52 protein-coding genes (2 of these 52 cut by a window edge) are annotated in these 56,076 nt (G+C 65.5%); 26 read left to right on the top strand and 26 right to left on the bottom strand.

Features of this window, described 5'->3' with window-relative positions:
- Both BHD08_RS20800 and BHD08_RS20805 read left to right on the top strand, forming a co-directional pair.
- Positions 1-902, top strand: the 3' portion of a protein-coding gene (locus tag BHD08_RS20800; RefSeq protein WP_125024694.1) for a DEAD/DEAH box helicase. Its footprint begins 424 nt before the window's first position; 902 of the gene's 1,326 nt are visible here — the last part of the coding sequence; the start codon falls outside the window, past its left edge; its stop codon occupies positions 900-902.
- Between the two features lie 184 nt (positions 903-1,086).
- Positions 1,087-2,154, top strand: coding sequence for an acyltransferase (locus tag BHD08_RS20805; RefSeq protein ID WP_125024696.1), 1,068 nt, complete (start codon positions 1,087-1,089; stop codon positions 2,152-2,154).
- A 97-nt stretch (positions 2,155-2,251) separates the two neighbouring features.
- Here BHD08_RS20805 and BHD08_RS20810 read toward each other — a convergent pair whose 3' ends face one another.
- The 3 genes from BHD08_RS20810 to BHD08_RS20820 all read right to left on the bottom strand — a co-directional run bounded on the left by BHD08_RS20810 (position 2,252) and on the right by BHD08_RS20820 (position 6,462).
- Entirely contained in the window at positions 2,252-4,150 is a 1,899-nt protein-coding gene (locus BHD08_RS20810; RefSeq protein ID WP_125024698.1) for an ATP-binding protein, read from the bottom strand.
- 105 nt (positions 4,151-4,255) lie between these two features.
- Positions 4,256-5,488, bottom strand: a complete 1,233-nt coding sequence (locus tag BHD08_RS20815) for a TIGR03862 family flavoprotein (protein ID WP_125024700.1) — start codon at positions 5,486-5,488, stop codon at positions 4,256-4,258.
- Positions 5,489-5,541: 53 nt separating this feature from the next.
- A complete protein-coding gene (locus tag BHD08_RS20820) occupies positions 5,542-6,462 on the bottom strand; it encodes a histone deacetylase (RefSeq protein WP_125024702.1) in 921 nt (306 codons plus the stop codon).
- Between the two features lie 71 nt (positions 6,463-6,533).
- Here BHD08_RS20820 and BHD08_RS20825 point away from each other — a divergent pair, with 71 nt between their 5' ends.
- From BHD08_RS20825 to BHD08_RS20835, 3 genes are all read left to right on the top strand, one after another.
- Positions 6,534-7,088, top strand: coding sequence for a GNAT family N-acetyltransferase (locus BHD08_RS20825; RefSeq protein WP_125024704.1), 555 nt, complete (start codon positions 6,534-6,536; stop codon positions 7,086-7,088).
- Positions 7,089-7,162: 74 nt separating this feature from the next.
- Positions 7,163-8,032, top strand: a complete 870-nt coding sequence (gene tesB / locus BHD08_RS20830) for an acyl-CoA thioesterase II (RefSeq protein ID WP_125024706.1) — start codon at positions 7,163-7,165, stop codon at positions 8,030-8,032.
- Positions 8,029-8,631: an HAD family hydrolase gene (locus BHD08_RS20835; RefSeq protein WP_125024708.1), complete on the top strand. Its 603-nt coding sequence runs from the start codon at positions 8,029-8,031 to the stop codon at positions 8,629-8,631. The genes tesB and BHD08_RS20835 overlap by 4 nt, the downstream gene beginning before the upstream one ends.
- Before the next feature lie 114 nt (positions 8,632-8,745).
- Here BHD08_RS20835 and BHD08_RS20840 read toward each other — a convergent pair whose 3' ends face one another.
- The 3 genes from BHD08_RS20840 to BHD08_RS20850 all read right to left on the bottom strand — a co-directional run bounded on the left by BHD08_RS20840 (position 8,746) and on the right by BHD08_RS20850 (position 11,028).
- The gene (locus tag BHD08_RS20840; protein ID WP_015278207.1) at positions 8,746-9,603 is read right to left on the bottom strand and encodes a neutral zinc metallopeptidase; all 858 of its coding nucleotides are present in this window, start codon (positions 9,601-9,603) and stop codon (positions 8,746-8,748) included.
- Positions 9,604-9,732: 129 nt separating this feature from the next.
- Positions 9,733-10,167: a DUF411 domain-containing protein gene (locus BHD08_RS20845; protein ID WP_125024710.1), complete on the bottom strand. Its 435-nt coding sequence runs from the start codon at positions 10,165-10,167 to the stop codon at positions 9,733-9,735.
- A 117-nt stretch (positions 10,168-10,284) separates the two neighbouring features.
- Positions 10,285-11,028 (bottom strand): Crp/Fnr family transcriptional regulator, encoded by a 744-nt coding sequence (locus tag BHD08_RS20850; RefSeq protein ID WP_015278205.1) that lies wholly within the window; start codon positions 11,026-11,028, stop codon positions 10,285-10,287.
- A gap of 212 nt (positions 11,029-11,240) precedes the next feature.
- Between BHD08_RS20850 and BHD08_RS20855 the strand changes: the two genes are divergently transcribed.
- Positions 11,241-11,780, top strand: a complete 540-nt coding sequence (locus tag BHD08_RS20855; RefSeq protein ID WP_015278204.1) for a DUF4345 domain-containing protein — start codon at positions 11,241-11,243, stop codon at positions 11,778-11,780.
- A gap of 4 nt (positions 11,781-11,784) precedes the next feature.
- Here the strand turns inward: BHD08_RS20855 and BHD08_RS20860 are convergent, their stop codons facing one another.
- From BHD08_RS20860 to BHD08_RS20875, 4 genes are all read right to left on the bottom strand, one after another.
- On the bottom strand, positions 11,785-12,474 hold the full coding sequence (locus BHD08_RS20860) for a Crp/Fnr family transcriptional regulator (protein WP_015278203.1): 690 nt from the start codon (positions 12,472-12,474) through the stop codon (positions 11,785-11,787).
- Positions 12,475-12,576: 102 nt separating this feature from the next.
- Positions 12,577-13,362, bottom strand: coding sequence for a type IV pili methyl-accepting chemotaxis transducer N-terminal domain-containing protein (locus tag BHD08_RS20865; protein WP_015278202.1), 786 nt, complete (start codon positions 13,360-13,362; stop codon positions 12,577-12,579).
- A gap of 169 nt (positions 13,363-13,531) precedes the next feature.
- Positions 13,532-14,140, bottom strand: coding sequence for a two-component system response regulator NarL (gene narL / locus BHD08_RS20870; RefSeq protein WP_256678745.1), 609 nt, complete (start codon positions 14,138-14,140; stop codon positions 13,532-13,534).
- Positions 14,118-16,097, bottom strand: coding sequence for an ATP-binding protein (locus tag BHD08_RS20875; protein ID WP_125024713.1), 1,980 nt, complete (start codon positions 16,095-16,097; stop codon positions 14,118-14,120). The genes narL and BHD08_RS20875 overlap by 23 nt, the downstream gene beginning before the upstream one ends.
- A 265-nt stretch (positions 16,098-16,362) precedes the next feature.
- Here BHD08_RS20875 and BHD08_RS20880 point away from each other — a divergent pair, with 265 nt between their 5' ends.
- The 11 genes from BHD08_RS20880 (at position 16,363) to glp (ending at position 31,107) form a co-directional block, all read left to right on the top strand.
- Positions 16,363-17,964: an MFS transporter gene (locus tag BHD08_RS20880; protein ID WP_125024714.1), complete on the top strand. Its 1,602-nt coding sequence runs from the start codon at positions 16,363-16,365 to the stop codon at positions 17,962-17,964.
- Between the two features lie 14 nt (positions 17,965-17,978).
- A complete protein-coding gene (locus BHD08_RS20885; protein ID WP_125024715.1) occupies positions 17,979-18,437 on the top strand; it encodes a universal stress protein in 459 nt (152 codons plus the stop codon).
- Between the two features lie 14 nt (positions 18,438-18,451).
- Positions 18,452-19,939 carry an MFS transporter gene (locus BHD08_RS20890; RefSeq protein WP_125024716.1) on the top strand — a complete coding sequence of 496 codons (1,488 nt, stop codon included), beginning with the start codon at positions 18,452-18,454 and terminating at the stop codon, positions 19,937-19,939.
- A gap of 103 nt (positions 19,940-20,042) precedes the next feature.
- Positions 20,043-23,798 carry a nitrate reductase subunit alpha gene (locus BHD08_RS20895; protein WP_125024718.1) on the top strand — a complete coding sequence of 1,252 codons (3,756 nt, stop codon included), beginning with the start codon at positions 20,043-20,045 and terminating at the stop codon, positions 23,796-23,798.
- 10 nt (positions 23,799-23,808) lie between these two features.
- On the top strand, positions 23,809-25,347 hold the full coding sequence (gene narH, locus BHD08_RS20900; protein ID WP_015278195.1) for a nitrate reductase subunit beta: 1,539 nt from the start codon (positions 23,809-23,811) through the stop codon (positions 25,345-25,347).
- A gap of 3 nt (positions 25,348-25,350) precedes the next feature.
- Entirely contained in the window at positions 25,351-26,106 is a 756-nt protein-coding gene (gene narJ / locus BHD08_RS20905; protein ID WP_015278194.1) for a nitrate reductase molybdenum cofactor assembly chaperone, read from the top strand.
- Complete coding sequence (gene narI, locus BHD08_RS20910; RefSeq protein WP_015278193.1) at positions 26,099-26,890, top strand: respiratory nitrate reductase subunit gamma; 792 nt, start codon at positions 26,099-26,101, stop codon at positions 26,888-26,890. Before narJ ends, narI begins: the two co-directional genes overlap by 8 nt.
- Positions 26,891-26,971: 81 nt before the next feature.
- Positions 26,972-27,931, top strand: a complete 960-nt coding sequence (locus tag BHD08_RS20915) for a peptidylprolyl isomerase (RefSeq protein ID WP_015278192.1) — start codon at positions 26,972-26,974, stop codon at positions 27,929-27,931.
- A gap of 168 nt (positions 27,932-28,099) precedes the next feature.
- A complete protein-coding gene (moaA, locus tag BHD08_RS20920) occupies positions 28,100-29,089 on the top strand; it encodes a GTP 3',8-cyclase MoaA (RefSeq protein WP_015278191.1) in 990 nt (329 codons plus the stop codon).
- Between the two features lie 243 nt (positions 29,090-29,332).
- Complete coding sequence (gene moaB / locus BHD08_RS20925; protein ID WP_014821507.1) at positions 29,333-29,878, top strand: molybdenum cofactor biosynthesis protein B; 546 nt, start codon at positions 29,333-29,335, stop codon at positions 29,876-29,878.
- Positions 29,875-31,107 (top strand): gephyrin-like molybdotransferase Glp, encoded by a 1,233-nt coding sequence (gene glp / locus BHD08_RS20930; RefSeq protein ID WP_125024720.1) that lies wholly within the window; start codon positions 29,875-29,877, stop codon positions 31,105-31,107. The genes moaB and glp overlap by 4 nt, the downstream gene beginning before the upstream one ends.
- 55 nt (positions 31,108-31,162) lie before the next feature.
- On the opposite strand, the gene BHD08_RS20935 is transcribed toward glp, so the two are convergent.
- From BHD08_RS20935 to BHD08_RS20975, 9 genes are all read right to left on the bottom strand, one after another.
- Positions 31,163-31,714: a cytochrome b gene (locus BHD08_RS20935; RefSeq protein ID WP_125024722.1), complete on the bottom strand. Its 552-nt coding sequence runs from the start codon at positions 31,712-31,714 to the stop codon at positions 31,163-31,165.
- Between the two features lie 88 nt (positions 31,715-31,802).
- Positions 31,803-33,242 carry an ATP-binding protein gene (locus BHD08_RS20940; protein ID WP_125024724.1) on the bottom strand — a complete coding sequence of 480 codons (1,440 nt, stop codon included), beginning with the start codon at positions 33,240-33,242 and terminating at the stop codon, positions 31,803-31,805.
- Positions 33,236-33,895 (bottom strand): response regulator transcription factor, encoded by a 660-nt coding sequence (locus BHD08_RS20945; RefSeq protein ID WP_125024726.1) that lies wholly within the window; start codon positions 33,893-33,895, stop codon positions 33,236-33,238. The genes BHD08_RS20940 and BHD08_RS20945 overlap by 7 nt, the downstream gene beginning before the upstream one ends.
- A 50-nt stretch (positions 33,896-33,945) precedes the next feature.
- Positions 33,946-34,596 carry a tetratricopeptide repeat protein gene (locus BHD08_RS20950; RefSeq protein WP_125024728.1) on the bottom strand — a complete coding sequence of 217 codons (651 nt, stop codon included), beginning with the start codon at positions 34,594-34,596 and terminating at the stop codon, positions 33,946-33,948.
- Complete coding sequence (locus BHD08_RS20955) at positions 34,593-35,426, bottom strand: SDR family oxidoreductase (protein WP_015278185.1); 834 nt, start codon at positions 35,424-35,426, stop codon at positions 34,593-34,595. The genes BHD08_RS20950 and BHD08_RS20955 overlap by 4 nt, the downstream gene beginning before the upstream one ends.
- Entirely contained in the window at positions 35,413-36,084 is a 672-nt protein-coding gene (locus tag BHD08_RS20960) for a TenA family transcriptional regulator (protein ID WP_125024730.1), read from the bottom strand. The genes BHD08_RS20955 and BHD08_RS20960 overlap by 14 nt, the downstream gene beginning before the upstream one ends.
- A gap of 15 nt (positions 36,085-36,099) precedes the next feature.
- A complete protein-coding gene (locus BHD08_RS20965) occupies positions 36,100-37,545 on the bottom strand; it encodes an AMP-binding protein (RefSeq protein WP_125024732.1) in 1,446 nt (481 codons plus the stop codon).
- Positions 37,529-38,218, bottom strand: coding sequence for a thermostable hemolysin (locus tag BHD08_RS20970; protein ID WP_015278182.1), 690 nt, complete (start codon positions 38,216-38,218; stop codon positions 37,529-37,531). The genes BHD08_RS20965 and BHD08_RS20970 overlap by 17 nt, the downstream gene beginning before the upstream one ends.
- Before the next feature lie 150 nt (positions 38,219-38,368).
- Entirely contained in the window at positions 38,369-38,764 is a 396-nt protein-coding gene (locus BHD08_RS20975; protein ID WP_015278181.1) for a YkvA family protein, read from the bottom strand.
- A 55-nt stretch (positions 38,765-38,819) separates the two neighbouring features.
- Between BHD08_RS20975 and BHD08_RS20980 the strand changes: the two genes are divergently transcribed.
- A complete protein-coding gene (locus BHD08_RS20980) occupies positions 38,820-39,773 on the top strand; it encodes an SdiA-regulated domain-containing protein (RefSeq protein ID WP_015278180.1) in 954 nt (317 codons plus the stop codon).
- Positions 39,774-39,994: 221 nt separating this feature from the next.
- Positions 39,995-40,330: a hypothetical protein gene (locus BHD08_RS20985; protein WP_015278179.1), complete on the top strand. Its 336-nt coding sequence runs from the start codon at positions 39,995-39,997 to the stop codon at positions 40,328-40,330.
- Between the two features lie 55 nt (positions 40,331-40,385).
- On the opposite strand, the gene BHD08_RS20990 is transcribed toward BHD08_RS20985, so the two are convergent.
- Both BHD08_RS20990 and BHD08_RS20995 read right to left on the bottom strand, forming a co-directional pair.
- On the bottom strand, positions 40,386-41,123 hold the full coding sequence (locus BHD08_RS20990) for a phosphatase PAP2 family protein (RefSeq protein ID WP_256678744.1): 738 nt from the start codon (positions 41,121-41,123) through the stop codon (positions 40,386-40,388).
- 41 nt (positions 41,124-41,164) lie between these two features.
- Entirely contained in the window at positions 41,165-43,123 is a 1,959-nt protein-coding gene (locus BHD08_RS20995) for an LTA synthase family protein (RefSeq protein WP_125024734.1), read from the bottom strand.
- 107 nt (positions 43,124-43,230) lie between these two features.
- Between BHD08_RS20995 and BHD08_RS21000 the strand changes: the two genes are divergently transcribed.
- The 6 genes from BHD08_RS21000 to BHD08_RS21025 all read left to right on the top strand — a co-directional run bounded on the left by BHD08_RS21000 (position 43,231) and on the right by BHD08_RS21025 (position 49,214).
- On the top strand, positions 43,231-43,914 hold the full coding sequence (locus tag BHD08_RS21000; RefSeq protein ID WP_015278176.1) for a response regulator transcription factor: 684 nt from the start codon (positions 43,231-43,233) through the stop codon (positions 43,912-43,914).
- Positions 43,904-45,181 carry a HAMP domain-containing sensor histidine kinase gene (locus tag BHD08_RS21005; RefSeq protein WP_125024736.1) on the top strand — a complete coding sequence of 426 codons (1,278 nt, stop codon included), beginning with the start codon at positions 43,904-43,906 and terminating at the stop codon, positions 45,179-45,181. The genes BHD08_RS21000 and BHD08_RS21005 overlap by 11 nt, the downstream gene beginning before the upstream one ends.
- An 81-nt stretch (positions 45,182-45,262) precedes the next feature.
- The gene (locus BHD08_RS21010) at positions 45,263-45,940 is read left to right on the top strand and encodes a class I SAM-dependent methyltransferase (protein WP_125024738.1); all 678 of its coding nucleotides are present in this window, start codon (positions 45,263-45,265) and stop codon (positions 45,938-45,940) included.
- A gap of 2 nt (positions 45,941-45,942) precedes the next feature.
- Complete coding sequence (locus BHD08_RS21015; RefSeq protein ID WP_125024740.1) at positions 45,943-46,662, top strand: lipopolysaccharide kinase InaA family protein; 720 nt, start codon at positions 45,943-45,945, stop codon at positions 46,660-46,662.
- Positions 46,652-47,047 carry a diacylglycerol kinase gene (locus BHD08_RS21020; RefSeq protein ID WP_125024742.1) on the top strand — a complete coding sequence of 132 codons (396 nt, stop codon included), beginning with the start codon at positions 46,652-46,654 and terminating at the stop codon, positions 47,045-47,047. The genes BHD08_RS21015 and BHD08_RS21020 overlap by 11 nt, the downstream gene beginning before the upstream one ends.
- A gap of 31 nt (positions 47,048-47,078) precedes the next feature.
- Positions 47,079-49,214: an LTA synthase family protein gene (locus BHD08_RS21025; protein ID WP_125024744.1), complete on the top strand. Its 2,136-nt coding sequence runs from the start codon at positions 47,079-47,081 to the stop codon at positions 49,212-49,214.
- 51 nt (positions 49,215-49,265) lie between these two features.
- On the opposite strand, the gene BHD08_RS21030 is transcribed toward BHD08_RS21025, so the two are convergent.
- Complete coding sequence (locus BHD08_RS21030; protein ID WP_125024746.1) at positions 49,266-49,793, bottom strand: cytochrome C; 528 nt, start codon at positions 49,791-49,793, stop codon at positions 49,266-49,268.
- Between the two features lie 10 nt (positions 49,794-49,803).
- Positions 49,804-50,208 (bottom strand): DUF1924 domain-containing protein, encoded by a 405-nt coding sequence (locus BHD08_RS21035; protein WP_125024748.1) that lies wholly within the window; start codon positions 50,206-50,208, stop codon positions 49,804-49,806.
- Positions 50,209-50,348: 140 nt separating this feature from the next.
- Between BHD08_RS21035 and BHD08_RS21040 the strand changes: the two genes are divergently transcribed.
- Positions 50,349-51,905 (top strand): 2Fe-2S iron-sulfur cluster-binding protein, encoded by a 1,557-nt coding sequence (locus tag BHD08_RS21040; protein WP_125024750.1) that lies wholly within the window; start codon positions 50,349-50,351, stop codon positions 51,903-51,905.
- Between the two features lie 126 nt (positions 51,906-52,031).
- On the opposite strand, the gene BHD08_RS21045 is transcribed toward BHD08_RS21040, so the two are convergent.
- The 3 genes from BHD08_RS21045 to BHD08_RS21055 form a co-directional block, all read right to left on the bottom strand.
- Positions 52,032-53,438, bottom strand: a complete 1,407-nt coding sequence (locus BHD08_RS21045) for a rhodanese-like domain-containing protein (RefSeq protein ID WP_125024752.1) — start codon at positions 53,436-53,438, stop codon at positions 52,032-52,034.
- A 74-nt stretch (positions 53,439-53,512) separates the two neighbouring features.
- Positions 53,513-54,601 (bottom strand): tRNA (uridine(54)-C5)-methyltransferase TrmA, encoded by a 1,089-nt coding sequence (gene trmA, locus BHD08_RS21050; RefSeq protein ID WP_125024754.1) that lies wholly within the window; start codon positions 54,599-54,601, stop codon positions 53,513-53,515.
- A gap of 209 nt (positions 54,602-54,810) precedes the next feature.
- On the bottom strand, positions 54,811-56,076 hold the 3' portion of the coding sequence (locus BHD08_RS21055) for an NCS2 family permease (RefSeq protein ID WP_125024756.1). 30 nt of this gene lie beyond the right edge of the window; 1,266 of the gene's 1,296 nt are visible here — the last part of the coding sequence; its start codon lies off the right edge, out of view; it ends in the stop codon at positions 54,811-54,813.

Raw genomic sequence — 56,076 nt, forward strand, 5'->3', positions numbered from 1 at the left:
ACGCGGTGGGCTTCAACCAGTTGCAGGCGCTGGTGCTGGACGAGGCTGACCGCATGCTCGACCTCGGTTTCGCCGACGAGCTGGACCAGCTGTTCTCCGCTCTGCCGAAGAAGCGCCAGACGCTACTGTTTTCCGCGACCTTCTCCGAGGCGATCCGGCAGATGGCCCGCGAGCTGCTGCGCGATCCGCTGTCGGTCGAGGTCAGCCCGCGCAACGCCGCGGCGAAGACGGTCAAGCAATGGCTGGTGCCGGTGGACAAGAAGCGCAAGAGCGAACTGTTCCTGCACCTGCTGGCAGAAAAGCGCTGGGGCCAGGTGCTGGTGTTCGTCAAGACGCGCAAGGGCGTCGATCAGCTGGTCGACGAGCTGCAGGCTGCGGGCATTTCCAGCGATGCGATCCACGGCGACAAGCCACAGGCCTCGCGGCTGCGCGCGCTGGAGCGCTTCAAGGCGGGCGAAGTGCAGGTGCTGGTGGCGACCGATGTCGCCGCGCGTGGGCTGGACATCCATGATCTGCCGCAGGTGGTCAACTTCGACCTGCCGATCGTCGCCGAGGATTACGTACACCGCATCGGCCGTACCGGCCGAGCCGGCGCCACGGGCGAAGCGGTTTCCCTGGTCAGTGCCGATGAAGTCGATCAGCTTGCGGCCATCGAAACCCTGATCAACCAGGTGCTGCCGCGCCACGACGAGCTGGGCTTCGTACCGGACCATCGTGTGCCGACCACCACACTGGGCGGGCAGATCATCAAGAAGCCGAAGAAACCGAAAAAGCCCAAGGACGGCGGCGGCAAGGGCAAGATCCATCTCGGCAACTGGTTCGACGAGAGCGAAAAGCCCAACGCCAAGCCGATTCGCAAGGTACCGAGCCTGGGCGGCGGCAAACCGGCGAAAAAGCGCTGAGTGTCCGCGCGGACCGGCTGCGTCAGGATTCTGCGCTGCGTCCGTGGGCGACGAACGGACAATAAACCTGTCTTTTGCGAGGGAACTACCTGGGCCGATGCGGGACGAAGTTAGCCGTCTGTCACTGGGCCGAACATTGTCCAGGGTGGCGCTTTGAATTGGAGAAAGGGACAGGGAGCAACAGATGGAGCATCCGGCACGCAGCGAAAACAATTTCGACTTTCTGCGCTTTCTCGCCGCGATGATGGTGGTGGTCAGTCACAGCTTCTGGCTGTATGAACGCAGCAATCCGCTGGCGGTAGCTGGGGGGCAGTTCGGTATCGGTCCGATTGCCGTCTACATGTTCTTCGTGATCAGCGGATTCCTGATCACCGCGTCTTGGCAGAACAGCCAGCAGGTCTTCGCGTTCTTTGCCAAACGGCTGCTGCGGATCTTGCCGGCCCTGACGGTGGTGACTCTGCTGACCGTTCTGGTAGTCGGGCCGCTGGCGACCGATCTGCCGCTTGGCCGCTATTACAGCGACAGCCAGACCTGGGGCTACCTGTCCAACCTGTTCTTCTGGGTCCAGTATCGACTGCCCGGCGTGTTTGCGGCCAACCCCTTTCCGCATACGGTCAACGGCTCCATCTGGACGCTGCCGTTCGTAATCTTGATGGACCTTTCGCTCGTCGGCCTGGCCCTGAGCGGCCTTCTGCGGCGCTCGACGGTGCTGGTTGGCGCTCTTGCCCTGATGTTGCTCAACATCGGCCTGCTGACACTGCTCGACGTGGATAGCCGTGGCTTGGTCAACCTGATCCGGCTCGGTGCCTACTTTTACGCGGGCGTGGCACTGTACCTGTTGTTTGACAGGGTTCCGCGCAGCGGCGTGCTGGCTCTTGCGCTGGCCGTGGTGTTGGCGGTCGGCATCGGTGCTGGCGCTGGGGGCGTCGCGGCGATGCTGACCCTGCCCTATCTGGTCGTCTATTTAGCTTTTGCGAAAATTCCGCGGCTGGCGCGCTTCGGTCGCCATGGCGATTTCTCGTTCGGTATCTACCTCTTCGGTTTTCCCTTGCAACAGCTGCTGATCCACTGGCTCGGCACCGAACAGCTCTCGCTGTACGGCTTCATCGCGCTGAGCATGACCGCCAGCCTGGCCATGGGCGTGCTGTCGTTCCACCTGGTGGAGCGCCCGGCGCTGCGCCTGAGGCGTTACCTGCCGTCGCGCCCGTTTGCCGGCGCGATGCAGGCGACGGTCACCCGGCTGACTCGCTGACAGACGGCGATAGGCTGCCGGCTGCCAAGCGGCACCGCCTCCCACGGGCGTCACGTGCCGCGCAACACGCTGAGTTTTGCGCTACCGACTGGCGCCGTCAGCCGCGCATGAAAGACAGGTGGATGTCGCTGCCGTAGCGGCGAATGATCTCGCGCTTGGCCGCATGGAACGCGGCGACATCGTCGGCCAGCGCCGATTTGCCCAGCTTCCGGCGCGCCAGTTCCTCGGCGATCACGTCCATGAACAGCTCGGCCAGCAGCAGGCGTGCCGAATCGCGGAAGTTGCCGTGGCCGTCGACGTACAGCTGCACGGTGGGTGCCGCGGTATTGATCAGGATCTTGCGTTCTTCCGGACTGTAGACGGCGCGATCCCGGTCTTCGCCGAGATAGCGGAACTCGTAGCCGGTGAACATGGCCTCACCGTGATCGCGCGCAGGGCGGTGCGCGGTGGCATGGTGTTGCCCCGCGGGGTGGTGGTGAGCATGTGTCGACGCGTGCTCGGCGATAACGATCTCGCACCAGGCCAGGTAGTTGCCTGCGCGCACGACGATCTCGCCATGATCAGCCGCCGACTGGCCGGCGACCGTCCACTCCATGCATGGCTTGTCGCGTAGCGCCTGTAGCGGAACAGGCGCGGGCGGCGGATCGATGCTCAGCCCTTCGCTGAGGCTGGCGTCCACCTGCAGGATCGTGTCCGGTGGCAGTTGCTGCGGATCGAGCAGCAAGCGGATGTGAAACGGGCGCTCCGGCTGGCGATAGTAGAACGGCGTGCTGAAGCGCAGTGCGGCCGGTTGCACATCGGTGTCCGAGGGGACTGTCGATGCGCAGGCCGGCGCAACGATGCCGAAATCGTGGATCGCCGCCTGGCTCATGCGCTGCAACAGGTGCTCGATCATGTGCGCGGTGCGCCCGGAGGTGGTGGCGCGCTCCAGGTGTCTGAGTTTTTCCTGCTCGGCCATCACGAACGGGGCGATCAACTGGCTGACCGCCCTGGCGAATGCCGCCACCAGTGGTGTCTTCAGGTTCAGCCCGGCGCGTTCGTCGCTGATCACCGCGACACCCTGGCCGAGCTGCTCGCTGAGCGCCGGGCAGCGGACGGTGCCGAACAGGTATTCGGTGCCGACCTGGTTCTCGTAGTCGAACAGCTGGCAATCCAGCGCCGCCATGCCGGAAAGCACCAGCAGGCCGCTGGTGCGCTCGTCGCCGCGCGGCACCAGTTGCGCGTCCAGCGCGCGTTTGAGTGTCAGGTTGAAGGCAAAGGTCTGGCCGTCGCAGTGGAATTCGCCCGCCAGGTCCGGGCCGAGCAACAACAGTGACGGCGGTTCCTCGAAGCTGATCCGCCCGCTGCGCTCGATCTCGACGCCGTCACGCAGATGCGCCATCTCCATGTGCCGACGGCCGAGCACGTCGCGCAGATAGATGTTGTTGGCCAGCGACTCGCTCAGGGCGCTGAACTGGGAAATACGCACCTGGCTGCTTTCGATGATGATGGCGACGCGCGTGCCGTTGCCGGCAATGCCGAGGCGCTCCCGGTCGCGCTCGGTCACCGCGCGATCCTGGCCACCGTCATCGTAGAGATAGCCGCCGTTCTCGGCGCGGAACAGTTCGATCCGCGACAGCCGTCCTTCATGGATGGTTTCCAGCCAGCCGTAGCCAAGGCCGAAGATCGCCTGCTTGAGGCCACGGCCGAAATAGCCGCGCCCGCCACCGGTGCCCTGCGCCAGCGGGCTGTGTGCGCCGCCATAGCTGAGAATCGAGCAGGCGGCGGCGAACGGCATGCCCTGGGCCTGGTCGGTGACGGCCAGCAGCGCACCGCGCCTGTGACGCTCGTACTGCACGAGGATCTGCCCGGAAACTGCCACACCCGCGGCCTCCAGTCGGGCGTAGCTGTCGTCGCTGTTGGTGATCAGTTCGACCAGCGCCTTCTCGATCGAGGCGAAGCGCCTGGAGTCGATGTCGATGACACGTTGATCCACCGGGATTGCGTTGACGGCCATCAATGTTCCCTCGCGCGTGTTCGTCCTCGCGCGCCAAACGGGGTACTGCTTGCGGCGCGCGCTCTGCAACTGAAGCTAGCAGCGCACGGGGCAACCGGCGAGTGACTAGTGGTCGCGCAGCCAGCGCAGCATGCCCTCGGCCGCGGCCCTTCCGCTGGCGAAACAGGCGGTCAGCAGATAGCCACCGGTGGGTGCTTCCCAGTCGAGCATCTCGCCGGCGCAGAACACGCCGGGCAGTTGACGCAGCATGAGGTTGGCATCCAGTGCCTCGAACGGTACCCCGCCAGCGCTGCTGATGGCTTCGTCCAGCGGGCGCGGGCGCAGCAGGCGGATGGGCAGCGCCTTGATCGCCGCGGCCAGCGCCTGCGGGTCATGGAACGTGGTGGCATCGGTCAGTTCGCGCAACAGTGCCGCCTTGACCCCATCGAGCTTCAGCTGGCGATGCAGATGCTTGGCCATCGACTGCGAACCGCGCGGTCTGGCCAGAGCGTCGGCAATCTGTACCTGGCTGCGATCCGGCAGCAGGTCGAGCAGCACGGTAGCGGCGCCGTCGCGATTGATCGCCTCGCGGATGCGCGCGGACAGCGCATAGACCAGGCTGCCCTCGATACCCGTGGCGGTGAGTACGAACTCGCCCTTGCGCGGTGCTTCGCCGGGCAACGCCAGGCTCACCGTCTTCAGCGGCGCGCCGGCGAATTTCTCGCGCAGGTGCTCGCTCCAGCCGGCCACTTCGAAGCCACAATTGGCCGGCTGCAGCGGTGCGATGGCAATGCCGCGGTTTTGCAGCAACGGTACCCAGGCGCCATCCGAGCCCAGTCGCGCCCAGCTGCCGCCGCCGAGGGCGAGCAGGCTGGCGTGCGTCGCGACTCGGGTTTCGCCTTCCGGGCCGGCGATACGCAGCGCGCCGTGCTCGTCCCAGCCCAGCCAGCGCTGGCGGGTGTGCAGCTGCACGCCGCTCTCGCGCAGGCGCTTGAGCCAGGCGCGCAGCAACGGCGCGGCCTTCATGTCGCTAGGGAACACCCGGCCGGAACTGCCGACAAAGGTGTCGATGCCCAGGCCGTGAATCCATTCGCGCAGCGCGGCGGGTGTGAAAGCGTCCAGCAGCGGGCGCAGCTCGCCGGCGCGTTCGCCGTAGCGGTTGACGAAGGCGGCGTAGTCCTCGGCATGGGTGATGTTCATGCCGCCGACCCCGGCAAGGAGGAACTTGCGCCCCACCGACGGCATGGCGTCGTACAGATCGACGGTGACCCCGGCCTGGCCGAGCACTTCGGCGGCCATCAGCCCGGCGGGGCCGCCGCCGATGATGGCGACACGGTAGGAAGGGGCGGGCGGGGTCATGGCGATAGCCTGGCGAACATCACGGGGCGCGCATTGTAGCCGCTGACGGTTGCTCAGCCGAGTCCGTGGCGCTGCCAGGCGGAGTGGGCGCTGACATGCAAGGTCGCGTGGCGGCGGGCGAGCAGGGCGCGGTCCTTGCCGTAGCCGCCGCCGATCAGGCCAACCACCGAAATATCACGGCCGAGGCAGTGATCCAGCACGGCACTGTCGCGCGCCGCCAGGCCTGCATCGCTGAGCGAGAGCAGGCCGAGGGCGTCGTCGCGATGCACATCCACACCGGCATCGTAGAGCACCAGGTCTGGCTGGTAGATTGGCAGCAGGTAGTTCAGCGTGTCGTGCACCACCTTGAGATAGGCCTCGTCGCCCATGCCCGGCGGCAGCGGGATATCCCAGTCGCTGTGGGCCTTGCGCGTGGGGAAGTTCTTTTCGCAGTGCAGCGAGACGGTCACCGCATCGGGTATGTTTTCCAGGATGCGCGCGGTGCCGTCGCCCTGATGCACGTCGCAGTCGAAGATCAGCACGCGCCCGACCCGCCCGCTTTCCAACAGATACAGCGCGATCACCGCCAGATCGTTGAAGATGCAGAAGCCCGAGGCGTGGTCGCGGTGGGCGTGGTGCGTGCCACCCGCCAGATGGCAGGCCAGGCCGTGCTGCAGTGCCTGCTCGGCCGCCAGCAGCGAGCCGCCCACGGCGCGCACCGTACGCTGCGCCAGCTCCGGACTCCAGGGCAGGCCGAGGCGGCGCAGCTCGTCGCGGCCCATCTCGCCGCTGCAGTAGCGCGCGACGTAGTCAGGGTCGTGTGCCAGCGCAAGAATGTCGTGGCTGCACAGCTCGGGGCGCAATAGCGTTGCGTCTGTGGTCAAACCCAAGGCGACCAGATGGTCGCGCAGCAGACGAAACTTCTCCATGGGGAAGCGATGGCCCGGTGGCAGCGGCGGGCTGTAATCATCGTGGAAGACCAGGGGAAGCGACATGAACCACGCGTGTTCGATGGATGTGCGCCGCAGTATGCAGGCTGGCCGTCGGAGCGCTCAAGGGAGCAGGGATGGTCGCACGAATCGCACTTGAGACACCGCGGCTCAGGCTGCGCCACTGGCATGACGACGATCTCGAGTTGTTGGCTCGGCTGTGCGCCGACCCGGAAGTGATGCGCTACTACCCGGCGCAGATGTCCCGTGACGGTTGTGCGGCGCTGATGGTGCGCAGCCGATTGCACGTTGTCCGGCACGGTGTCGGCCTGTGGGCGCTGGAGCGCAAGGACAGTGGAGCGTTCGTCGGTTATTGCGGACTTGCCCCGTGCTCTTTGCCTGTGCCGACAGCCGCGCTCGAGCTGCTCTGGGCCGTGGCTTGCGATCAGTGGGGCCAGGGCCTGGTCCATGAGGCCGCGCAAGCTGTGCTGCAGTGCGCCTTTGGCGAGCTGGGCCTGACCGAAGTGGTGGCCTGTGCGGCGCAGATCAACGAGCCGGCCAGGCAGTTGCTGGAAGGGCTCGGCATGCGCGCGGAGTGCGCAACCTCGTTCGGCCATCCGGATCTGGCGTCCGAACACCCCCTGCATCCTCAAGTGCTCTACCGCCTGCAGCGAGACGATTGGCGACAATAAGCACTGTTGCTGGAGCGATTTCGGCGAAATCCGTAACATGCGCGCCTGCATGCCCCCCTATCAAGGAAGCCGAAATGACTCAGATACTCGACGGCCTGGTCAACCTGCTGACCCTGGAACGCATCGAGGAAAACCTCTTCCGCGGCGCCAGCCAGGATCTCGGCTTTCCCCAGCTGTTCGGCGGCCAGGTCCTCGGCCAGGTGATTTCCGCCGCGAGCCAGACGGTGACGCCGGAGCGCCACGTGCACTCGCTGCACGGCTATTTCTTGCGCCCGGGCGACTCGCACCAGCCGGTGGTATATGACGTCGATCGCGTGCGCGATGGCGGCAGCTTCACCACGCGCCGGGTCAGCGCGATCCAGAAGGGGCAGACCATCTTTACCGGCATCGCCTCGTTCCAGGCCGAGGAGAGCGGCTACGAGCACCAGTTACCAATGCCGGACGTGGTCGGGCCGGACGACCTACCCAACGAATGGGAGCTGCTGCACAAGCTGTCGCCGATGGTGCCGGAGCGGGTGATGGAAAAACTGCGGCGGCCCAAGCCCATCGAGATTCGTCCGGTCACCCTGGTCGATCCAGCCAATCCGCAGCCGATCGAACCGGTGCGCCACCTGTGGTTCCGCGCCGACGGCTCGCTGCCGGACAGCCCTGCGCTGCACAAGTACCTGCTGGCCTACGCCTCGGACTTCAGCTTTATCGGTACTGCGTTGCAGCCCCATGGCGTCAGTTCGTGGAGCAAGTTCATCCAGCTCGCCAGCCTCGATCACGCCATCTGGTTCCATCGCGAGGTGAAGATGGACGACTGGCTGCTGTACTCCATCGACAGCCCCTGGGCCGGCAACGCGCGCGGTTTCGCCCGCGGCAGCATCTTCAATCGCCAGGGGCAGCTGGTCGCCTCGGTGGCGCAGGAAGGGCTGATCCGCGTGCGCGAGGACTGGATGTGAAGATCGCCGACGTCCGTCACTGGGTGTTCGACATGGACGGCACCCTGACCATCGCCGTGCATGACTTCGCCGCGATCCGTCGTGCGCTGGAGATCCCTGAGGAAGACGACATCCTCCATCACCTGGCGGCGTTGCCGGCTGACGAGGCCGCCGTCAAGCGCGCCTGGTTGCTCGAGCACGAGCGCGAGCTGGCCTATGCCGCACGCCCGGCCGAAGGTGCCCGCGAGTTGTTGCACACGCTGCGCGAGCGCGGCTGCCGGCTCGGCGTGCTGACCCGCAATGCCCATGAGCTGGCCACGGTGACTCTGGATGCGGTCGGCATGGGCGACTGCTTTCTGCCCGAAGACATTCTCGGCCGCGACGAAGCGCCGCCCAAACCGCACCCGGGCGGCCTGTTGCACCTGGCCGCGCGCTGGAGCGTTGCACCGTCGGCGATGCTGATGGTCGGCGATTATCGCTTTGATCTGGAGTGCGCCAAAGCCGCCGGCGCGCGTGGCGTGCTGGTCAACGTTCCGCACAACGAATGGCCGGAGCTGACCGATCTGTACGCACGGGATTGCCGGGTTCTGCACGGGCTGCTGTCTTCGGGCGAGGCTTGAACGCGGCACCGCGCGATGGAGATGCAAGACGCACGGCACGCGCCGGCGTCATTCACGGCCAAGCCGGCCGCAAACCATACCGAGCCCGCAGGAGTAGCCGGCCCGAGGCTACCGTTAAAGGCGCGCCGCCTTGAACGTGTCGCAGCGTGTCGGGTCGCCATGCTCGAAGCCATCGCGGAACCAGCGTACCCGCTGCGCCGAGGTGCCGTGGGTGAAGGCATCCGGCACCACGCGGCCCTGGCTGCGCTTCTGCAGGTTGTCATCACCGATGGCGTTGGCGGCGTTCAGTGCCTCTTCCAGGTCGCCTTCCTCCAGCCAGTCATGACGCTGCTGCGCGTGATAGGCCCAGACCCCGGCGAAGCAGTCGGCCTGCAGTTCCTGGCGCACCAGCAGGCCGTTATCGCCTTCCATCTTCGCACCGCGCTGGCGTGCGGCCTGCATCTGCTGCGAAACGCCGAGCAGGGTCTGCACGTGGTGGCCGACTTCATGGGCGATGACGTACGCCTGGGCGAAGTCACCGGAGGCTGAGAAGCGCTGGGCCATTTCGTCGAAGAACTGCAGATCGAGGTAGACCTGCTGGTCGCCCGGGCAATAGAACGGGCCCACCGCCGAACTGGCGAAGCCGCAGGCTGAATTCACGCCGCCGCGAAACAGCACCAGGGTCGGGTCGCGGTACTGCGTGCCGTGCTGCTGGAACAGGGCGCGCCAGGTGTCTTCAGTGTCGCCGAGGATGGCCCGGACGAACTCGGTCTGCGGGTCATCTCCGGCCGGCCGCTGGCTTTGCTGGGTAACCGGAGGCCCGCTCTGGCTGGCCAGCTGACCGAGAATCTGCAACGGGTCCTGGCCGGAGAGCAGGCCGATGATCACGACAATAGCAATGCCACCCAGGCCCAGGCCGCCGCCGAGGCGCATGCCGCTGCGGCCCCGGGCGTCCACTACGTTGTCGCTGCGTCGGGCACGATTCCAGCGCATGAGTTGATCCTCTAACGGTTTTGCGGGAGATCGCGGCCGCATCGAAGCGGCCGCTGCTTTCCACTCAGACCCGTTCGGCGCGAAAAAGCTGCAGGTGCGACGGCTGGCCCTGGCGATGGGACTGATTGATCAGTTGCCGGGGTACTCGGAAAGCACGCTTTCCTTGCCCTGCTTGCTGACGCCGATGACCTTGAAGGCGTCCTTACGCTCGCCCATTTCCATACCCGGCGAGCCGACTGGCATACCCGGCACCGCGGCGCCGATCAGGTCAGGTTGTGCGCGTAGCTTGAGAATGTCGGCGGCCGGCACATGGCCCTCGACGAACTTGCCGTCGATCACGCCGGTGTGACAGGAGCCGAGGCGATGCGGAACACGGTGCTCCATCTTTACCGAGGTCATGTCGTTGGCCACGTGATCGGTCACCGTGAAGCCGTTGGCTTCCAGGTGGTCGATCCAGGCTTCGCAGCAGCCGCAGTTGGGGTCGCGGTAGACGTCGATCGCGATGGGCTCGGCCGCCTGGGCAAAGCCGGCGAACAGGACGGGCAGAAGCAGAAGGCGGCGCATAGGATTACTCCGACAGGCGAGGTGTGCAGCATAGCGCTCGTCCGGCGGCCGGGCCGCAATTCCTGCGTGCCACATGTTTCAGCGTTTGCAGGTTCCGACGGTCGGCGCCGGACGGCATCAGCCGGCTTTGCGCAGCGTGGTCAGGCTGCCGGTGCCCATTGGATGGCAGCGCTGATCGACCGAATCGTGGAGAAAGGCCGCAAGCTTGCGCTGGTCGAGAATGTCGATGCGCCGGCTCTGCATGCTGATCAGTCCGGCATCGGACAGGCGATGCAGGATGCGCGACAGCGTCTCCGGCTGGATGCCCAGCTTGGACGCGATCAGCCGCTTGGGTATGTCCAGCTCGACCACGCCGCTGTTGCTCTTCTGCCGAAGCATGAGGAAGCGCGCAACGCGATGGTTGGCGCTGGACGTGGCCAGGTTGTCGATGTCTTCCAGGCGCTGGTTGAGCCGCTCGCTCAGCCGGGCGAGCAGCGCCGGCGCCAGTCGCGGGTAGCGCTCGAGCAGGTTGCGGTAGCTGGCGTTGTGTATCTGGATCACCAGCGAGTCGCGCAGTGCCGTGGCGGTGAGCAGATGGCTCGGCCGCCTGTCGTACAGCAGCGTCTCGCCCAGTGCGCCACCGGGACGCACGATGCCGAGGACATGCTCGTTGCCGTCGCTGCTATGGCGGTGCAGCTTGAGCTGGCCGTGGACAAGGATGAAGAAGTTCTGGGCGCTGTCGCCCTGGTAATAAAGGGTCTGGCCGGCTTGCAGTCGTCTGCTGCAGGTTGCCTGTTCAAGCTCGTCGAGCGCCGATTCAGGCAGCCCGTTGAACAGCGGATGGTTGCGAAGCACGGCCAGGTGTGTGGACTGTTTGGACATGATCAGTTACCTCCGAGGTCGGATGGTAGTAAGTGGCAGGTAGCCGGTCGATCCTGCCGATGGGGTATCACCTTCGTAGGAGGTAGAAGCGATTGCCGGTGAGCCGGTCGAGCGTCACAGCGCATCGCTGGCGGCTGGCCGGGCGAACCAAGTGCGTTTGAAACAGTCTCTGACCTACCGGGATACCGAGTCGCACATCAGGAGAGTTTTCGATGCGTTTTGCCCGTTTCGTTCTGCTTGCGCAGGCGCTGGTCATGGCCTGCCTGAGCCTCGCCTACTGGCTTTGGCCCTACGAGATGGCCAATCTGAACGGCATGCTGCTGATGGAGAGCGCCTCGGTCAGTCATATGCGGGTCTACTACGGCGGGCTGCAGCTGGGCCTTGCGCTGTTCCTGCTCTGGGCCGCGCGTGAACCGGAGCGCGCGCGACCGGCGTTGATGATGTTGATGATCACCATGGCGGCACTGGTGCTGGGCAGGCTGGTGTCGCTTTGGCTGGACGGCGGTGCGCTGGTCGGCTTCGATCTGGCCTCGCTGATCTACCGGGTGCTGGCGGCGTTGCTCGCCGGGTTTGCCTGGCACGTCATTCGCGAGCGCCCGGAGCCCGAGCCGCAGCGCATGGCGCCCGCCACCCGCAGGCTGGTCAGCGAGCCGCCGCAACCGTTCAAGCTCGGCGATGGCCCGCCGCCAGTCGAGCCGTCTCCGGCGGAAGCGGCGCCACAGCCGTTCCGGCGTGGCGATCCTGCCGCCTAGGCATTCACGCCGCGGCTTCGAGGTAGGCCGAGAGGCTGTGCTGGTCGAGGATTTCGATGCGCCGGCGCTGCACCGCGATCAGCCCGGCATCGGTCAGGCGATGCAGGATGCGTGACAGCGTCTCCGGCTGGATACCCAGTTGCGAAGCGATCAGGCGCTTGGGCAGGTCCAGGTCGATCACGCCGCTGCGTGCGGCCTGCAGTTCCTGGAACAGATAACGCACGACGCGCTGACAGACGTTCGATGAAGTCAGGTTATCGATCTGGTGCAGGCGCTGATTGAGGCGTGCGCTGAGGCTGCTGAGCAGCTGCATGCACAGCTGCGGCTGGGTCTCCAGCAGGCGCAGGTAATGACTGTTCTGCACGTTGAGCACCAGACTTTCCTTGAGCGTGGTGGCGCTCAGCGGATGCTCGGGGAGCTTGTTGAACAGCATCGCCTCGGCGAAGGCCTCGCCGGGACGGACCACCTCGATGACCTTCTCCTGGCCATCGCAGGTGACCCGGTGCAGCTTGACCTGCCCATTGATCAGCACGTGAAAGTGCTCGGCGGCATCGCCCTGATGGAACAGCGTGCAACCCGCTGGCAGGCGCTTCACCGTGGTATGCGCCGCAATATCCTGCAGCGCCGCTTCTGCCAGCCCGCTGAACAGATGATGACGACGCAAGGTATTCAGCACTGCAGAGCCCGTCAGCATGGCTACCCCTCCCTTAGATGGAGGGCATGCTAGGTTGCACAGTGCCGCTATCCCATTTCCCCTAAGCCATACCTCTTTCTGAGCAGGAGAGGTAGTCGACCCTCAGCGCGCGCTGCCAGCCAGGCGCTCGTAGTCCAGGGTCAGCTGCTCGATCTTGCGCAGCAGCGAATCACTGGTGGTGACGATCACGGTCGGCACGAAGCGGGAGTCATCCGCCAGGCTGAATCCCGCGCGGGCGAAACGCCACTGGGTGTCGATCTGGTCGAGCTGGCGGCTGATCTGCTCGGTGTTCTGCGGCGCTTTCTGCAGTTCTTCCAGGCCGCGTTCGAACTCGGCCACCGCAGCGTCGAAGTCGCCGCGCAGGCGTTGCTCCGGCAGCTTCCAGCTCATGGCCAGGTAGAGCATGGCAATGCGTTGGCTGAGCATGCGCTGGCGGCCGCTGCGATTGACCAGGCGTGCGGCCTGATTGCCGCTATGACGCTCGATTTCCTGGACCAAGGCTTCGCTCTGGCCGAGAAAGCGCTCGGCCAGGCGCAGCAGCTCGGCGGACTGTCCGCGATCCGGTCGGGTCAGCGCGATCTGCCGGTACTGAACCCAGGTCTGGTTTGCCTCGTTGAGTGCCTTGCGGATGCTTTCGCTGGGGGCGTAATCGTTGAGCAGCTGCGCATTCTCTTCGATGCTGGCAATGCTGCTGTCGAGCTGTGTCCCGGCAAGGTCGACCCGGGTATCGGTGCCGATCATCAGGTAGTTCTTGGCGATGCGCTGGCTGAGCATGCGTTGCATGCCGGCGCGGTTGACGGCTTCCGCGTCACTGATGGCGGCCTGGCAGGACAGGCTGCCGGCCAGCAGGCCCAGCAGCAGTGAGGTGGGTAGCAGGAATCTGAACATGGGCGCTCCTTACGTCCGGGCGGGGCGCGATGCTGACTGAGTAGTCAGCTCGGCGAGGACGAGACGATAGAGCGCTCCACTGCGATGGCATTGATGATCGTCAAGGGCGTGCCGGCGTCGCTGCGGGTTGGGTGTTGGCGCACAGAAACCGCCGGCGGTGGTGCTGTGGTCAGGCTTTCGCTTCGTTCTCCAGCACCCAGACCGCGGCCTCGACCCGCGAGCGCAGACCGAGCTTGTGCAGCAGATTCTTCACGTGGACCTTGACCGTGCCCTCGGTGATGCCGAGCTTGCGCGCGATCATCTTATTGCTCTGGCCCTTGGCGATCAGACGCAGCACTTCCTTCTCGCGCTTGGTCAGGCTGGAGAACTGCACCTGGCCCGACGGCTTCGGGCGGACCCGGATCGCCTCGGCCAGCACCTGGGTCAGTTCCGGGCTGAGCGCCATGCGCCCGGTAGCGGCAATGCGGATCTGCTCGATCAGCTGCTCGGCGTCCATGTCCTTGAGCAGATAGCCGTCGGCACCGTTGCGCAGCGCTTCGAGCACGTGGCTCTGCTCGTCGGAGACGGTGAACATGACGATGCGTGCGTCGATGTCGGCATCGCGCATGCGCCGGGTGGTTTCCAGGCCGTCGATGCCGGGCATGTTGAGGTCCATCAGGATCAGGTCGGGTTCGATCTCCAGTGCCAGGCGGATCGCGTCTTCGCCGTTGCCTGCCTCGCCGATCAGCTCCAGGTCGTCCTCCAGTTCCAGCAGGTCACGCAGACCCCGACGCATCATGGGATGGTCGTCGACCAGCAGGATTCGTGTGGCTGTCCCTTCGTTCATACGTGACTGGCTCCTGTTTCAGGGGAATGTGGCGATAGGCTGGCGGGAAGCGGAGATGCACCGAGGTGCCGCCACCCGGGCGCAGGCCGATGCTGATGTTGCCGTTCAGGCTGTTGGCACGCTCGCGCAGGATGATCAGGCCGTAGTGGCCGGCACGCTGCTCTTCCGGGCTGATGCCGATACCGTCGTCTTCGATCATCACGTGGATGGTGCCGATCTCGTCCTGGGTCAGCCTCAGCCAGCAATGGTCGGCCTCGGCGTGCTTGACCACGTTGCTCAATGCCTCGCGGATGATCTGCAGGCAGTGCACTTCCTCGTTGGGGGTGAGCGGGCAGTGGTCCAGGTGGTAGTCGTTGAGTATCTGCAGGCCGGAGTTGGCACCGAACTCCTCGACCGTCGCCTGCAGCGCCGGTTTGAGGCCCGGTTCGTTGACCTTGATGCGGAAGGTGGTGAGCAGCTCGCGCAACTGCCGATAGGCCGAGTTCAGGCCGCGGTCGATCTGCTGCACGCTGTCGTCCAGCTGCGCCTGCCCGCTCTCCTTCTGCATCAGGCGCTTGAGGCGGGCCAGTTGCAGCTTCTGCGCCGACAGCGCCTGCGCCAGGGAGTCATGCAGTTCGCGGGCGATCACCGCGCGTTCCTCCATCAGCGCCAGGCGCGCCTGTTTCTGACCAAGCTGGGCGAGGCTCAGCGAGGCGGCGAACAGGTCAGCCAGGGTCGTCAGCAGCAAGGTCTGCCAGGACTCCAGTGGTTGCTCTTGCGGATGGGCGACGCGCAGCGAGCCGAGGTCGTCCTGGCCCGAGCGCAGCTCGAACGTCACCAGCTCCTCGCCGCTGGGCAACCGGCCGGTCTGGTTGACCAGGCAGACATCGCACTGCGGCAGCTTGCAGTACTCCGGCGGCTGCAGGTCGTTCGAGGTCATCGCGGTGTGGCTGCCGCTCTCGGCGGTGCGGTTCAGGCACAGCGAGATCGGCCCGGTGCCGAGGATCTGCTGCACCTTGGCCAGCAGCGAGCCCATCATCTGCGACGGGTCATCCGGCTGGGTGTAGAGCATCCGAGCGCTGTTGAACAGCAACTGCAGCGTGGCGTTGCTGCGGGTGAGGGCGGCGGTCTTATCGTCGACCTTCTGCTCCATTTCCGCGTAGAGGCCGGCCAACTCCTGGCTCATCTGGTTCAGCGTACGTGCCAGCAGGCTCAACTCGGTGTCACCGGGTATCTGCACCTGGCCGCTGAAGTCGCCCTTGCCGATGTCGCGGGCCATCTTGGTCAGGCTGCGCAGCGGCGAGGCCAGGTTGTTGTGCAAGCCATAGATCAGCACGAAGGCGATCAGCACGATGACGAACAGGGTTCCGGCCTGCAGGGCGCGGATGACGCCGAGCTTGCCTTCGGATGCCTCCTGCAGGGTGCGCACGAAGACGTCCAGCTCACTGACGAACTCCGGCGCTTCCTGGCGGTAGTCATCGAGCCGCGGCGGCTGTGTATCGAGCAGCGGCCGCATGCGTTCCTGCCAATGTTGCATCACGCCGGCATGCAGCCCTGGCAATGGGGTATTGCCGTGACGGTGCAGGGCCGAACGCAACGAGGCCGAGCGCAGCGTGCACTCGAGTGTTTCGATCCGCTCGGTGAGCAGATCCTGCGGGCCATGCTCGGCGGTGAAGGCCAGGCGATAGGCCTGCATGCGCAGGCTGCCGGCCTGGTTGATCGCTTCGGCATCGCCCTCCAGGGCATCGGCCAGGTACAGGCTGGCGAGCATGCTGATCAGCGAAAACCCGATGATCACGACGAAGGCAACCAGCGTGTTGAACACGATCGAATGGCGTGTGGCGAGCTGCTCGCTTTCGGAGTGGGGCATGTTCTTGATCGTCGCTGTGGCGGTGTCCTCATTCTGCGCCTTGTCTCGAACGCTTGCCACGGTGGGGGTGTACTCCTAATGCATTGAGGGTTAATCCCGGTGCTGCGCAGTGATCTATTACTGCGTGATAACTTATTGAATATAAATGATTTTTTTGATTTAACGAGAGTATCCCGAAAGAGGTAGAAAGGCTCTTCCAAGCAAACTGCCACCAGTCGTGTATTGACCTGAGTCAAATTTCGCTCGGTCCGCTCCGCTTAGCGTGCGAGGCATTCCTGATCCAGCTGCGTTCGCAAGCAGGGTCCTGGCGCCAAGAGGATCGACCATGAGCAATATCGAAAAGTGGGACGTGGAGGACCAGAAATTCTGGGACACCACCGGCAAGCGGATCGCCAATCGCAATCTCTGGATCTCCATCCCGAGCCTGCTGATGGGCTTCGCCATCTGGCTGATGTGGGGCATCGTCACGGTGCAGATGCTCAACCTGGGCTTTCCGTTCCAGCCCGCTGAGCTGTTCACCCTGACTGCCATCGCCGGCCTCACTGGCGCCACGCTGCGCATTCCGGCGTCGTTCATGATCCGCATCGCCGGCGGACGCAACACCATCTTCCTGACCACCGCGCTGCTGATGATCCCGGCCGCTGGCGCCGGTCTCGCCTTGCAGAGCCAGGACACGCCGCTGTGGGTATTCCAGTTGCTGGCCTTCCTCTCCGGCATCGGCGGCGGCAACTTCGCCTGCTCGATGAGCAACATCAGCAGCTTCTTCCCGAAGAACCAGCAGGGCCTGGCCCTGGGCCTGAACGCGGGCCTCGGCAACTTCGGCGTGACCACCATGCAGATCCTCATTCCGCTGGTGATGACCGCTGGCGTGTTTGGTGCGATGGCCGGTGCGCCGATGGAGCTGATCAAGGACAGCGGCACACTGATCGGCAAGATCTCGGCCGGCACCGAAACCTGGATCCAGAACGCCGGCTGGGTCTGGCTGCTGTTCCTGGTTCCGCTGGCTTTCGCCGGCTGGTTCGGCATGAACAACCTGCTGGTGATCTCGCCGACTCCGGGCTACCCGCTGAATGCCTTTGGCAAGATTCTCGGCCTCTACGGCGTGGCCTTCGTCGCCGCAGCGCTTGGCCTGTACCTCTACCTGCCAGCACCGACCGGTCTCGGCGTGCTGAACATGTGGGGCGTGATGCTGCTGACCATCGGCCTGACCCTCGGCATGCTGCGCATGCTGCCAGGCAGCATCAAGCCGAACATCAAGCGCCAGTTCACCATCTTCCGGGACAAGCACACCTGGTCGATGAGCATCCTCTACATCCTGACCTTCGGTTCCTTCATCGGCTTCTCCATGGCGCTGCCGCTGTCGATCACCGTGATCTTCGGTTTCATGAACGAAGTCGGTGCCGACGGTGTGGTGACCCGCGTCGCCAACCCGAATGCGCCAAGCGCCCTGACTTACGCCTGGATCGGCCCGTTCATCGGCGCCCTGATCCGTCCGCTGGGTGGCTGGATCTCCGACAAGGTCGGCGGCTCGATCGTCACCCAGGTGATCTCGGTGGTCATGGTCGGTGCCTCGGTAGCCGCCGGCTACGTGATGCAGCAGGCCTACGGCTCGGCTCAGCCTGAAGAGTACTTCTTCCTCTTCCTGGTGCTGTTCCTGGTGTTGTTCGCCGCCAGCGGCATCGGCAACGGTTCGACCTTCCGCACCATCGGCGTGATCTACGACCGCGAGAAGGCCGGCCCGGTACTCGGCTGGACCTCCGCTGTCGCTGCCTACGGCTCCTTCGTCGCCCCGATCGTGATCGGCGAGCAGGTCAAGGCTGGCACCCCCGAGGTGGCCATGTACGGCTTCGCGGTGTTCTACGCGCTGTGCCTGATCCTCAACTGGTGGTTCTACCTGCGCCCCAACGCCTACGTGAAGAATCCCTGAGTCTGGAGTGCGCCATGAAAATCATGATTGCCTACGACAACTCGCGTAACGCCAGGAAAGCCCTGGAAGCGACCCTCGACATGTTCGGCCCGCTCAAGCCGCTGATCATTCTCATCGGGGTGGTGGAAGAAACCCGCGACACCAGTGATTCGGCCGTCGAGCTATACGAGCGCGAACGTGGCGAGTTCCAGGGCTTTCTGCAGGAGGCCGCTGACAAGATCAGCGCCTTCGGCCTGGACGCCGACGTGATCATCGCCGAGGGCGACGCCCGCAAGATGATCCTCAAGGCAGCCGAGCACAAGAAGCCTGACCTGCTGGTCATCGCGCGGCATTCCAACGAACCGGACGGCGGCTTCATCTCCCGCTCGCTGAATCTGTTGGTCGACGAACTCGACTACATGACCTTCGGCAGCGTCAGCGCATTCCTGGCCCGCCGGGCGCCTTGCCCGGTCCTGATTCAAGCCTGCCCCTGAGTGAGGAGCTCAACATGAGAGTTTCTACGCTGTTCGAATGGAAGCGCCCCGAAGTCAGAGCCCTGCACCTGACCTGGATCGCCTTTTACATCTGCTTCTTCGTCTGGTTCGGCATGGCGCCGCTGGCCTCGAGCATGCTGAAAAGCGTGAACTGGCTGACGCCCGAAGACCTCAAGCTGTTCGCCATCGCCAACGTGGCACTGACCATTCCGGCGCGCATCCTGGTCGGCATGGCGCTCGACCACTACGGCCCGCGCCGGGTGTTCTCGGTGCTGCTGGTGGTGATGGCCGCACCTGCACTGTTCTTCGCCTTCGGTGACAGCCGCACCCAGCTGCTGGTGTCGCGCCTGATCCTCAGCTCCATCGGCGCCAGCTTCGTGGTCGGTATCCACATGACCGCCATGTGGTTCAAGCCCAAGGACATCGGTTTCGCTGAAGGCTTCTACGCCGGCTGGGGCAACTTCGGTTCCGCTGCCGCCGCCATGAGCCTGCCCGCCATCGCCATCCATGCCTTCGGTGGTCCGGACGGCTGGCGTTGGGCGATCGCCAGCTCGGCGATTATCATGGCGCTGTACGGCGTGTACTACTGGTTCGCCCTCACCGATGGCCCGGTTGGCACCATCCACCGCAAGCCGCACAAGGCCAGCGCGCTGGAAGTCAGCACCTGGGCCGACATGATCAAGCTGATCGTCTGGACCATCCCCATGGTCGGCGTGCTCGGCATCTTGGTCTGGCGCATCGAGGGCCTGGGCTACCTGGGCTCCACCGGCGCGATGATCTGCTACGCGGTGATCGCCCTGGTGGTGATCTTCCAGGTGGTGCAGATCCTGCGCGTCAACGTGCCGATCCTGAAGAAGGGCGTCCCGGAAGACGACAAATACCCCTTCAACACCGTAGCTGCACTCAACTCCACCTACTTCGCCAACTTCGGTGCGGAGCTGGCGGTGGTGTCGATGCTGCCGATGTTCTTCGAGCAGACCTGGGGCCTGACCCCGACCACTGCGGGCATCATCGCCGCGTCGTTCGCCTTCGTGAACCTGGTGGCGCGCCCGATGGGCGGCCTGGTCTCGGACCGCTTCGGCAACCGTCGCTTCGTGATGCTGGCGTACATGCTGGGGATCGCCGTCGGCTTCCTGCTGATGGGCCTGATGAACTCCAAGTGGCCGCTGATCGTCGCCGTGGCAATCACTGTGCTCTGCTCGGTGTTCGTCCAGGGTGCCGAGGGCGCGACCTTCGGAATCATCCCCTCGATCAAGCGCCGGGTTACCGGGCAGATCTCCGGCATGGCCGGGGCCTACGGCAACGTTGGCGCGGTCTGCTACCTGACCCTGTTCACCTTCGTGACCCCATCGCAATTCTTCATGGTGATTGCCGCCGGTGCCTTCGTCAGCTTCGGGCTCTGCCTGCTCTGGCTGAAGGAGCCCGAGGGGGCGTTCTCCGACGAGTACTACGTGTCCAGCGTGGACCGCGAGTTGGAGGCCCGCCAGAAGATCGCTTCCTGAGATTTGTACCGAGATGCGCCAGCCCGTGTGGCTGGCGCGAGCCGAGATTGATAAGCCGACCGGTCGGGCCAGTGGTTCGCAACCGGAGTGAGGAGAGAAAACAATGAGCCACTTGCTCGATCAACTGCGCTTCTTCAACAGGAAGCAAGGCGAGTTCGCCGATGGTCATGGCGAAACCCGCATCGAATCCCGCGACTGGGAGAGCGTCTACCGTTCCCGCTGGCAGTACGACAAGATCGTGCGTTCCACCCACGGCGTGAACTGCACCGGTTCGTGCTCCTGGAAGATCTACGTGAAGAACGGCCTGATCACCTGGGAAACCCAGCAGACCGATTACCCGCGCACCCGCAACGACCTGCCCAACCACGAGCCGCGCGGCTGCCCGCGTGGGGCCAGCTACAGCTGGTACATCTACAGCGCCAACCGCCTGAAGTACCCCAAGGTGCGCAAGCCGCTGCTGAAACTGTGGCGTGAAGCGCGACGCAACATGAGCCCGGTGGACGCCTGGGCCAGCATCGTCGAGGACAAGGCCAAGGCCGAGTCCTACAAGAGCAAGCGCGGCATGGGTGGCTTCATCCGTTCCAGCTGGGAAGAAGTCAACGAGATCATCGCCGCCGCTAACGTCTACACCGTCAAGCAGTACGGTCCGGACCGCGTGGTCGGCTTCTCGCCGATCCCGGCCATGTCGATGGTTTCCTACGCTGCCGGTAGCCGCTACCTGTCGCTGATCGGCGGCGTGTGCCTGTCGTTCTACGACTGGTACTGCGACCTGCCGCCGGCCTCGCCACAAGTGTGGGGCGAGCAGACCGACGTGCCGGAATCGGCCGACTGGTACAACTCCAACTACATCATCGCCTGGGGTTCCAACGTCCCGCAGACCCGTACGCCGGACGCGCACTTCTTCACCGAAGTCCGCTACAAGGGCACCAAGACCGTTGCCATCACTCCGGACTACGCCGAAGTCGCCAAGCTCACCGACCTCTGGCTCAACCCGAAGCAGGGTACCGATGCCGCGCTGGCGCAGGCCTTCGCCCACGTCATCTTCAAGGAATTCCACCTCGAGAAGCCGAGCGCCTACTTCCGTGACTACGCCAAGCGCTACACCGACCTGCCGGTGCTGGTGCGCCTGAACGAGAAGGATGGCAGCTACATCGCCGACCGCTTCCTGCGCGCCTCCGATCTGGCTGACAACCTCGGCCAGGAAAACAACCCTGAGTGGAAAACCATCGCCGTCGACGGCACCACCGGCGAGCTGGTTTCGCCGCTGGGTTCGATCGGCTACCGCTGGGGCGAGAAGGGCAAGTGGAACATCGAAGCCCGCGAAGGCAAGGACGGCCGCGATGTCGACCTGAGCCTGACCCAGATCGATGGCGGCGAAACTGCCGAAGTTGCCTTCCCGTACTTCGGCGGCATCCTCCACGAGCACTTCCAGCACGCCGAAGGCGAGAGCATCCAGCTGCGCCGCGTGCCGGTCCGCAGCATCACCCTGGCCGATGGCAGCACCACCAAGGTCGCCACCGTGTTCGACCTGATGGCCGCCAACCTGGGTATCGACCGTGGTCTGGGTGGCGCCAACGTCGCTTCCAGCTACGACGACGCCAGCGTGCCCGGCACCCCGGCCTGGCAGGAAGTCATCACTGGCGTGTCCCGCGAGAAGGCGATCCAGATCGCCCGTGAATTCGCCGACAACGCCGACAAGACCCATGGCCGTTCCATGATCATCGTCGGAGCGGCGATGAACCACTGGTACCACATGGACATGAACTACCGCGGCCTGATCAACATGCTGATGTTGTGCGGTTGCGTAGGGCAGACCGGTGGCGGCTGGGCTCACTACGTGGGTCAGGAAAAACTGCGTCCGCAGTGCGGCTGGCTGCCACTGGCCTTCGGCCTCGACTGGCACCGTCCGCCACGCCAGATGAACGGCACCAGCTTCTTCTACAACCACAGCTCGCAGTGGCGCCACGAGAAGATGAGCATCCACGAAGTGCTCTCGCCGCTGGCCGACAAGTCGCAGTTCCCCGAGCACATGCTCGACTACAACATCCGCGCCGAACGCGCCGGCTGGCTGCCGAGCGCGCCGCAGCTCAACCGCAACCCGCTGCAGATCTGCCGTGAAGCCGAAGCGGCCGGCATGTCGCCGGTGGACTACGTCACCCAGTCGCTGAAGGACGGTTCGCTGAAGTTTGCCTGCGAGCAGCCGGACAACCCGGATAACTTCCCGCGCAACATGTTCATCTGGCGCTCCAACCTGCTGGGCAGCTCGGGCAAGGGCCACGAGTACATGCTCAAGTACCTGCTGGGCACCAAGAACGGCGTGATGAACGAGGACCTCGGCAAGCGCGACGGCTTCAAGCCGCTCGAGGCCGAATGGCAGGAAGACGGCGCCATCGGCAAGCTCGACCTGGTTACCACCCTCGACTTCCGCATGTCCTCGACCTGCGTGTACTCCGACATCGTCCTGCCGACCGCGACCTGGTACGAGAAGGACGACATGAACACCTCGGACATGCACCCCTTCATCCACCCGCTGTCGGCAGCCATCGACCCGGCCTGGGAAGCGCGTTCCGACTGGGAAATCTACAAGGGTATCGCCAAGTCGTTCTCGAAGATGGCCGAAGGTCATCTGGGCGTGGAGAAGGATCTGGTCACCGTGCCGCTGCTGCACGACAGCCCCGGCGAACTGGCCCAGCCGTTCGGCGGCACCGACTGGAAAACCGCTGGCGTCGATCCGCAGCCGGGCAAGAACTGCCCGAACATGACGGTCGTCGAGCGTGATTATCCGGCCACCTACAAGAAGTTCAGCTCCCTCGGCCCGCTGCTCGACAAGCTCGGCAACGGCGGCAAGGGCATCAACTGGAACACCCAGGATGAAGTCGATTTCCTCGGCGAGCTGAACTACAAGGTGCGCGACGAGGGCGTCAGCCAAGGGCGTCCGCAGATCGAGTCGGCCATCGACGCGGCCGAGGTCATCCTCAGTCTGGCGCCGGAAACCAACGGCCACGTAGCGGTGAAGGCCTGGGCCGCGCTGTCGGAATTCACCGGCCGCGACCACAGCCACCTTGCGCTGCCCAAGGAGCACGAGGCGATTCGCTTCCGTGACATCCAGGCGCAGCCGCGCAAGATCATCTCCAGCCCGACCTGGTCAGGCCTGGAAGACGAGCATGTGTCGTACAACGCCGGCTACACCAACGTCCACGAGTACATCCCGTGGCGCACCATCACCGGCCGCCAGCAATTCTTCCAGGATCACCCGTGGATGCAGGCCTTTGGTGAGCAGCTGATGAGCTACCGGCCGCCGATCAACACCCGCACCATCGATTACGTGAAGGGCAAGAAGAGCAACGGCAATACCGAAATCGTCCTGAACTGGATCACCCCGCACCAGAAGTGGGGCATTCACAGCACCTACTCGGACAACCTGATCATGCTCACCCTGAGCCGTGGCGGCCCGATCGTGTGGATGTCCGAAGTCGATGCCAAGAAGGCCGGCATCGAGGACAACGACTGGATCGAGTGCTTCAACGCCAACGGTGCCCTGACCGCCCGTGCGGTGGTCAGCCAGCGCGTGATGGAAGGCATGGTGATGATGTACCACGCCCAGGAACGCATCGTGAACGTGCCCGGCAGCGAGACCACCAAGACCCGCGGCGGCCACCACAACTCGGTGACCCGCGTGGTGCTCAAGCCCACCCACATGATCGGCGGTTACGCCCAACAGGCGTACGGCTTCAACTACTACGGCACCGTGGGTTGCAACCGTGACGAGTTCGTCGTGGTACGCAAGATGGCCAAGGTCGACTGGCTCGACGGCCCGAACGGCAACGACCTGCCGCAACCCCTGCCGCAAGACATCTGAGGAATAGGCCATGAAGATTCGTTCACAAGTTGGCATGGTCCTGAACCTGGACAAGTGCATCGGCTGCCACACCTGCTCGATCACCTGCAAGAACGTCTGGACCAGCCGCGAAGGCATGGAATACGCCTGGTTCAACAACGTCGAAACCAAGCCTGGCATCGGCTACCCGAAAGAGTGGGAGAACCAGGACAAGTGGAAGGGCGGCTGGGTGCGCAATGGCGACGGCACCATCAACCCGCGCATCGGTGGCAAGTTCCGCGTGCTGGCGAATATCTTCGCCAACCCGGACCTGCCGACCATCGATGACTACTACGAGCCGTTCGACTTCGACTACCAGAACCTGCACACCGCGCCGATCTCCGATCACCAGCCGGTTGCACGTCCGCGCTCGCTGATCTCCGGTCAGCGCATGGAGAAGATCGAGTGGGGCCCGAACTGGGAAGAAATTCTCGGTACCGAGTTCGCCAAGCGTCGCAAGGACAAGAACTTCGACAAGATCCAGGCGGACATCTACGGGCAGTACGAAAACACCTTCATGATGTACCTGCCGCGCCTGTGCGAGCACTGCCTGAACCCGACCTGCGCGGCGTCCTGCCCGAGCGGTGCGATCTACAAGCGCGAGGAGGACGGCATCGTCCTCATCGACCAGGAGAAGTGCCGCGGCTGGCGCATGTGCATCAGCGGCTGCCCGTACAAGAAGATCTACTTCAACTGGAAGAGCGGCAAATCCGAGAAGTGCATCTTCTGCTTCCCGCGCATCGAGGCCGGCATGCCGACCGTCTGTGCCGAGACCTGCGTAGGCCGCATCCGCTACCTCGGCGTGCTGCTGTACGACGCCGACCGCATCCATGAAGTGGCCAGCACCGTCAACGAGCAGGACCTGTACGCCAAGCAACTGGAGATCTTCCTCGATCCGTTCGATCCGAAGGTCATCGAGCAGGCACTCAACGACGGCGTACCGATGTCGGTGATCGAAGCCGCGCAGAAGTCGCCGGTCTACAAGATGGCGGTCGACTGGAAGCTGGCGCTGCCGCTGCACCCGGAATACCGCACGCTGCCGATGGTGTGGTACGTGCCGCCGCTGTCGCCGATCCAGAACGCTGCCAGCGCCGGTCACGTCAGCATGGACGGCGTGCTGCCGGACGTCGACAGCCTGCGCATCCCGCTGCGTTACCTGGCCAACCTGCTCACCGCAGGTGACGAGGAGCCGGTCAAGCTGGCGCTCAAGCGCATGCTCGCCATGCGTGCCTACAAGCGCGCCGAGCAGGTCGATGGCGTGCAGGACCTCAAGGTGCTGGAGAGTGTCGGTCTGTCGGTGGCCCAGGTGGAGGACATGTACCGCTACCTGGCCATCGCCAACTACGAAGACCGCTACGTGATCCCGACCGCGCACCGCGAAGAGGCCATGAGCGACGCCTTCGCCGAGCGCTCCGGTTGCGGCTTCAGTTTCGGCAGCGGCTGCTCGGGCGCCTCGGACACCAACATGTTCGGTGCCAAGAAGGCCAACCGCCGCGACATCATCAAGACCGTCCAGCTGTGGGAGGACTGAGCCATGCGCATCCTTAAAGTGATTTCCCTGCTGCTGGACTATCCCGACCAGCACTTGCGCGACGGCCATGCCGAACTGGCCCAGGCCATCGGCTCGGCCCGCGAGATCAGCCCGGAGCAGCGCATCGCGCTGCGCCGCCTGCTCGACGAGCTGACCGAAGACGACCTGATGGACGTGCAGGAGCGCTATACCGACCTGTTCGACCGTGGCCGTTCACTCTCGCTGCTGCTGTTCGAACACGTGCATGGCGAGTCCCGCGACCGCGGCCAGGCGATGGTCGACCTGATGGCGCAGTACACCGAGGCCGGTTTCGACATCGGCGTACGCGAGCTGCCGGACTACATCCCGCTGTACCTCGAGTATCTCGCCACCCGCGATGACCTCGAGGCCCGCGAGGGTCTGGCCGACGTGTCGCACCTGCTGGCTCTGCTGGCAGCGCGTCTGCAGGAACGCGAGAGCCCGCATGCCGCGTGCTTCCGTGCGCTGCTGCAGATCGCCGGCGAGCCGGTGCAGGAAACCCTGGCCAGCCTGCAGGAGCAGGTTGCCGCCGAGGAACGCGACGACTCGCTGGAAGCGCTGGACAAGATCTGGGAGGAGGAGCAGGTCAACTTCCTCCAGGCTGAGCAGCAGGATCGCTGCCCATCCATGCCGAGCGGGCCTGGCAAGGCTCGCGAGGAAAGCCCGGTGCCGCTGCACTGGACCGATTTCAAGCATGACGGGCAGGCCGCCGCGCTCGCCCAGGAGGTGCGCAATGTCTAACTTCAATTTCCTGCTGTTCGGGGTCTACCCCTACATCGCCCTGGCCATCTGCCTGATCGGCAGCTGGGCGCGTTTCGACCTTTCGCAGTACAGCTGGAAGGCCGGCTCGAGCCAGATGCTGTCGAACAATCGCATGCGCCTGGCGAGCAACCTGTTCCACGTCGGCATCATCTTCATCCTGGCCGGTCACTTCGTCGGTCTGCTGATGCCCGAGGCGCTGTACCACTCGTTCATCACCAGCGGCCAGAAGCAGATCGTGGCGATGGTGTCCGGTGGCTTCTTCGGCATCCTCTGCCTGATCGGCCTGGTGATGCTGATTCATCGCCGTCTGACCGATGTCCGTGTGCGTGCCACCTCCAACACCAGCGACATCATGATCCTCTTCGTGCTGCTCGCGCAGCTGGTGCTGGGTCTGCTGACCATCGTCGCCTCTACCGGCCATCTGGACGGTTCGGTGATGGTCCTGCTGGGCACCTGGGCGCAGAGCCTGGTCACCCTGCAGCCGGTCAAGGCCGCAGGCGCCATCGAGTCGGTCAGCGTGATCTACAAGCTGCACGTGTTCCTCGGTATGACCCTGTTCGTGCTGTTCCCCTTCACCCGCCTGGTGCACATCGTCAGTGCGCCGGTGTGGTACCTGGGCCGGCGCTACCAGATCGTCCGCCAGAAGGGCGTCAAGCCAAGCGTGCCGCGCCCGCAGCGTCCGCGCACCTACGAAGCCCCGGCCCGCGAAACTGCAGTGCCGACCGCTGTGCCTGCCACGGCAAAGAGCAAGACTCCGGTATGACCCTCGCTGGCTGACGCCTGGCGCGTCAGCCAGCCTGGCCGATCGGATCGAAGGTTCAAGCGTCTTATCGAGGTAATCATCATGGGTTGTGGATGCGGTGGTAGCACAGGTGGAGGCGGCGGCTGCGGTGGCGGCGCGCGTCCGGAAATCGAAGTGCCGGCAGATGCCCCTCTTTTCGAGGAGCTGCCGCACGAGGAAGACAACGAGCCGGCTGCCGAGCAGGCGTCCGGTGAGCCGCTGCTGATCGCCAGCAGCGAACAGGAATGGCCACGGGTGCGGGTCAATGGGGTGGCGATCGCCTCCCAGGCCATCGCCCAGGAGCTGCAGTACCACCCGGCCGAAAGCCGCGAAGAGGCCGTCTACCTGGCGACCCAGGCGCTGGTGCTGCGCGAGTTACTGCAGCAGCGCATCGGCGAGCTGGGCCTGGTGGTGCAGGCGACAGCCGGCGAGAGCGAGGAGGAGGCGGCCACCCGCACGCTGATCGAGCAGGAAGTGCCGCTGCCGCTGGCGGACGAGGCGGCCTGCCGGCAGTACTACAGCGGCAATCAGCAGCGCTTCTTCAGCGCACCGTTGTTGGCCGCGCGGCACATCTTGCTGGCCTGTCCGGCGGATGACGCCGAGGCGCGCAGCCTGGCTCGCGAACAGGCGCAGGGTCTGATCGCCGAACTGCAGGCCGCGCCGCAACGCTTCGCCGAGCTGGCGCTGCAGCAATCGGCCTGCCCGTCGAAGGCGCAGGGCGGCGCGCTGGGGCAAATCAGCAAGGGCCAGACGGTGCCGGAGTTCGAGCGCCAGCTGTTCCGTCTGCCGGTCGGCCTGTGCACGCAGCCGCTGGAAAGCCGCTACGGCTATCACCTGGTGTTCGTCGATCAGCGCATCGAAGGCGAGCAGCTGCCCTACGAGGTAGTCGCCGGTTCGATTCGCGCCGAACTCAATCAGCGTGTCTGGCAGATCGGTGTCAGCCAGTACCTGCAGAACCTGGTGGGTGCGGCGAACATCGAAGGCATCCTCATGCAGGGCGCGGAAACGCCACTGATGCAATAACGGCGGCTTGGCCCTGGGCGGCTGGATGACGCTTCAGCCATCCCACCGAGCAGGGCCAATGTTGGATGGCGCCTCATCCATCCAGCTGGCGGTAAATGAGCGAGCCTGCGAGGGCCCTGGCGGATGAGCAGAGTGTCATCCGCCCCACGAAGTAAAGAGAGCTTGGCGATGACTCAATTACGCGATGCCCACAACCGCCAGATCGACTACCTGCGCATGTCGGTGACCGACCGCTGCGACTTCCGCTGCGTCTACTGCATGGCCGAGGACATGACCTTCCTGCCGCGCCAGCAGGTGCTCGGTCTGGAGGAGTTGGAGCGCATCGCGCGCATTTTCGTCGGCCTGGGGGTGAAGAAGATTCGCCTCACCGGCGGCGAGCCGCTGGTACGCCAGGGCATCGTCGGCCTCTGCGAGCGCATTGCCGCATTGCCGGGCCTGCGCGAACTGGTGATGACCACCAACGGCTCGCAGCTGGTCAAGCTTGCCGCACCGCTGGCGCGGGCCGGGGTCAAGCGGCTGAACATCAGCCTGGATAGCCTGGACGCCGAGAAATTCCACGCCATCACCCGCACCGGTCAGCTGCAGCAGGTGCTCGATGGCATCGACGCGGCACGGGACGCCGGCTTCGAGCGGATCAAGCTCAATGCCGTGGTGATGAAGGGCCGCAACGCCGAGGAGGTCGCCGACCTGGTGGACTTCGCCATCGCCGGTGGGCTCGATCTGAGCTTCATCGAGGAAATGCCGCTGGGCGACGTCGGTCGTTCGCGCGGCGAGAGCTTCTGCTCCAGCGACGAAGTACGTGCGCTGATCGCCGAGCGTCATGCGCTGATCGATTCGGCCGAGCAGAGCGGCGGCCCGGCGCGCTACGTGCGCCTGGCGGACCATCCGCAGACGCGCATCGGCTTTATCTCGCCGCATTCGCACAACTTCTGCGCCACCTGCAACCGTGTGCGGCTGACGGTAGAGGGGCGCCTGCTGCTGTGCCTGGGCCACGAGAATTCCATCGATCTGCGCGCACTGCTGCGCCGCCATCCGACCAGCGACCAGCCGGTGATCGACGCCATCCACGCCGCGCTGCAACGCAAACCGCTGCGCCATGAATTCTCCAGCAGCGGCGAGGTTCAGGTGCTGCGCTTCATGAATGCCAGTGGTGGTTGAGGCGGGCGCCAGCATGGGCTACGAGTCAACCGTCTAATTCGCTACCATCGACCGGCATCCCCGGTTTGACCCACGTGCCCAGCTGCCGCAGCCGGGCCTTGTCGCAGAGCCAGGTCGCACAATCGCCTGCAGCGTTGTCAGACTCATGGCACCCGTGCCGCGCGGACATACCTCCAATGGGGAATGGGTTCGCATACGGCGCCGGTGCAGCCTGCGCACACATCTTCAAGGGAGTTTCGAGCCATGGCTCACCTGTCCAACACCGAATTCCAGCCCCTGAGCATTGCGGTGCTCACGGTGAGCGACACCCGCAACATCGATTCCGATACATCCGGCCAGGCGCTGATCGACGGCCTGCAGAGCGCCGGCCACACCCTGGCCGAGCGGGCCATCGTCAAGGACGATATCTGGCAGATCCGCGCCCGCGTCTGCAGCTGGATTGCCAGCGAGAACGTGCAGGTGGTGCTGATCACCGGCGGCACCGGTTTCACCGCCCGCGACAACACTCCACAGGCGGTACAGCCGCTGCTGGACAAAGACGTCGACGGCTTCGGCGAGCTGTTCCGCTACGTTTCGCTGGGCGAGATCGGCACCTCCACCGTGCAGTCCCGCGCGCTGGCCGGCATGAGCAACGGCACGCTGGTCTGCTGCCTGCCCGGTTCGACCAACGCCTGCCGCACCGCCTGGAACAAGATCCTCGTCGAGCAGCTGGATAGCCGCACCAAGCCCTGCAACTTCGTCCCGCACCTCAAGGCCTCCGCCGTCGAATACTGCGGGCCACGCTCATGAGCGCCTGTGGCTGCGATACCGGCGGGCTGAAGCCGGTCGACGAGGCCATCGCCGAGCTGCTGGCGCGCGTGCCGGCCCTGCCGCCGGTGGAGCACGTGGCGCTGTCCGATGCCCTTGGCCGGGTGCTAGCCGAATCGCTTGACGCACCCTTCCCGGTACCGGCCTGGGATAACAGCGCGATGGACGGCTACGCCCTGCGGGCTGCCGACCTGGCGGCCGAAGGTGGCTGGCTGCCACTCGCCGGGCGCATCGCCGCCGGTGATGCCGCCGACCAGCAACTGCCTGCCGGCCATGCCGTACGCATTTTCACTGGCGCGCCGCTGCCGCCGGGCGCCGATACCGTGGTGGCGCAGGAGGATTGCCAGATCGAGGCCGATCGCGTGCATTTCCCCGGCGTTACCCAGGGCGCCCATGTGCGTCGTCAGGGCGAGGAACTGCAGGCTGGCGCCCCCGTGCTGCAGGCCGGCAAGCGTCTGCGCCCGCAGGAGATCGGCCTGCTGGCGAGTTTCGGCGTTGCCCGCGTGGCGGTCTATCGGCGCCTGCGCATCGGTTTGCTCTCCAGCGGCAATGAGCTGCGCGAACCCGGCGAGCCGCTGGCGCCCGGGCAGATCTACAACTCCAATCGCTACTGTCTGCTCAGCGTGCTGCGCAGCCTCGGAATGGAGGTTCACGACTACGAAATCCTCGTCGATGAACTGGCGGCAAGCCGGGATGCCCTGGCGCTGGCTGCCTCCGAATGGGACATGCTGATCACCTCCGGCGGCGTCTCGGTCGGCGAGGAGGATCACCTCAAGCAGGCCATTCGCGAACTGGGCGAGCTGCACATGTGGCGCCTGGCGATCCAGCCCGGCAAGCCGCTGGCCTTCGGCGAGGTCAATGGCAAGCCGTGGATCGGCTTGCCGGGCAATCCGGCGGCGGCGCTGATCACCTCGCTGGTGGTAGCGCGGCCGTTCCTGCTCAGTGCCCAGGGTTGCACCGAGGTGCTGCCCAAGCCGCTGCGCCTGACCGCCGGCTTCGCCTGGCGCAAGCCGAACAACCGCCGCCAGTACCTGCGCGCGCGGCTGGAGCAGGTCGATGGCGAGATGCGCGTGTGCCTGCACCCGCGGCAGGGCTCGGCGATGCTGACCTCGGCCAGCTGGGCCGAAGGCCTGGCCATCGTCGAGCGCAACCGCACGCTGGAAGAGGGCGAGACGGTGGAGTATCTGCCGTTCAGCGAACTGCTCGGCTGAACCATGAAAACGCCCGGTCGATGATCAGTCGACCGGGCGTTTTCGTGTCTGCTCGTCAGGCCTGGCGATGGCGCGGCAGCATGCGTTGCAGGGTGCCGTCGCGGCGCACGTACTGGTGGAACAGTGCCGCCGCCGCATGCAGGCCGATCAGCCAGTAGCCGGCGACCGCCAGGGTTTCATGCAGCTCCTTGAACTGGCCGGCCAGATCCTGGTTGGCACCGACCAGCGCCGGCAGCTCGAGGCCGAAGAACGGAATCGCCTTGCCCGCCGCGCTCAGGGTCAGCCAGCCGAGCAGCGGCAGGCCGATCATCAGCGCGTACAGCGCCAGGTGCATCAGCTTGGCCAGCGCGCGTTCCCAACCGGCCCCGACCACCGCCTTTGGCGCGGGATGCAGCCAGCGCGCAATCAGACGCAGCCAGACCAGCCCGAACACCGTCAGCCCGAGCATGAAATGCCAGTGCTTGAGCAGCTCCCGTGGCTCGCTGCCCTTGGGGAAATTGCCCTTCAGTTCGATGGTCGCGTAAACCGCCGCGATCAACAGCAGCATCAGCCAGTGCAGTCCGATGGAAAGCCGCCCGTATCTCGCCGCTTCTGCCTTGATGTTCATTTCACCTACTCCGCGTGTGGGTAACGTGGCGATTCTAGGTGGCGAAACTTAAGCGAAGCTTAGCGGCGGGCGGGACCGTTTGCCGCAGCTAGAAGGAAGCAGGCACCGCGAGAACCCGCGGCAGCTGCACGAGGACCCGCAGGCCGCCCAGTGGCGAGTCCAGCAGCTCGACGCTGGCACCGTGCAGCTCGGCGATTCGCGCGACAATCGACAAACCGAGCCCGGCGCCCTGGCCGCCGCCGAGGCGGAAGAAGCGCTCGAACAGCTGGGGACGCAGTTCGGCGCTGATGCCCGGGCCGCTGTCATCCACCGCGAGGATCAGCTGTTCGGCATCGCCGTGCAGCTGCACCTCGATCTGCCCTCCATGCGGTGTGTATTCCAGCGCATTGCTCACCAGGTTCTGCAGCAAGGTGGTCAGGCTCGCGGCATCGCCGGTGAGGCTGCAATCGGCCTGTTCGTCCACCTCCAGGGTCAGCGCCTGGTCCTGGGCGATGGCCAGCGGGGTGAGCTCCGCCAGTGTCTCGCGCGCCAGGGCGCGCAAATCCAGGGGCGCCAGACGCAATTGCTGGGCACTGGGTTCAAGGCGTGCCAGGGTGAGCAGCTGCGTGACCACGCGGGTGGTGCGGTCCACGCCGACCACCAGCTGCTCGAGTGCTTGCGCACGCTCCTGTTCGTCCTGTGCCTGCTGCGCGTTCTGCGCATGGATGCGCAGCACCGCCAGCGGGGTGCGCAATTCATGGGCGGCGTCGGCGATGAAGCGCTTCTCGCGTTCGATCAGTTGATTGACCTGTTGCAGCAGGCGATTGAGCGAGGCCGCCACCGGTTCCAGTTCCTGTGGCAGTGGTGCCAGCAACAGCGGCGCGAGGTTGTCCGGATCGCGGCTCTTGAGCAACTGAGCCATGCGTGCCAGCGGCCGCAGGCCCCAGCCGACCGCGAACCAGATCAGCAGTGCCAGCAGCGGCAGGCCGATCAGGTCCGGCAGCAGGCTGCGTCGGGCGATCTTGCCGACCAGCTCGCCGCGCACGTCGCCACGCTCGCTGAGCAGAATCCACAGGTCGTCTTCGCGGTCCTGCAACAGGAACAGGCGCCAGGCGTGCCCGTCGAGCATCACGTCGTGGTAGCCGGCGGACAGGCGCGCAAGAGGCGTCGCCGGCGCGCCGAGACCGGCATGCAGTTGCTGTAGCGCGCCGTTGGGTGCGCCGGCCGATTGCAGCAGGGTACTGCCATCGGCGGCATACACCTGAAACCCCAGCTTGGTCTCGTAGTCATGGCCTGGCACGCCCTGGTCGCGGCGGGCGTTCACCGCCGCGTCCAGCGCCGCCTGCAATGCGCGGTGTGCCTGCGGGTCCATCTCGTGGCCGACCAGCCCCTGCACCAGTCGCGCACTCTGCGCCAGCTGGGCATCGAACAGTTCCTCGATCTCATGACTGGCGTCGCGATAGCTGCGCCAGGAGATCAGGCTCAGCGCTACCAGCAGGGTGCAGAGCAGCAGCGCCAGGGTGCGCTGGCGAATCGAACGCCTCAGCATTTGTCCACCAGATAGCCGACACCGCGCACGGTGCGAATCAGCTCGGGAAAGAATTTTTTGCGCAGGTGGTGGATGTGCACCTCCAGCGCATTGCTCTCGACTTCCTCGTCCCAGCCGTAGAGCACTTGTTGCAGACGATCACGGGTCAGTACGCGGCCAGGCTGGGCAATCAGTTCGTGGAGCAGCACGAACTCCTTGCGCGGCAGGTTGATCGGCGTGCCCTGGTAGCTGACCTGCTGGTTGACCGGGTCGAGCAGGATGCCGCGGTATTCCAGGCTCGGCTCCGGGCGGTTGAAGCTGCGCCGGAGCAGGGCGCGCAGACGCGCCTTGAGCTCGGCCACGTCGAACGGCTTGACCAGATAATCGTCGGCACCGGCATCCAGGCCGGCAATGCGGTCGCCGGTGGCATCGCGTGCGGTGAGCACCAGCACCGGCACTGGGTTGGCGGCAGCGCGCAGGCGCTTGAGCACTTCCAGCCCATCCAATCGCGGCAGGCCGAGATCGAGGATCGCCAGCTCGAAGCTCTCGTGGCTCAGCGCGTGCAACGCGCTGGCGCCGTCCTGCAGCCAGTCGACCGTGTAGCCCTCGGGCTTGAGTGCGGTGCGGATGCCCTCACCGAGGGCACGATCGTCTTCCACCAGCAGAATGCGCATGTCGTTCCTGTTGTCCTGGGTTGCTCTGCATTCAACGCCGCCGAGCGCGGTTATTCCAGTTTTTCCTTGACCTTGCCGAGCAGCGTGCGAGCTTCGTCGCGGCGACCGGCATCGGCGACTTCACGACCAGGGCGATCGGGCGCGGCCAGCGCTTTTTCCAACGCGGCGCGTGCTTCGCCATAGCGCTTCTGGCGCAGCAGGAAGTCACCGTGGAAATAGTTGGGATCGATGCCGTCCGGGTTCAGCGTCAGCGCCTGCTTGAACAGCGCCGCGGCCTTGTCCTCGTCACCAAAGCCGATCGGCCAGCCGGGCACCTGATAGTAAAGGCTGGCCAGGCTGGTATAGGCCGAGCCGTCGAGTGCCTGCGGGTCGAGTTCGATGGCTTTTTCCAGTTCCGCCTTGGCCTGCTTGACCAGGCCCAGCGCACCGAGCCCGCCCTTGGCGCCCGCCCAGGTGCTGAGCACGATGCCGTGCCAGATATGCAGTTCGGCCGCCTGCGGTTCGCCGACCACCGCGCTTTCCGCCTCCGAGGCGAGCCTGGCGAACGCTGCCTCGCGCTGTGCCGCTGGCAGCTGGTAGTTGATCTCTGCCCAGCGAGTCTGGATCTGGCGCAGTGACGACTCGCCGGCCGGACTGAGGGCGAAGGACGGCTGGCAGGCCAGCGCCAGCACAAGGGTGCACAGGCCGAGCAGATGCTTCATGGGTGATCTCCGGTCGAAGTGGTTTGGGAGGGCGGCAGCGGTTGTTCAGCACGGGCGAAGCGCTTGATCACCGGCAGCTGTTTGCGCAGGGCCTGGTCGACCAGGCGCGGCAAGAGGCCGTTGAGGCGTACGAAGAGTTTTTCCGGCCAGCCGAGGTAGAGCTCCTCTCGCTCGGCGGTGATGGCGTGGACGATTTGCCGCGCGACTTCTTGCGGATCATCCATCTCCACCTTCAGCTCGTTGTTCATCGCCACCACATCGGCGCTGTTCATTGCCGTACGGGTGGCGCGGGGCGCGACGTAGAGCACCTTGATGTGGCTGTCGGCCAGTTCGCGGCGCAGCGCTTCGGAGAAGCCACGCAGGGCGAACTTGCTCGCGCAGTAGGCGGTGAAGCCGGGGTAGCCGATGGAGCCGAAGGTTGAACCGAGATTGACCAGCAGCGCCCGCGGTTGCTGGCGCAGCAGCGGCAGCAGCAGGTGAGTCAGCTGCAGTGTGGCGGTGACGTTGACGCCGATCAGCCGGGCGATGGCGTCCTCGTCCTGTTCCTCCAGCAGGCTGAACTGATTGACCCCGGCGGCGTTGATCACGCAGTTGAGCGCGCCGAAGCGGCGTGCGGCGGCGAGCACCGTTTGCCGCCCGCTGCGCTGGCTGAGGTCGGCGCACACCAGGCTGACCTGACCGGGAAAGCGCCGGGCGAGCGCCTCGAGGGCGAGACTATCGCGCCCGACCAGCAGCAGTCGGGCTTCGCCGGCGCAGAGTCGCTCGACCAGCACTCGGCCGATCCCGCCGTTGGCGCCGGTGAGCAGGATGCGCGCGTCACGCAGCTGCATGGTCGTGCTCCGCCGCGGTCAGGCCGCGAAAGATGTCGCCGTAGAGGCGGTAGACCACCCGTGCGGTGTGCACCACGGCGGCCTTGTCGTCCTCGTTATCGAGGCGGTTCATCAGGCGCTTGAAGAACTCGATGTGTTCCAGGTCCAGGCTGCCGTGGGAGGTGAGGTAGCTGAATGCCTTGGCCGGCAGCTGCAGCTTGTCCTGCAGCACGCCGGCGGCCTGGGTGGCCAGGGCGATGCTGGTGCCCTCCAGCACGTTGACCATGCCGAAGAAGCTCGCCGGGTTGTGCCGGGCGATACGGTCGTAGACGTAGGCGACCATCAGTTCGGTGGGCAGCGCTGGCTGGCCGTGGCGCACCGCCTCGGCGTCACCGCCACAGGCGCGGATATCGTTGAGAATCCATTCCTGGTGGCCGATCTCTTCCTCGATGTATTCGGCGATCGCCTCGCGCAGCCATTCCAGCCGTTCCGGCAGGCGCGCGCCGCAGGCCATCAGCAGCGGCACCGTGTGCTTGACGTGGTGGTAGGCCTGCGTGAGGAAGGCGATGTACTGCGCGCGGGTAGCGGTGCCGGCGAGCGCCGCATGAATGATCGGTGCGGCCAACAGGTATTCGCGTTCGGTATTGGTCTGGTGTTGCAACTGGTCAAAGAAATCCATGGTGAACCTCGAAATTCAGGACTGAGGGGTCTCGATCGCCGATTGGTAACGGTTGATGAGGGCGTTGCGGCGCAGACGGCCGTTGGCAGTGGCCAGGCCGTTGCCGGCAGTGAAAGGCGCGTCGGCACGCAACCAGCGGTGCACGCGGGCGTAGTCCGGCAGGCCGGCGTTGACCCGGTCGATTGCCGCCTGCAGATCCGCATCGCTGAGTTCGGGATGCCGCGGCACCAGCACCGCGACGTTCTGTGGCAGGGCTTCGCCATGCAGCCAGGCCTGGGCGATCGGCGCCTGCTGGACCAGCTCGGCCTCCACCCACTCGGGGTTGACGTTGCGCCCGTAGGCGGTGACGAACTGGTGCTTCTTGCGCCCGTGCAGGATCAGGAAGCCGTCCTCGAAATGGCCGAGGTCGCCGGTGGCAAGCCACTCGCCAGCCTGCGGCGGTTCGCCGAGGTAGCCAAGCATGCGCGGGCCTTTGACCAGCACCTCGCCATCATCGGCCAGGCGCAGCCCGACGTGCGCCAGCGGCCGGCCGACCGTGCCGATGCATCGCGCCTCAGGCGTGTTCAGACAGACCACCGAGGCGCATTCGGACAACCCGTAGCCCTCGAACACCGGCAACCCGAGGCGCTCGGCGCGTTCCAGCAGCTGCGGCGCGACCCGGCCGCCACCGACGGCGATGAAGCGCAGCGAAGTCGGCAGCGGTACGCCCTGTTCGGCGGCGCTGACCAGCGCCAGCAGCAGCTGCGGCAGCAGGATCAGGCTGTGCGGCCGGTTTTCGTTCAGCGTCGTGACAAAGCACGGCAGCTCGAAACCTGCGGCGCCGCTGAAACCGATCTCCGCCAGCGGACGCAAATCGATCCGTGCCCCCGCCAGCAGCGGCGCGTAGAGCCCGGCGATGTTCTCCAGTAGGGTGGCCAGCGGCAGCACGCACAGGTGCTGCTGCACATCGCAGGCCAGGCTGGCCTGCCGCAGGCTCTCGGCCACCGCCAGCTGCGCTTCGGCATCCAGGCAGACGCCCTTGGGCTGGCCGGTGGTGCCGGAGGTATAGGTGATCTTCAGCGTGCCGGGCGGCACCGGGGTGACGGTCTCCAGCTGGCGCAACAGCAGGCCGGCTTCGCCTGGCTGGAAGCCGCAACGCTCGCTGAGCGCGCTCGGCCCGCCGATCAGGCAGTCGATACCGGCGTGCTGCAGCACGTGCTCCTGCTGCGCCGCGGAAAAGAATGCCGGCAGCGGCACGCAGACCAGCTTGGCGCGCAGCAGGGCCAGATCCCAAAGCGCCCATTCCAGGCCGTTGTCCAGCGCCAGAGCGACGCGCTGCACGCCTAGCTGTTCCAGCTGGCAGGCGCGGGTCGCGACCTCATGGCGCAGTTCGGCATAGCTCAGCTGGCGCGGCCCTTCGCTCAGCGCGATGCCGGCGTGCTGGTCGAGCGTCGTCCAGAAGCGTTCAGCTGCAGGCTGCATGGGGCGCCTCCGTGGTGTCGAACAGCGGCTGATAGCCGAGCCGCGCATAGAGGCCGAGCTGTAGCAGGCGCTGGTGGCCGGGCAGGATCTCGCCGGCCATCAGCTGCGGACGGCTGGCGTAGTAGCTGCCCCAGTCGGCCAGCTCATCGCCCATCCGTGTCGGGTCGGCGAGGCCCAGCGGCAGCGGATCGAGTGCCAGGCGCTGGAAGCTGTTGAGCAGCGCCGACGTGCCGGTGAACACCACCCAGCGAAAGCCCTGAGCGACCAGGAGGTCGGTCAGCGCGACGATCAGCAGCCGTGCCGAGGCATTGCCGAAAGCGGCCAGATTGCCGACTTCGACGATCTCTGCGCGCGCCACCTCCAGGCCGCAGCGCTGGCTGACAGCCCGCTCGATCGGCTCATCCAGATAACGCTCGAGAAACAGCGGCCGGCGCTGGGCGCTGCGCAGCCCGACCGCGCCCTGCACCTCGCCGTTCTGGTCGTGCAGGCCCAGCAAGCAGGGCATGAAGTGCCGCACCCGGGCCTGATAGTGCTCGGCGAAGCGTTGACGGATGAAGCCTTCCAGCGCTGCGCGCCGCTCGCCTGCATCGGCCTGCGCCAGTTGCAGGGTCAGCGCCGGCTCACGGCCGATACGTGCCAGTACGTCAGTTTGATCAACCCAGGGCAGTTCCATCGGGGAACCTCGGTTAGAAGCCTGGGGCGATTGTTGGACGGCAAACTTAAGGCAGTCTTAAGTCCGGTCCCGGGTCTGTCGGCTGGCGAAACGATCTGCGCTCGCGACGATTTTTTCACATATGCCTGGTTATGCTCGGTCGCGCGTCGATCAGCGCCTGCTCAACCAGTAGGCCAGGGAGCTGGCGGCTAGCACCCAGATGAGTACGACTGCGGCAGCGCCCGCCCGGCTGATCGGGCGAGGCGTGTTCTCCCAGGCAAGCGCCTGAGCGCGGCACTCGCTGAGGATGGCCGGCGGCATCAGGCGTATGGCCAGCCAGATACCAAGAGGCAACAGCAGCAGGTCGTCAAGGTAGCCAAGCACTGGAATGAAGTCCGGAATCAGGTCGATCGGGCTCAGTGCGTAGGCGACCACACAAAACAGAAACGTGCGCAGCCACCAGGGTGTAGCCGGGTGACGGGCACAGCACCAGAGCGTCATGACGTCACGTTTGAGCTGGCGTGCCCAGCCCCGCAGGCACGACGTGAAGCGAGACAGGCTGAACATCGAATTGCTCCTGGAGCAGAACAGGCTGGCAGCGCCAGCGAAGAGGGAAACCGCGATGATGCAAACCAGCTTTTACAGCAGCCACCGTCTGGGCGCATTGCTCCGTCGTCGCTACGGGCTGCTCGGCCTGCTCGTATTGCTGTCCGCCTGCGTGGTGACGGCAGTGGCGCTGCACTGGAACGAGCGGCTGTACTTCAACCTTACCCAGCTGATCAACGTGACCGGGCAGGACGTGACGAACCGTTGGCTGCCTGGCTACGCAGTGGTCATCGATGGCAAGCCGGTGAGGGGGATAAGCCAGAACCTTTCGGCGGTCAGCTATGACGCGGATCTGGATCGCCTGCTCGCGGTCGTGAACGGCGGTCCGACCGAGCTGGTGGCATTGAGCAAGACCGGTGAGTTGCTCGAGCGTTATCCGCTGCAGGGTTTCGGTGACATCGAAGGCGTGACCTACATGGGGCACGGGCGCGTGGCCGTTTCCGATGAGCGAGCGCAGCAGATCAGCATCTTCCGCTTGCCGGCGCAGCCGCGGCCGATCGAAGCGTCCGAGGCGCAGTTCTTTTCCCTCGGGATCAACCTCAACGGCAACAAGGGCTTCGAAGGGCTGACGTACGATGCGGCGGGCGACCGGCTGTTCATCGTCAAGGAGCGCGACCCGCGCCAGCTCTACGAGGTCGGTGGCGTCGCTGCCAGCCTTGAGGGGCCGCTGCAACTGACCATTCGCGATCGCAGTGACTGGATCGCGGATCAGGTGTTCGCCACCGATCTGTCGGATATCCACTTCGACGCCGCCACCGGGCACCTGATTCTGCTCAGTGACGAGTCGCGCCTGCTCATGGAGCTCAGCGACAGCGGGCGCATGCTCAGCTATCGCAGCCTCAATCGCTGGTTCGGTGGCCTGCAACGATCCGCGCCGCACCCCGAGGGCGTCACCATCGACAATGACGGCACCCTGTTCGTCGTCAGCGAGCCGAATCTGTTCTATAGCTTCCGCCGTGCGGAGGGTTGATGCCCGCTCAGCGTACTCACGCTTCGTTCACACCCGCTTGACGAAACCCCGACAGCAACCCGAGCAGACTTCGAAGCGTACCGTGGCAGCCCGGGTGGCGCGCCGCGGGCTTCGTTCCCTTCTGCTCGGGTGATCTCATGTCTCCTCGCCTTCCGCATCCACATCGCGCCAGCAAACGGCGTGGCTCCACTTCACGTCATCGTCGGGCGCTACTTGCCCTGATGCTCGCCGGCCTTTCACTGAGCGGCTGCCAGAGCGCACCGGAGCTGCTGGCCGGCGACGAATATCCACCTGAATATGCCGAAGGCTTCCGCGCGGGTTGTGGCAGTGGCCGGCAGGCTGCCGGGGCGCTTGGCCAGTTTCGCAAAAACGTGCCGCGTTATATGAGCCAGCCGTTGTATGCGGAGGGCTGGAATGATGGTTACCGGCAATGCCAGGCGATGCAGATGGAGACCGGAGGGCTGACCGCCTGGCGCAGCAACGCACTCGAGCGTGATCGCGACCGCGACTGGCGCCGCCACGTCGATCAGGCCAAGGCGCAAGCCTTTCACCGCTGAGCGCAAAAAGGCGCACGGGATCAGGTCCGGTGCGCCTTGAAAGCAACCGGCGTGACTAGCGTGCGGGTTGCTCGGCAAGTAGCGGCGGCATTGCGGGAACGGCTCGGTACAGCACCAGCCGGTAACAGGCCAGGCAGATCGTCCAGTCGAACAGCAGCGTCCATAGGTTGTGCGAGAAGAAGTGCGCCCCCTGCATCACCCGCCCGACCGACAGCACAGTCCCCAATCCAAGCGCCACCGCCAGGGCAATCCGAGCGGTACGTGGCCTGCGATCGCGCAGCACGAAGAACAATGCCAGCAGGGAAAAACCTGCCGATGCATGCCCGCCCGGCCAGCAGCGCCCCGGCTTGAGGGCCGGTGCGCGCTCGCTGAGCAGCGGCGTGAAGGTTTCAGCGCCGCCGAATTCCGCGAGGCTCCAAGGGCAGTGAACGCCGGTGAGTGTCTTCAGCGGCGTGACGATGCTGGTCGACAGGCCCAGCGCAAGCACCAGATAGCCTAGCGAGCGGCGCCAGGGCGCAAGCCGGGTCGGCAGCAGGCTGAGCAGGAAACCGGCAATGGCGAGCACGCCGATGACGATCACCAGCTGCTTGACCCGATCATGCAGGAAGTCTTCGAGTAGCCAGCTGTGGCGGCCGACAAAGCCGATTCCCGGCTCGTAGAACTGCCGCGACAGCGCGAAGTCGAGGTTGCTCGGGTCGCCAAACAGCAGCGCTGCCATCAGCAGGAGGGGCAGACCGAAACCAAGGGTGAAGTTGAACGACCGGCTGTGGGGAATCTGATTCGGCGGGTTCATCGTTGCATGCTCCAGAGGCGCCGCGAGCGGCGCCGGCAGGTTCAGCGCTGGCTGAGTTGGGTGGCGCTTGAGGACGGACGTTTCCAGCTCAGCAGCGCATGGCCGTAGTCGTAGCTCGCGCCCTGGTAGTAGGCGATATCGCGCATTACCAGTGGATCATCGATGCCAGCGCTGGCTTCGCGGCTGGCCTGCAGCGCGTCATCGTGACGGCGGATGCCGCGACGGGGGCTGAGAATCGCCAGGTCCTTGCCGTCGAACAGGCCGAGGTGCTGGTAGTTGCCGATCAGCGCGCGCCCGGGCTGGACGTCGTCGCGCAGCAGGTTGCGGCCAAAGAAGGTCGAGACGTAGTCCAGGTTGAGCAGGCCAAGCAGGGTCGGCGCGATGTCGATCTGGCTGGCCACCAGGTTCATCTCGCGCGGCTCGATCAGGTTCGGGGCGTAGATGAACAGCGGGATGTGATAGTTGGCCACCGGCAGGTCCTGCGAGCCGGCGCTGCCGGCGGTGTGGTCGGCGACGATGACGAACAGCGTATTGGCGAACCAGGGCTTGCTCCGCGCGTTATGCAGGAACTCGCCGATGGTGGCGTCGGTGTATTTCACCGCGCCCTCGCGACCTTCACCGGACGGAATGTCGATGCGCCCGTCCGGGTAGGTATAGGGGCGATGATTGGACGTGGTCATCAGTTGCAGGAGGAACGGCTTGCCCACGGCATAGTCCGCGTCTGCCTCGCGGATCGCCAGACGATAGAGGTCCTCGTCGGCCATGCCCCAGGCGTTCTTGAACTGCATGTCCGCCTCGTCGACGCTGCTCTGGTCGACCACCCGGTAGCCGTTGCCGCTGAAGAAGGCACTCATGTTGTCGAAATAGCCGCGCCCGCCGTAGAGGAACACGCTGTCGTAGCCCTGCGCAGTGAGCTGCTGGCCGAGGCTGGCGAAGCCGCTCTCGCGGCCGACGCGCTTGACGATCGAGCGACCGGGCGTTGGCGGTACGGACAGGGTGATGGCTTCCAGGCCCCGGTCGGTACGAGTGCCGGTGGCGTAGAAGTTGTTGAAGAACAGGCTCTGCGGGCGCAGCTGATCAAGGTTGGGCGTCAGGCCGCGGCTGTCGCCGAAGCTGCCGAGGTACTTCGCGCTGAGGCTTTCCACGGTGATCAGCACGACGTTGAGCTTGCGCGCCTGGCCGGGGTTGTCGATTACCCGGCGAATGTCCAGCGGGTCCTGGCCGATGAAGCGAACGTTGGGTTCTGCGACTTCCGCGCGCAGACCTTCGGCAACGCGGCGTTCGGGTTGTGTGGCGTAGAACTGTTCGTAGTCCAGCTCGTTGTTGCGAAAGGCGGCGAAGAACTGGAACGGGCCATTGCTCGCCAGCTCCCGTTGATAGGCGTTGCCGCCATTGCCACGCGGGAAGTCCTGGCCGACGATCAGTCCACTGGCAGTCGCAGCGCCCAACAGGCTGGCGAGTACCGTTGCGCGGCCCCGCCAGGGCAGGCTTGGTGCGCCCAGAGCTCGTTTGAGCGGCGCTTGCAGCACCGCGGTGGCAAGTAACGTGATCAGTGCCAGCAGGGCCAACAGCGCAAAGACCGGGTACGACTCGCGGATGTTGCGCAGCACCTCGTCGGAATAGACCAGGTAGTCGACCGCGATGAAATTGAAGCGCACGCCGAACTCGTCCCAGAACAGCCATTCGGCGAGCCCGGTGAACAGCATGGCGTAGAGACTCAGGGCCAGCAGCAGGGTGATCCCGCGCTGATGCCAGCGACTCGCCCAGAGCCGCTGCGGACACAGCATGAGGTAGCAGCCCAGGGGCAGTGTGGCAAAGCTCAGGAACGCCAGGTCATAGATCGTACCCAGCGCAAAGACGCGCAACAGTTCGCCCGGGCCGGCAGCTGCATCCTGCCCGTGGGCAAACAGCAAGGCGCCGCGGGTGATCAGAAAAACGCCGAACCAGAGGCCGGCAAGCAGCGACAGATAACGAAGTTGAGCATGGCGCAGGAGTGGCATCGTATGATCCGCGGGTGAGTTGAACGCGCCGAAGTCTGCGCACCCGCTTGTGAGCCCTTCGTAAAGAAGGCGTGAAAATTCCGTCATTTGCCTGCTAGCGAAACGATATGCGCATTCTGGTCATCGAAGACAACCGCGACATCCTGGCGAACGTGCTGGATTACCTCGAACTCAAGGGCTACGTGGTGGATTGCGCCCAGGACGGCCTCAGCGGCCTGCACCTGGCCGCGACCGAGCACTACGACCTGATCGTGCTGGACATCATGCTGCCCGGCATCGACGGGCTGCAGGTGTGCAAGCGGCTGCGCGAGGACGCCGGGCGCGATACTCCGATCATCATGCTCACCGCCCGCGACGCGCTGGCCGACCGACTGCAAGGGCTGGGCGCTGGTGCCGACGATTATCTGGTCAAGCCGTTCGCGCTGTCCGAGCTGGTAGCCCGTATCGAGGCCGTGCTACGTCGTAGCCAGGGTTCGCGCAAGAACAAGCTGCAGGTCGGTGACCTGCAGTATGACCTCGACACCCTGCAGGCAACCCGTGCCGGGCAGCCGCTGCGGTTGAACCCGATTGGCCACAAGCTGCTGGCGATCCTGATGCAGAAGAGCCCGGCGGTGGTGCGCCGCGAGCAGCTGGAGGAGGCGCTGTGGGGCAACGATGTGCCTGACAGCGACAGCCTGCGCAGCCATATCCACCAGCTGCGCCAGGTGCTCGACAAACCATTCGCGACACCGCTGCTGCACACCGTGCACGGCGTCGGGTTTCGCCTCGCGGAGAGCGAACATGCTGGCTAAGCAACCGTTCGCCCGCCGCATCGTCATTGCCTTCACCCTGATGACGCTGGTGGTCAGCGGCACGTTTTCGCTCGGCATCGTCGCGGTCGTGCATTTCATCGAGGAGCACCTGGTGACCCAGGAGCTGGGGCGCGAGCTGGATAGCGTGCTCAATGACGTGATGGTGCTCGGGGATGCACCACGGCTCGACGCCGCCACCCGATTCTTCGCCTCGAACCTGCCCGGCTATGCCATTCCCGAAGCCTTTCGGGGGCTCGCCGATGGGTTCACCGAGCTGGTCCGCAACGACGATGCCTACTACGTCTATCAACGCGAAATCGACGGCGCCAAGTATCTGCTGGTCGAGGAGCAGCATGAGTTCGAGGCGCGCGAAAATGCATTGTTCATGGTGGTGCTGGCCGGATTCCTGCTGAGCATCGTCGGTGCCTGGGGGCTTGGCTGGCTGATGGCCAGGAAAGTCATGGCGCCGCTGTCACGCCTGGCACAACAGGTACGTCATCGTGATCAGCTGCACCCGATGGCGCCGCCCCTGGCGTTGCAATATCCGGACGATGAGGTCGGCCATGTGGCGGCTGCCTTCGACAGCACCCTCGGCCAGCTGCGCCAGACTCTGGAGCGCGAGCGGCTGTTCACCGCCGATGTCAGCCACGAACTGCGCACGCCGCTGATGGTGGTGCTCGGTGCCTGCGAGCTGCTTGAACAGCAGGCCGAGCTGCCGCCAGCTGCGCAGCGACCGCTGGCGCGCATCCAGCGCGCCGCGCAGGAAATGCACGAGCTGGTGGAAACCTTCCTGATGCTGGCGCGGGCGCGTCCGCAACAGACGTCCTTGGCGGGTGACACCAGCTTGCGGAGCGTAGCGACTGAACAGAGCGAACGTTGGGCACCGTTGCTGGCAGAAAAAGGCCTGGCCTTCGAGCTGCGGGAGGAGGGTGAGGACAAGGGCGTCTATAACCACACCTTGCTTGCCACGGTGATGTCCAATCTCTTGCGCAACGCGCTGCACTACACCGACCGCGGCACGGTGCGTCTGGTCCTGAGCGAGGGTGGCTTTCGCGTCGAGGACAGCGGCGTGGGCATTCCCCTGGCGGAGCAGGAGCGCATGTTCCAGCCATTCGTGCGCGGCGCTGAGGGGCGCGGCGAAGGGCTGGGATTGGGACTGTCGCTGGTCAAACGTATCTGCGCGCATCAGAGCTGGCAGGTGGGGGTGGTGCCGCGGCAACCGCAGGGCAGCTGCTTCCAGGTGCGCTTTGATGACGGCGTGGTTTGACGTTTTTTTCACATCCCGTTGACGGGCTCTTGATGTCTGTCTGGTTAGTTTGGTGTTCCGTTTTCAACCGGAATGCCCGCCATGCCCACATCGAGCCCTATCGAACTGGAGTTCTCGCGCAAATACGACCGCCAACACGCCTACGAATATCTGCACAAGCACCAGGACGGGCTGGCCCGGCGGCTATCGCACTGGCGTGACGAACAGATGGCGCGCCGCGCACTGAAGATTGCCGGCGACCCCGATCTGGTGCTTGACCTGCCCTGTGGCGCCGGGCGCTTCTGGCCGCTGCTGGCCAAACATCCGAGCCGGATGATCTTCGCCGCGGACAACTCCGCCGACATGCTGGCGATCGCCGAGGCTTCGCAGCCGCTGGAAGTGCTCAAACGGGTGGAGACCTTTCAGACGTCGGCCTTCGCCATCGACATGGGCGACAACGCGGTCGACAACATCTTCTGCATGCGCCTGTTGCACCACATCGCCGATCCGGCGCATCGCCTGGCGATGCTGCGCGAATTCCATCGCGTCACACGCGACACGCTGATCGTCTCGCTGTGGGTCGATGGCAACTACAAGGCCTGGAAGCGCAAGCGCCTTGAGCGGCGTCGACCGGCCAAGGACAACCAGAACCGTTTCGTCGTCGCGCGCTCAGTGATCGAGGCGGAGTTTGCCGAGGCTGGCTTCGACATTCTCGACCGCAACGACTTTCTGCCGGGCTACGCCCTGTGGCGCGTCTACGTGCTGCGCAAGCGGGGGTGAGCATGAATCGTCCTCTCGTACTGCCCGCCCGTGAGCCACGCACCAGCACCTTTCAGCGCTGGTGGGATACTCAAGGCGAATGGGTCGAGGAGCCCAATCGCCGGCGTGACGGTGAAAGCGGGGTGCAACGCATCCGGTTGCGCGACGCACAACAGCCGCCGTTGTACTGCAAGCGCCAGATCGGCCACCTGTACCGCTCGCTGCTCCATCCGTTCGGCCGGCCGACGGCGTTGCGTGAGCGGTACGCACTGCAGGCCATGCGCGATCTCGGTGTGGGCGTGCCAGAGCTGGTCTATTGCGGTACCCGGCAGCAGGCCGGGCGTTGGCAGGCACTGCTGGTGACGAAGGCGCTGGACGGCTTTGTCAGCCTGGAGGATTGGTACGGCGAAGACATGCCCGCCTACTACGGCGACACGCTGCAGGGGCGCATGCTCGAAGCGGTCGGCAGCACCCTCGGTCGTATCCATCAGGCGCGCTGGCAGCATGGCTGCTGCTACCCCAAGCACATCTTCCTGAAGGTTCACGGTGAGGGCACGGCGGCGTGGGTGGAGGTCGCGCTGCTCGATCTGGAAAAGAGTCGCCGTCGTCTTCGGCGCAGCGCGGCGGCGCGGCATGACCTGCGCCAGCTCAAGCGCCATCGGCAGACGATGCCGGAGCAGGACTGGCAGCGGCTGCTGGCAGCCCATGCTGCGTTCAGCCGGGCGCGCTGCGATGTCATCTGAACCGACTAGCACGCTGATCGATGGCTCGACACTCAAGGGCCGCAGCGGTGTGACGCGTGTCTGGCACGCCTGCGGCTACTCGCTGGCAGGTTTGCGGGCCGCCTACGCGGGCGAGGCAGCGTTCCGCCAGCTGGTGTGGCTGAGCCTTTTGCTGGTGCCGCTGGCGTTGCTGCTCGACGTCAGCCGCATCGAGCGTGCCGTGCTGATCGCCGGGGTGCTGCTTGCGTTGATCGTCGAGCTGCTCAATTCGGCGATCGAGGCCGCTATCGACCGCATCTCCTACGAGCTGCATCCACTTTCCAAACAGGCAAAGGACATGGGCAGCGCCGCGCAACTGCTGGCGCTGTGTCTGCTTGCCCTGGTCTGGGCGGTGATCCTGCTGTGAGCTCCCTTCCGTTTCACCAAGGAATGTCCCGATGATCAATGGAACCGCTCGCGCGCAGGCCGGCCAGCCCGGCCTGCGCCAGCACCTGCTGTTCACCACCGGCAGTGCCCTCGCGCTGCTGGCGCTGTTTGCCCTGCTGCGCCTGGCGCTGTTGTTGTACAACCATGAGCTGCTCGGCGACGCCTCGTTGGCTACGATGCTCGAAGGTTTCGGCAACGGTCTGCGCTTCGACCTGCGTGTGCTGGTCTACATGCTGGTGCCGCTGTCACTGGCGGTGCTTAGCCCACGCGCGATGGCGGCGCGCAGGTTGCAGCGGATCTGGCTCGGCGCCTGCGCCAGCCTGGCGATTCTGCTCGGCATGGTCGAGCTGAACTTCTATCAGGAATTTCATCAGCGGCTGAACGCGCTGGTTTTCCAGTATCTCGCCGAGGACCCGGCGACCGTGCTCAGCATGCTCTGGCACGGCTTTCCGGTGGTGAAACTGCTGAGTGTCTGGGCAGGGCTGACGTTGCTCTGGTCGCTGCTGTTCGGCTGGCTCGACCGCCATTGCCGCCCAAACGCGGCGCTGGCCAAGCGCCCGGTGCAGTCCGCGCAGGCTGGCTGGCCCTGGCGCGGCGCCACGCTGCTGGCGCTGGTGCTGATCAGCGTGGTCGCCGCCCGCGGCACCCTGCGTCAGGGCCCGCCGCTGCGCTGGGGCGATGCCTTCACCACCGATTCGGTGTTCATCAACCAGCTCGGCCTGAATCCCGCGCTGACCCTCTACGAGGCGGCGAAGAATCGCTATTCCGATCATCGTGACAACGCCTGGAAGGCGGTGCTGCCCGAGGACGAGGCGCTGGCGGTCACCCGCGAGCTGCTGCTGACCGGCAATGATCGGCTGGTCAACTCCGAGCTGGCTGCCGTGCGCCGCGATTACCGTGCGCCCGAGACGAGTCGGCTGCCGGTGCGTAACGTGGTGGTGATCCTCATGGAGAGCTTTGCCGGGCGCTATGTCGGTGCGCTGGGCAACGGCGACGGCATCACGCCGAATTTCGACCGCCTGGCCGGGGAGGGGCTGCTGTTCGAGCGCTTCTTCGCCAACGGCACCCATACCCATCAGGGCATGTTCGCCAGCATGGCCTGTTTTCCCAATCTGCCGGGCTTCGAGTACCTGATGCAGTCGCCGGAGGGCGGCAACCGCTTCTCCGGGTTGCCGCAGCTGCTCAGTGCCAGGGCATTCAACGACGTCTACGTCTACAACGGCGATTTCGCCTGGGACAACCAGATCGGCTTTTTCGGCAACCAGGGCATGACCCGCTTCGTCGGGCGTAGCGACTATGTCGACCCGGTGGTGGCTGACCCGACCTGGGGCGTCTCCGACCAGGACATGTTCGACCGCGCGGTGCAGGAGCTCGGTGCCCTGGCCGCGGACGAACCCTTCTATGCGCTGCTGCAGACGCTGTCCAACCACACGCCCTATGCGCTGCCGGAGCCGCTGCCAGTGCCGGCGGTCAGTGGCCATGGCTCGCAGGATGCGCACCTGACCGCCATGCGCTACTCCGACTGGGCGCTGGGGCGCTTCTTCGAGCAGGCCAAGCGCCAACCCTGGTACAAGGACACCCTGTTCGTGGTGGTCGGCGACCATGGCTTCGGTGCGCCGGAGCAGCTCACCGAGATGGACCTGTTCCGCTTCCACGTGCCGCTGTTGCTGATCGCGCCGGGCATCACCGAACAGTTCGGCAGCCGTCGCGAAGTGGTCGGCACCCAGGTCGACGTGGTGCCGACCATCATGGGCCGTCTCGGTGGCGAGGTGCGTCATCAGTGCTGGGGGCGTGACCTGCTGGCCCTGGATGAGCGCGACCCGGGTTTCGGCATCATCAAGCCCTCCGGCAGCGATCAGACCGTGGCGATGATCCGTGGCGATCGGATTCTGGTGCAGCCCAGGGATCTCGAACCGCAACTGTACCGCTATCGCCTGGGTGCCAATGCCGCGGCCGAGCGCATCGTCGATGCCGCCAGCACCGCGCCGCTGCTACGCCAGCTGCAGGCCTACCTGCAGGTCGCTACCGCGAGTCTGCTGGCCAATAGCGCCGGTGATCGCGAGCGGGAAGCATCAAACGACGGGATGGTGGCGCGCGCCGCGGCCAACAGTGATGCGCTGGGCGCGCCTGGACCCCGCGGCGGCTGAGCGCGCCAGCGCGGCTCAGGAATGGCGAGTCCTGGCCGCGCAAGTCATCGCTCAGCGCGGGATCTTCACGCGGTCGTCATCGAAGTCGCCGCGTTCGGCGTCGCGGTGGCAGGCCACGCAGTTGAAGCTCCCGCCGACCGCTTCGCGCTGGAACTTGGCTTCGCTGACCTCGTCATGCTTGTGCTCGAACCAGCGCGTCTGGCTGATGCGCGGCGGCTCGCCGGCAGTCGGTGAGGGCTCGACCGGCAGGCGATTGGCCGTCGAGGCGCGCAGCAGGAAATCGAGAATGTCGCGCTCCTGCACCGGGTCCAGGGTGGCGTTGCTGCCGTAGTGCTCATCGAGCGTCTGCATCTGCTGACGCCAGGCGTCGGCCGGCAGCAGGCCGGGCGCATAGAGCATGTGGCAGGCGGCGCATTCTTCCTTCCACACCAGCGGTGCATCGTTCGGCACGGCCAGGCGCTTGGGCCGCTTGTAGCCCTTGCGCTCATGATGATCGTCGTCATCGGCCAGGCTGAAGCCGGCCAGGGTCAGTGCCAGGGCCAGGCCGGCGACGGTGGAACGCGCAACGATGGGTTTCATGGCCGTACTCCTACTTCAAGCCAGTGATCCAGCTGATGAAATCGCCCTTCTCCTGCGCAGTGCATTCGCGGGCGAAAACGTCGTCGCAGTTGCGGCGGAACCATTTCTCGACCTTGGCGAGATCGGTGAAACGCTTCGGGTTGGCCACCGGTGCCAGCGGGTCGACCTTGCGCTGCGCGGGGGTCTTGCCGGTCTGCCGCGGGTCCGTGGTGTGGCAGCTGGTGCAGCTCATGGTCTTGCCTTTGCGCTGCTCCTCGGCGACGTACAGCGCCTGGCCGCGCTCGGCGGAAAAGCCGGCGAAGGCCGGGTTCTCCTGACGGGCCTGGGCGGCGTAGCCGGGCAGCAGCGGGTGTTCGGTTTCGGCCAGCGCCGGCAGGCTCAGGCAGCAGGCCAGGACGATCCAGTGGGTTTTCATGGGGCACGCTCCAGTGAGGAATGAGCGCAGCCTAGGCCGGACGCCTTACGCGAAGCTGAATATGGCAGCTTGATGGCATTCAGTTTCGCTTCAGCTGGAAGGCTTAAAAAGACGCCACTGCCCATCCAGAGGATGCCATCGTGGCTGCCTTCAAGCGCTTCCGCCTGTTTCACTGGCTGCTCGCCGGTTTCTTTGTCGCCGCCTACCTCAGCGGCGACGACGCCGAGCTGCTGCACGTCTGGCTGGGCTATGGCCTGGTCGCCCTGCTGGTGCTGCGCCTGCTGATCGCGCCGCTGCGTCTGCGTGGCGTTCCGCGTCTGCTGCCGGCAAAGATGCAGCGGCGCAATCTGAGTCTGACTTCGTTCGGCACCTGGCTGACCTTCGCCACGCTGCTCAGTCTGGCGCTGGCCAGCCTGCTCGGCCTGGGTATGGTGGATAACGGTGATGTGCTGGCAGCGCTGCCGGGGGTTGGCCCGGATCTGTTCGGGTCGGCCAGCGACATCGATTTCGTCGGCTGGCTGGGCGATGCCGAGGAGGTTCATGAGTTCTTCGCCAACCTGGCGCTGACCCTGGTCGCGCTGCATATCGGCTATGTCGTGCTGTTCCGCCGCACTGCCGCCTGGGCGATGCTGCGCGGCCCGCGCCAGCCGGCCGAACCGGCTGCGCCGGTGTCGGTCGCCGCTTCCGAAGCGCCGGCATTCGCAGCGCTGACGGTGATCGCGCGCCAGGCCGAAACGGCCGATGCCGCCTCCTTCAGCCTGCAGGTGCCGGCGGAACTGCGCGAGCGTTTCGCCGCGCAGCCGGGGCAGTTCGTCACCCTGCGTGTGCCCTGCAGCGAGCCGCCGTTGCTGCGCTGCTATTCGCTGTCGAAACCGCTCGGCAGCGACGGTGTGCTGCGCATCAGCGTGCGCCGCGTGCCTGGCGGGCGGGCGTCGAACTGGCTGCTGGACAACCTGCAGGTGGGCCAGCGCATCGACGTGCTGCCACCGGCGGGCCGCCTGGTGCCGGATGATCTGGACGGCGATCTGCTGTTGCTGGGCGCGGGCAGTGGCATCACCCCGCTGCGAGCGATCCTGCAGGCGGCGCTTGAGCAGGGGCGGGGGCGGGTGTTCCTGTTCCAGGCCAGCCGTGACGCCGCGTCAATAATCTTCGCCGAGGAGCTGGCGGACTTTGCCGAGCGTTACCCCGAACGTCTGCAGCTGCGCATCTGGCTGGATGCCGAGCAGGGGATACCCAGCGCACCGGCGATCGCTGCGAAGATCGGCGACTGGCCGCTGGGCGAGGCGTTCGTCTGCGGGCCGCAGGCATTCATGGACGGCGCCTCGGCGGCGCTCGCCGAGCTGGGCGTGTCGAGCGACGCCATTCACGTCGAACGCTTCGATACGGCCGCGCCGGCGGCGCCGCTCAGCGATCCGCGCCAGCCGCTGCACAGCCGCCTGCAGGTGGCGCTGGATGGCCGACGGCATGCACTGGATGTGCAGCAGGGTGAAGTGCTGCTGGAGGCCATGGAGCAGGCCGGGCTACAGCCGCCCAGCGCCTGCCGCTCCGGTGTCTGCGCCGCCTGCCGCTGCCGGGTGGTGGAGGGCAGCGTGAGCATGCGCAGCAATCAGGTGCTCAGTGATCAGCAGGTGCGCCAGGGCTGGACGCTCGCCTGCCAGGCCGTACCGACCAGCACCCGGCTGGCGGTGGAGTACTGACAGCCGCGAAGGAACGACGGCGATCGGCCAATGCATGCCCGGGCCCGCGCTGGCAAGCCGCGGGCCCGGCGTTGGCCACTCAGCACCTGGCCAGTAGCGCAGGCGCAGCCTGATGGAGGCTGGGCCTTACCCGTTGGTGCCGCCTTTCTCCACCGGCAGATCATGTTGCTGCCAGGCGATCCATGAGCCGGGCACGTTCACCACGTGGCGGAAGCCCTCGCGCTTGAGGATGCTGGCGGCAATCGAGGCGCGGTAGCCGCTGCCGCAATAGGTCGCCACGGTCCTGTCCTTGTCCAGTCGCTCCAGGCCCTCGGGCAGATGGGCGACGAAGGCGTGGTGGGCGCCGGGCACGCGGCCTTGCTCGACCTCCTCGGGGGCGCGCACGTCCAGTACCTGGACCTGCGGATCCTCTCGGCGACGGTTCAGCTCATGCACCGTCCATTGGCCGACGCTGGCCAGCGGCAGGCTGGCGTTCTGCCAGTCGGTCATGCCGTTACGCAGATAACCTTCTACCCGATCGAGACCGATCCGATACAGCTGCAGCGTGGCCTGGTGGATCTGCTGGCTGTTTTCGCCGATCAGGTAGATCGGTCGCTGGTCGTCGAGCATCCAGCCGGCCCAGCTGACGAATTCGTTCTGCAGGGCGATGTTCAGCGCGCCGGGCACATGGCCGCCGCCGAAGGCGAGGATCGAGCGCAGGTCCACCAGCTGCACGGCACTGTGGTCGGCGCTGCGCTCGGCGAACGCTTCCGGCGACAGCGGCGTTGGCAGCATCGGCCCGTGCATGTGCGTGGCCGGGCGCACGTTGAGCTTCTTCAGCCGTGCATAGTGGCGCGGCGGCTCGGGCATGCCGCTGAGCAGCCAGTCGATGAATTCGGCTTCGTTGCGTCGCTGGTTGAGCGCCGGGTTGAACAACAACTCATTGCCCAGGGTGGAGCGCCGGCGATCACCGATCGACTTGCCGCACGCCGAGCCCGCGCCGTGACACGGGTAGATTTCGACGCGCTCACCGAGCGGCAGGTAGCGGGTGAACAGCGTGGCATAGAGCTGGGCGGCCAGTTGCCTGGTGCTGTCCTCGCCGAGCAGGTCGGGGCGGCCGACGTCGAGGTTGAACAGGGTGTCGCCGGTGAACAGGGCGAAGGGCTCATCGCCCTGCTGGCCGTCGCGCAGCAGCAGCGAGATGTGTTCCGGCGTGTGGCCGGGCGAGTAGATGATTTCCAGGCTGACCTGGCCGAGTTCCAGCACCTCGCCATCTGCAGCCTGGCGCAGCTCGAAACCGTAGTCAGGCGAGCAGCCACCGATGATCTCGGCGCCGCTGCGTTCGGCCAGCGCCTGCGCGCCGGAGGCGAAGTCGGCGTGGATGTGGGTCTCGATGGCGTAGGCGATCCGCAGGCCCTTCTCGCGGGCCATGTCGAGATAGATGTCGATGTCGCGCCGCGGGTCGATCACCGCGGCGACTGCGGCCTTGCTGTCGCCCACCAGATAGGAAATCTGCGCCAGACCGTCAGTGTAGATCGGCTCGAAAACCAGCATGCGTGCACCTCCATAACGTGTGAACGGTTACGGATGTGAACCCTGACAGGGCGCTGGTGTTCAGTCGCCGGCGGTCACCGGCGAACCAGCAGCACCCCGGATTCCATGTGGTGGGTATAGGGGAACTGGTCGAACAGCGCGCAGCGCTCGATGCGGTGGGTGTCGGCCAGCTGGGCGATGTTCTGCGCCAGGGTTTCCGGGTTGCAGGAGATGTAGAGGATGCGCTCGAAGCGGCGGGTCAGCTCGCAGGTGTCCGGGTCCATGCCGGCGCGCGGCGGGTCGACGAAAACGCTGCCGAAGTCGTAGCTCTTCAGGTCGATGTCGGCCAGGCGGCGGAATGGCCGCACCTCGTTCAGCGCCTGGGTCAGCTCCTCGGCGGAAAGACGCACCAGCTCGATGTTGTCGATGCCGTTGTCGGCGATATTGGCCAGCGCGGCGTTGACCGAAGTCTTGCTGATCTCGGTGGCCAGCACGCGGCGCACACGGGTGGCCAGCGGCAGGGTGAAGTTGCCGTTGCCGCAGTAGAGTTCCAGCAGGTCGTCGTCGCGCTCACCGAGCACGTCGAAGGCCCAGTTCAGCATCTTCTGGCAGACCGCGCCGTTGGGCTGGGTGAAGGCGCCCTCGGGCTGGCGATAGCGGAAGCTGCGGCCGGCGACCACCAGCGCTTCCTCAACGTAATCACGACCGATGACGATGCGCTTGCCCTTGGAGCGGCCGACCAGGCTGACGCCGAGGTTGGCGGCGAGCTGCTCGGCTTCGGCCTGCCAGGCCTCGTCCAGTGGGCGGTGGTAGGCGAGGGTGATCAGCGCATCGCCGGCCAGGGTGGTGAGGAATTCGACCTGGAACAACTTGAAGCTGAGGACTTCCGACGCCTGCCAGGCCGCTTTCAGTTGTGGCATCAGCTCATTGATGCGACGGCTGGCGATGGGGAAGTCGTCGATCAGAATGGCCTTGTGCTTGTCGCCCTGCTCGAACATCGCGTAATGGCGCTGGCCATCCTCGCGCCACAGTCGGAATTCGGCGCGCAGGCGGTAATGCTCGCGGGGCGAGTCGAAGACTTCCGGGGCCGGTGCATCGAACGGCGCCAGCAGTTCCACCAGCCGGGCGGCTTTCTCGGCGAGCTGGGTTTCGTATTGGGCGGGGTCGAGCTTGGGCAGCGGCATGGCGGGGGCTTCGTGCAGAGGTTTGAGGAGCTTTACGGCGCCGGCCGCTCCCACAGTAGTTCGCTCCGTGGGGCGGCCTTGCCGCGAATTAATGCATGTTGCGGATCGCTATTTGTAGGGTAGATCGGGGCGCGCAGCTGACGCTTCATCCATCCAGCGTTGCCGCACGGAAGGTGGATGAGAAAAGCCACATCCACCCTACGCTGCGATCAGCCGGCGAACCAGCCCAGCTTGACCACGAACAGTGCCGAGAGAATCCACATCGCCGGGCTCAGCTCGCGCCAGCGGCCGGCCAGCAGCTTGATCGCCGTCCAGGCGATGAAGCCGAAGGCGATGCCGTTGGCGATGGAGAAAGTCAGCGGCATCGCCAGCGCGGCAACCACGACCGGCGCGGCGACGGTGAGGTCGTCCCAGTCGATGTTGGCCAGGCTGCTCATCATCAGCACGGCGACGAACAGCAACGCCGGGGCGGTGGCGTAGGCCGGCACGGCGCCGGCCAGCGGGGCGAAGAACAGGCTGAGCAGGAACAGCAGGGCGACCACGCAGGCGGTCAGGCCGGTGCGACCGCCAGCAGCGGTACCGGCGGCGGATTCGATGTAGCTGGTGGTGGTCGAGGTGCCCAGTGCAGCGCCGGCCATGGTCGCGGTGCTGTCAGCCAGCAGGGCGCGGCCCAGGCGCGGCATCTTGCCGTCCTTGTCCAGCAGGTCGGCCTTCTGCGCAACGCCGATCAGGGTGCCGGAGGTGTCGAACAGGTCGACGAAGAGGAAGGCGAAGATCACGCTGATCAGGCCGATATCCAGCGCGCCCATGATGTCCAGCTGCATGAAGGTCGGCGCCAGCGACGGCGGCATCGACACCACGCCGTTGAGCTGCGACAGGCCGAGCAGGATCGACAGGCCGGTAACCACCAGAATGCCGATCATCACCGCACCGGTGACCTGGCGATAGGCCAGCGCGGCGATCAGGAAGAAGCCCAGGCAGGCCAGCAGCGGGCCGCCGGCGCTGAGGTCACCCAGGCCGACCAGAGTGGCCGGGTTGTCGACCACGATGCCGGCGTTCTTCAGCGCGATGATCGCCAGGAACAGGCCGATACCCGCGGCAATGCCGGCACGCAGGGCCAGCGGAATGCTGTGAATGATCCACTCGCGAATCTTGAAGATCGACAGGCCGAAGAAGATCACGCCCGAGAGGAACACCGCCCCCAGCGCGGTCTGCCAGGTGTAACCCATGGTCAGCACGACGGTGTAGGTGAAGAAGGCGTTCAGGCCCATGCCCGGCGCCAGCGCGATCGGGTAGTTGGCAACCAGGCCCATGATCGCCGAACCGATGGCTGCGGCCAGGCAGGTGGCGACGAACACTGCGCCGTGATCCATGCCGGTTTCGGCGAGGATGCTCGGGTTGACGAAGAGGATGTAGGCCATCGTCAGGAAGGTGGTGATACCGGCCAGGACCTCGGTGCGCAGCGTGGTGTTGTG

The organism is Pseudomonas sp. SCT (assembly GCF_003864275.1).
Lineage (GTDB): Bacteria > Pseudomonadota > Gammaproteobacteria > Pseudomonadales > Pseudomonadaceae > Stutzerimonas > Stutzerimonas stutzeri_AE.

Bases quoted from the DNA above. Each gene is read 5' to 3' on its own strand.
- BHD08_RS20950 (WP_125024728.1), bottom strand. From the start codon at position 34,596: ATGAAGCATCTGCTCGGCCTGTGCACCCTTGTGCTGGCGCTGGCCTGC.
- BHD08_RS21010 (WP_125024738.1), top strand. From the start codon at position 45,263: ATGCCCACATCGAGCCCTATCGAACTGGAGTTCTCGCGCAAATACGAC.
- trmA (WP_125024754.1), bottom strand. From the start codon at position 54,601: ATGCCGCTGCCCAAGCTCGACCCCGCCCAATACGAAACCCAGCTCGCC.
- BHD08_RS20855 (WP_015278204.1), top strand. From the start codon at position 11,241: ATGCGTTTTGCCCGTTTCGTTCTGCTTGCGCAGGCGCTGGTCATGGCC.
- BHD08_RS20860 (WP_015278203.1), bottom strand. From the start codon at position 12,474: ATGCTGACGGGCTCTGCAGTGCTGAATACCTTGCGTCGTCATCATCTG.
- narL (WP_256678745.1), bottom strand. From the start codon at position 14,140: ATGATGCGTCGGGGTCTGCGTGACCTGCTGGAACTGGAGGACGACCTG.
- glp (WP_125024720.1), top strand. From the start codon at position 29,875: ATGAGCGCCTGTGGCTGCGATACCGGCGGGCTGAAGCCGGTCGACGAG.
- BHD08_RS20815 (WP_125024700.1), bottom strand. From the start codon at position 5,488: ATGACCCCGCCCGCCCCTTCCTACCGTGTCGCCATCATCGGCGGCGGC.
- BHD08_RS20985 (WP_015278179.1), top strand. From the start codon at position 39,995: ATGCTCGCCGGCCTTTCACTGAGCGGCTGCCAGAGCGCACCGGAGCTG.
- BHD08_RS21045 (WP_125024752.1), bottom strand. From the start codon at position 53,438: ATGCTGGTTTTCGAGCCGATCTACACTGACGGTCTGGCGCAGATTTCC.
- BHD08_RS21030 (WP_125024746.1), bottom strand. From the start codon at position 49,793: ATGAAACCCATCGTTGCGCGTTCCACCGTCGCCGGCCTGGCCCTGGCA.
- BHD08_RS21015 (WP_125024740.1), top strand. From the start codon at position 45,943: ATGAATCGTCCTCTCGTACTGCCCGCCCGTGAGCCACGCACCAGCACC.
- BHD08_RS21005 (WP_125024736.1), top strand. From the start codon at position 43,904: ATGCTGGCTAAGCAACCGTTCGCCCGCCGCATCGTCATTGCCTTCACC.
- narJ (WP_015278194.1), top strand. From the start codon at position 25,351: ATGCGCATCCTTAAAGTGATTTCCCTGCTGCTGGACTATCCCGACCAG.
- BHD08_RS20940 (WP_125024724.1), bottom strand. From the start codon at position 33,242: ATGCTGAGGCGTTCGATTCGCCAGCGCACCCTGGCGCTGCTGCTCTGC.
- narI (WP_015278193.1), top strand. From the start codon at position 26,099: ATGTCTAACTTCAATTTCCTGCTGTTCGGGGTCTACCCCTACATCGCC.
- BHD08_RS20810 (WP_125024698.1), bottom strand. From the start codon at position 4,150: ATGGCCGTCAACGCAATCCCGGTGGATCAACGTGTCATCGACATCGAC.
- BHD08_RS20850 (WP_015278205.1), bottom strand. From the start codon at position 11,028: ATGTCCAAACAGTCCACACACCTGGCCGTGCTTCGCAACCATCCGCTG.
- BHD08_RS20960 (WP_125024730.1), bottom strand. From the start codon at position 36,084: ATGGATTTCTTTGACCAGTTGCAACACCAGACCAATACCGAACGCGAA.
- narH (WP_015278195.1), top strand. From the start codon at position 23,809: ATGAAGATTCGTTCACAAGTTGGCATGGTCCTGAACCTGGACAAGTGC.
- BHD08_RS20995 (WP_125024734.1), bottom strand. From the start codon at position 43,123: ATGCCACTCCTGCGCCATGCTCAACTTCGTTATCTGTCGCTGCTTGCC.
- BHD08_RS20915 (WP_015278192.1), top strand. From the start codon at position 26,972: ATGGGTTGTGGATGCGGTGGTAGCACAGGTGGAGGCGGCGGCTGCGGT.
- moaA (WP_015278191.1), top strand. From the start codon at position 28,100: ATGACTCAATTACGCGATGCCCACAACCGCCAGATCGACTACCTGCGC.
- BHD08_RS21025 (WP_125024744.1), top strand. From the start codon at position 47,079: ATGATCAATGGAACCGCTCGCGCGCAGGCCGGCCAGCCCGGCCTGCGC.
- BHD08_RS20990 (WP_256678744.1), bottom strand. From the start codon at position 41,123: ATGAACCCGCCGAATCAGATTCCCCACAGCCGGTCGTTCAACTTCACC.
- BHD08_RS20945 (WP_125024726.1), bottom strand. From the start codon at position 33,895: ATGCGCATTCTGCTGGTGGAAGACGATCGTGCCCTCGGTGAGGGCATC.
- BHD08_RS20880 (WP_125024714.1), top strand. From the start codon at position 16,363: ATGAGCAATATCGAAAAGTGGGACGTGGAGGACCAGAAATTCTGGGAC.
- BHD08_RS20805 (WP_125024696.1), top strand. From the start codon at position 1,087: ATGGAGCATCCGGCACGCAGCGAAAACAATTTCGACTTTCTGCGCTTT.
- BHD08_RS21020 (WP_125024742.1), top strand. From the start codon at position 46,652: ATGTCATCTGAACCGACTAGCACGCTGATCGATGGCTCGACACTCAAG.
- BHD08_RS20955 (WP_015278185.1), bottom strand. From the start codon at position 35,426: ATGCAGCTGCGTGACGCGCGCATCCTGCTCACCGGCGCCAACGGCGGG.
- BHD08_RS21000 (WP_015278176.1), top strand. From the start codon at position 43,231: ATGCGCATTCTGGTCATCGAAGACAACCGCGACATCCTGGCGAACGTG.
- BHD08_RS20820 (WP_125024702.1), bottom strand. From the start codon at position 6,462: ATGTCGCTTCCCCTGGTCTTCCACGATGATTACAGCCCGCCGCTGCCA.
- BHD08_RS20975 (WP_015278181.1), bottom strand. From the start codon at position 38,764: ATGTTCAGCCTGTCTCGCTTCACGTCGTGCCTGCGGGGCTGGGCACGC.
- BHD08_RS20865 (WP_015278202.1), bottom strand. From the start codon at position 13,362: ATGTTCAGATTCCTGCTACCCACCTCACTGCTGCTGGGCCTGCTGGCC.
- BHD08_RS20825 (WP_125024704.1), top strand. From the start codon at position 6,534: ATGGTCGCACGAATCGCACTTGAGACACCGCGGCTCAGGCTGCGCCAC.
- BHD08_RS20845 (WP_125024710.1), bottom strand. From the start codon at position 10,167: ATGCGCCGCCTTCTGCTTCTGCCCGTCCTGTTCGCCGGCTTTGCCCAG.
- BHD08_RS21035 (WP_125024748.1), bottom strand. From the start codon at position 50,208: ATGAAAACCCACTGGATCGTCCTGGCCTGCTGCCTGAGCCTGCCGGCG.
- BHD08_RS20885 (WP_125024715.1), top strand. From the start codon at position 17,979: ATGAAAATCATGATTGCCTACGACAACTCGCGTAACGCCAGGAAAGCC.
- BHD08_RS20965 (WP_125024732.1), bottom strand. From the start codon at position 37,545: ATGCAGCCTGCAGCTGAACGCTTCTGGACGACGCTCGACCAGCACGCC.
- tesB (WP_125024706.1), top strand. From the start codon at position 7,163: ATGACTCAGATACTCGACGGCCTGGTCAACCTGCTGACCCTGGAACGC.
- moaB (WP_014821507.1), top strand. From the start codon at position 29,333: ATGGCTCACCTGTCCAACACCGAATTCCAGCCCCTGAGCATTGCGGTG.
- BHD08_RS20935 (WP_125024722.1), bottom strand. From the start codon at position 31,714: ATGAACATCAAGGCAGAAGCGGCGAGATACGGGCGGCTTTCCATCGGA.
- BHD08_RS20980 (WP_015278180.1), top strand. From the start codon at position 38,820: ATGATGCAAACCAGCTTTTACAGCAGCCACCGTCTGGGCGCATTGCTC.
- BHD08_RS20895 (WP_125024718.1), top strand. From the start codon at position 20,043: ATGAGCCACTTGCTCGATCAACTGCGCTTCTTCAACAGGAAGCAAGGC.
- BHD08_RS20890 (WP_125024716.1), top strand. From the start codon at position 18,452: ATGAGAGTTTCTACGCTGTTCGAATGGAAGCGCCCCGAAGTCAGAGCC.
- BHD08_RS20840 (WP_015278207.1), bottom strand. From the start codon at position 9,603: ATGCGCTGGAATCGTGCCCGACGCAGCGACAACGTAGTGGACGCCCGG.
- BHD08_RS20970 (WP_015278182.1), bottom strand. From the start codon at position 38,218: ATGGAACTGCCCTGGGTTGATCAAACTGACGTACTGGCACGTATCGGC.